Genomic DNA, 47,806 nt, shown 5'->3' with positions numbered 1-47,806 from the left:
TGTCCCAGTACGCGGCATGCACGGCGCTCGGAAACTTTGAACTGGCTGCGAACATGAGCGACGCAAGCACGGCGACGAGAGGGGCTTAGAAGTTTCCCTTCGATGCTTCCGTCAGGATAAGCTTGTCGAGCGTCAGGTCTGATACCGCACGCCTGAGCCGCTCATTTTCCTTCTGAAGCCGCCTAAGTTCCTTCAATTGGTCTACACCCATTCCGCCATACTGCTTGCGCCAGCGGTAATAGGTTTGCTCCACAACGCCGATCTGTCTGATCGCATCCAGACGCGGCATCCCTTGCCCCATCAGAACTTCAACCTGCCGCAACTTCGAGACAATTTCTTCCGGCTTCGGTCGCTTGTTTGCCATTCTTGGTCCTCCGTTTCCTAATCTTAACGGTGGGCCCATTCAAATGGGGAGGCTCATGTGCCAATTGACCAAAAGAGGCCTTTTTTCGACCTTTCATGATCGCTACCAAGACAAAAAAGCTGATCGCCTTCGTATCAACTTTTTCGCAAATATGCCCAGGAGACATACCCTTTGAGTCCACGCGCGCGCTCCAATGAAACCCGGCACCAACGGGTGCCACCAGTCTGCTCGCAACTGTGAACTCGTAGGCCAGTTCCATTTGGCAGACCGACAATCACATTGTAGCCTGTTCCAGGCCCACCACGCATCTTCAGCATGTCACCGCCTTCAACGCCAAAAACCTCGTACCGTCCGAGTGAGGCGGCGGCAGCCGTTTCAACGTCCATGATGGCTCCTAGGAACAACGCCGCTAGGGGTAAAAAGATTGCATTGCGCATCGCGATGTCCTGCTTGTTGCCTCAATTGCAATCTTAGCAACTCAGATCACCAGGAGGAATAGCTCCAAAATAGAAATTTGCGAATTGCCAAAGGTTCAAGGCTTTGACTGTCGAACACAATGATTTTTGCTATTGGAGCTAATGTTCGGGGCGATCAAATTTGATCTGGTTTGATCGTCTGCGTCGTGACCAGATGCCTGCCAGTGGAACAGCAGGATGGAGCTGCCAGTAGGGTGAAGCTGTTTGCTTATGAGGGGCACGGAACGCCATGCATTGGGATCCACGTCAGATATTTTGCGATCAGCAGACCTTATCGCTATGTGCGCAACCTCATGCTTTCATCGGTCATTGTCTTGATTTTGGCGGTGGCTGCGTGAGCTACTCCCCAATCGTTGGACGGGTTCTGGCGTGATTTGAGCTACTCTTTGGAGCTGCTGGCCGGGGTTTGTTGTTTCAATTCGCTGCCGATAGATCACTGCAGGAGGCTTGCCGCCAGGGGCAGAATGCGGACGCCAGCGATTGTAGCACTCGATCCACTTTCTGACGCCAGCTTTTGCCTCTGACCCGGTTTCCCAAAATTTCCGGTCGCTGCATTCTAGGCGTCAAAAGCCTCGAGGTGGTGATATTGGATTGTTAAGGCGGAGCGACGGCGAACGGAGACAAAGAAAAAATTCCGGTCAGTTGAGTGGGTTGCTATGAACCGTTAAAAACTTCCCGGAGATTAAAATCCTTGCATTGTCAGTTCCCGTTTTGGAACGATAAGTGGCTGTTTTCGGCGCGGTTGTTGAGACCCTTGTGCGACCTGTGATCCAAGCCCAGTGCGACTTTCCGCTTGGTGGTGCCATGTGAGCTCAGTTTGTCGGTGATGAGCCGTTTGGGAATGAGGCCAAAACGCCTCAACAGATTGCGCAACAGCTTTATTGCGGCCCGTTTGTACCGTTTTGGCTGGAGGATTTCGTCCATTACGACACCATATTGATCGATCGCGCGCCAAAACCAGCACCTACAAACCGACATACACACAACAACTTCATCGAGGTGCCAGACGTCGCCTAAATGATCCCGCCGGCGTCGCCAATTTGGGCGATCTGGAGTCAGAATATGCCAACCAAGCGTCAGGCGGTTTCGTTAGAAAAGTCGATCCCACGTTACAACAACACCTCTTCAACTTCGCGCAAGCTCAGATTGAAGCGAGCGCACAACCACACCGTGTGCGCAATGATCTGCGCAGGAAATCGGTGACGCTTGTGGCTGATAGACTTTGAATTCACCGACGCCAGTTACGTCCAGATACAGGCTTGAGCAACCGCTCTACAGTTACCGTGACAATTCCCACAAAACAGTGAAAGATTTCACTGGGCCTCTCCGCGTTGCTGCCATTAGATTGAGCAGAGCAACCCGAAGAACCTCAGCCTAAGGTTGAGACAGAAAGCAAGGCGGCAAAAAAATTGGAACTACCGCCTTGGCGAATCAGTTTACTTGCATGAAACCGCCTGACTGACACGACTCCGTTACCGAATTCCTGAGCCTAAACATCTGAGGCCAGCATCTGGTTGTCCTCAAACATGAAAAGGACTAATTGGAGACCTTGGTTTGAGAGGATGGCTGTAATCGGTGATCTTCTTTATTAGGATCGGCAAAACAACATGATAGACTTAAGTAAAATTCGGCCATTGCGAAGAAGCCGCAACTACGAAATTTATCAGCATCCGTTTATTGAGCGCGCGCTGTTGAAAGTCCGGGTGGATGAACCGGTGCGTAACCACGTAATTCCTCGTTATGCCGAGAGGCGCTATGGCAACCTCCGTCAGTGGAACCGGGAAGCAAACGAATACTTAGCCGCGTTGACACGAGGCTGCCCCGAGATTGAACGCCTTGCGGATTTTATGGGGTATGCTGCAACATCTCAAGGACCAGCGCTGGTGGTCGAAAAAATGACCGGTCCGGATGGTGATTTGGCGCCAACGCTGGAGTCTGAACGGGCCGCATTGGGCGATAATTTGTCAGAGCGCAAACAGCTGCACAGTGAATTCATGGAACTCATGGACGACCTTGAACGCGGCCGGATTATCGTGGGCGACCTGAGTTTTGAAAACATTGTACGGGCGCAAGAGCGCAATGGAAAACTGGTCGTTATCGATGGTTTGGGCGAAAGAGTGTTGTTTCCGCTGACGCTGGTTTCTGACTTAGCATTCCGCAAATCCATCGAGCGCCGCCGGACGCGCATGGGCCAGGCATTTGGTCTGGGCTGATAGAACCCTCTCTACGGCAATCAACTGGGCTAGTCTGACGACCTGCCCTTTGCGGCGTCTATCAAGTCAAAGAATTTTTTTCTAACTTGGCCAAGCTTGCGGTCATTGTAACTGCGAACCCATCTTCGCAGAGGAATAACTTGTTTAGACCCAAAGCTGTCAATCCAGACCCATCGCCCGGATCCGTCAGGCCATGTTTGATAGACAAGATTGCCAGTGTTCTTGTTGCTTATAATGACACGTTCATCTGACAGTTGGTCGAAGTGTTTATTGAGATCGCTCAAATGTTGAGGGGTGAGGCGATCTTCGGCAATCAACTGACCCAGACTTGGGGAAAGCTGTCCATCCGGATCAGAAATGCGTTCATAGACTAGCGCCAAACCTTTGTCTGTCGGTGCGGTGCCAAACACCCCACAAACGGGCATCACGTCCGGACTTTTCTGATGCCGGACCATCAGAAAAAAGGCTTCGTCAAACTCACGCATGAAACCCTTAAAAGCGGTAGCTCTGCGAAACAATCGGTCATACCACTTGTCGGTTACAAGCCTCGAACCTGCATCAATCGTGTGAGGTTGCGGAACCTTTAACAGTAGCCCCTTGTCAAATGGGTGTTCATATACGAATTGCCTGTTTCCCTTCGCGATAACAGGGCTGTTTCCTAGTTCAAGCAGGGTGGGATTTTGGTGGAATTTCATATTTTCTGTTTAAGTTGATTCCGGACCAGCGCAAGATATTTTTTGACCATTGATTTATCAGAAAAACCAATATTCCATTACAGACGTCCGGAAACTTGATGGGGATTACGACTATATCATAGTCGGCGCGGGCACGGCCGGGTGCGTTCTGCCCAATCGCCTGACAGAAAATCCCAAAACGCGGGTGCTATTGCTCGAGGCCGGCGGCTCAGACAATTACCACTGGGTGCATATACAGGTGTGATATCTTCACTGCATTGGCAACCCGTGTACGGACTGGATGATGAAAACCGCGCCCGAGCCGGGCTTGAACGGACGTTCGTAGGTTTATCCGCGTGGCAAGGTGCTGGGGGATGCACCTCGGTCAACGGCGCGATCTATATGCGCGGACAGGCGGCGGACTACGATCATTGGCGGCAGCTGGGCAATGCCGCATGGGGTTGGGATTACGTGCTGCGCTAATTCCTGAAATCCGAGGATTACCATGCCGGGCCCGCAGACATGCATGGGCACGGAGGGGAATGGAAGGTCACGAAACAGCGCTTAGAATGGGACATTCTGAAAGCCGTGCAGGAGGGCGCTAAGGAATTTGGCATCTAACCGCGCGCAGATTTCAACGAGGGGACCGGGTTTTTCGAGGTCAATCGACGCAACGGTGTGCGTTGGAACACGGCCAAAGGCTTTTTGCGCCCGGCGATGAAACGGCCCAACTTGCGCGTTCTGACCCATGCTGAAACCGAGACGCTGTTGTTCGATGGCAAGCAGGTGACAGGCGTACGCTACCTACACAAGGGCGTTCGATATGATGCCTATGCCGGGTCCGAGGTCTTGCTGGCGGCGGGCGGGATCAACACGCCAAATAATTTAGAATTGTCAGGCGTGGGCCGGGGCGATGTGCTGTCTGAACACGGCATCGTCTTGCACCACGAAAGTCAGGGCGTGGGTGAGAACTTGCAGGACTATTTGCAAATCCGCACTGTGTTCAAGGTCCGGAACGCTAAAACCTTGAACACGATGGCGAATTCTCTGCTTGGGAAAGCAAAGATTGCATTGCAATACGGCCTGACGCAATCAGGGCTAATGTCGATGGCCCCCAGCCAATTTGGGATGTTCACAAAATCCAATCCCGATCTGGCCACACCCGACATAGAATACCATGTGCAGCCGCTGTCCACCGACAAGTTGGGTGATCCGCTTCACCCTTTCCCTGCGATTACTGTCTCGGTCTGCAACTTGCGACCTGAAAGCGTGGGCACCTGCCATATTCAGTCGAAAGACATCGAAGAACAGCCTGATATTCGCCTGAACTACCTTTCAACTGAAAACGACAAACGCGTTGCAGCGAAATCCGTGCGACAGGCGCGGAAAATTATGACGGCGAACGCTCTGAAACCCTATCAGCCTGAAGAAATCTTGCCTGGCCCGGCGATGGAGTCAGAGGAAGACCTTGTGAAAGGTGTAGGTGATATCGCTACGACTATTTTCCACCCTGTCGGCACCTGCAAGATGGGCTCGGATGCATCTGCTGTGGTCGGCGCGGATTTCAGGGTGCATGGACTGTTGGGATTACGGGTGGTTGACGCATCTATCATGCCAAAAATCGTATCCGGCAATACGGCCTCTCCGGTTGTGATGATTGCGGAGAAAGCGGCAGATATGATCCGCAAGAGAACTATTAAGTCAGGAATGTCGCGCGCAATTTATGTAAGCATATGGATTTAATGCACAAATTGGTTTAAGGTCGCACTTCCCATTTTCCTTTACCGATTTAACCTGCGAGCTAAGATAAAGGTATGCCAAAATCGGTGTTGCAGTTGAGCACGGCAACGCGGATCTCGAGTTCCCCCACCTTCTTGTCGAAAGCCCGCACCGTGAAACTCTGCCCCAATGGTTTCAAGCAATGCAATTAGTCTCGACGCGCCTCTGCCGGTGATACCTGCTCAATTTTCGCCACAGTGCGCACCTCAGGTATCGCGACGTTTGGACTAATTAGTTTCAGGCAAGGTACCATCCGGTGACGAACAACAGTCTATTTGCAGACATAGAGTTTTTGTCAAGGGTTTGTCTTTTTCTGGGTTCACTTCCGGTGCGTCGCAACTGGCACCTGTACTATTGGATGCACTGCCGGTGAAAATTTTTTGGTTTTCTTATAGCAACCGTATTGTGGGCAGCTGTATGCGGTTTCCCGGTGGCAAGGAACGTGTTTGGTATGTTCATACCTGGACTAGCTTTGCTAGTGGATGGCACTCCACCTTATGCCCAAATCCGACAGATGCCTTTGAACCCGTCCGGGATAGTCAGACACGATTGCGTCCACGCCCAGATCAATCATCTTGTCGATGTCTTCGTGTTCATTGACAGTCCACACTGCGACGCACAGGCCCAGCTTCTTGGCAAGAACCACGTTTTCAACAGTCACATCCGCAAAATACGGACACCAAAGAGCACCGCCCGCTTCTTTGACCAACTTTGGAATTTCATCGCGACGGCCGCGAAAGTCCGGACAAACTGCTTTTGATGAATCCTCGCCCACATCGTCCGCGTTATCGGGAAGCTGCGTCAGGTACGAAGACGGCATATCGGGGGCCTGTCGCTGACATTCTTCCAAGAGATTCCAGTCAAAGCTGTGCAGAACCGCACGCGACGACAAACCCCTGGCGCGAACGTCTTGAAGAACCCGGCCGACGAAGCTCTGTCTGTAAACCGCATCATGTGCCAAATCAGGATCTGACTTTAGTTCGAGCATCAGACAGGCATCGCGGTATTTTGGGTCATCGACCAGTTCCAGCAGGTTCATCAGCGTTGGAACACGAACACCGTCCATTTGGGCCTGGTCTGGGAAACGACGACCATAGGCCGAATGCCCATCCAACCGTCCGATGTCGAATTGCTGCATCTGTTCGACGGTCAACGAGGAAACCTTTAGTTCTTCTCCCACCAAAAATCGACCATCGGCGTCTCGAAATGTCGGTGCGTGCAGTCGGTGGTTATGGGTTATGACCGGAACGCTATCTGCGGTCAGAACGACATCAAATTCCAGGAGCGGGACGCCGATGGACAGCGAAAAGTCAAAGCCAATCATGCTGTTTTCGGGTAAAACGCCGCGTGCGCCCCGATGCCCCACAACCCGGATCAGGTTTTCACCGCCACGAAAGGCTTCAACCTGTGGAAACGTCATCAGCTTTGCAGCCTTTCACCGGTTGAATGGTCAAACAGGTGCATATTCTCTGAGGTGATCGAAAACCGCATGTTCGGATGCTGGCCTTCGATGGGGTGGACACCTGGAAGGCTTATCGTAATCACGTTGCCAGAGCCTTTGAGCTGACCGTGCAAAAGTGTGTTTGCGCCCAACGGTTCCGCAATCTGAATCGTAGCTTCCAGCGGACCGTTTTCATCCAACAACAGATGCTCTGGCCGTATCCCCAACTTTACTGCGATATCAGGCCCCTGAGATGCGCCAACCTCAATTTCTCCGATCTTGACCGTCCCGTTTTCACGGCGGGCATCAAACACGTTCATCGCAGGGCTGCCAATAAACTGCGCCGCGAACAGAGTTCTGGGTGTTTCGTAAACTTCCAGTGGCGTTCCAATCTGCTCGGCGATACCGCCATTCATCACGATCATCCTGTCCGCCATCGTCATGGCCTCGACCTGGTCGTGCGTAACGTACAGGGAGGTGACTCCAAGCTTTTCCTGGAGCTCACGGATTTCCAGGCGCATCTGAACACGCAGTTTGGCATCGAGGTTCGAGAGCGGCTCATCAAACAGGAAGACTGCTGGTTCGCGGACAATGGCACGGCCCATGGCCACCCTTTGGCGTTGACCGCCAGACAGTTGTCTGGGCTTACGATCCAGCAAAGGTTGCAACTGCAATAGCTTTGCCGCGGCAGTCACCTTTTGATTGATCTGATCTTTGGGAAGTCCGGCAATCTTCAGGCCGTAACCCATATTCTGACGCACGGACATGTGCGGGTAGAGCGCATAGTTCTGGAACACCATCGCGATGTCCCGATCCATAGGCTCTTTGTCGTTGGCCCGTTCCTCGCCGATCCGGATTTCCCCGGACGTAACCGTTTCCAGCCCCGCCACCATTCGCAGCAGCGTGGATTTACCGCAGCCCGAGGGGCCGACGATCACGATGAACTCTCCGTCTGCGATATTGACATCAATACCGTGGATCACATCCGTCGGGCCAAAACTCTTTTTGACGTTCTCTAGGGTTACTGTTGCCATTTCTTATTTCTCGCTATCGACAAGGCCGCGGACAAAGAGCTTTTGCATCGACACCACCACGATGACCGGCGGGATCATTGCCAGAATTGAGGTCGCCATGATCGTCGGCCAATGCGCAAAATCATCACCCGACGGGAACATCTGCTTGATGCCCATCACGATGGTGTTCATTTCAGGGTCTGTCGTGATCAGCAGCGGCCACAGGTATTGGTTCCAGCCGTAGATGAACAAGATCACAAACAGCGCCGCGATATTGGTCCGGCTCATGGGCACCACGATGTCGATGAAGAACCGCATCGGTCGCGCGCCATCCACGCGGGCAGCTTCGGCCAGTTCATCAGGGATCGTCAGGAAGAACTGACGGAACAGGAAGGTCGCCGTTGCCGAAGCGATCAGGGGAAAGATCAGACCGTAATAACTGTTGAGCATGCCAAACCCGGCAACTACCTCGAAGGTTGGAACAATCCGCACCTCGACCGGCAGCATCAGGGTCAGGAAGATCAGCCAGAAAAACGTCGTACGGCCTGGAAACTTGAAGTAGACAATCGCAAACGCTGACAGCAGCGAGATGATGATTTTGCCCACCGCGATGCCAATTGCCATCACCAGGCTGTTGAACAGCATCGTCGCAACGGGCACGTTTACACCCGAGAACAGCGCCGCTTTGTAGTTCACCCAGAACTGATCACCCGGCACTACGGGCATAGGTGGCGAAACGATGTCTGCCTGGGTTACGGTCGAGGCTACAAAGGCCAGCCAGATCGGGAAAAAGATGATCAAAACGCCTAGGATCATGAATGCATGGGTAAACCATATGCCTACGCCGCGTTTTTCGACCATTCCGTGTTGTTGGGCTGCCATCAGTAATGCACCCTCTTTTCCACGTATTTGAACTGAATGACGGTCAGTAGGCCGACAACAATCAGCAAGATAACAGATTGCGCCGAAGATGACCCAAGATCTTGCCCGACAAACCCATCTGAGAAGACCTTGTAGACCAGGATTGTTGTCGCCTGTTGCGGGCCGCCGCCGGTGATTGTGTGGATCACCCCGAAGGTTTCAAAGAAGGCATAAACAACGTTTACCACCAGCAGGAAGAATGCAGTCGGGGACAGCAGCGGCAGCACAATCGTGAAGAACCGGCGCCAGAAATGCGCGCCGTCAATCGCCGCCGCTTCGATGACCGAGCGGGGAACGGATTGCAGCGCTGCAAAGAAGAACAGGAAGTTATAACTGATGCGGCCCCAGGCCGAGGCGACAACAACCAACCCCATAGCTTCGGTATCGTTCAGGACATGGTTCCAATCATAGCCAAGCTGGCTGAGATACCACGCCACCACACCAACGCGTGTATTGAACATAAACAGCCACAGCACACCAGCCACGGCGGGGGCCACGGCATAAGGCCAGATCAGCAATGTCCGATATACGCCTGACCCTTTAATGAGCCTATCTGCGATAACTGCCAGAAATAACGCCGGAATCATCGAGCAGAGCGTCACAAGCGTCGAAAACACCGCCGTTGTTACGAAAGATGCGCGATAATATTTGTCGCTAAGAAGGAACTCAAAGTTGCCGAGCCCCACAAACTGCGACGACAGACCGAACGGGTCGGGAATGAACAGGGACTGCCACACCGCCTGGCCGGCGGGATAAAAGAAGAAGACGGCGGAAATGATGACCTGTGGGGCGATCAGCGCCAATGGCAATAGCCAGCCGCGAAAGGTGACGCGTTTTTCCATCCTGAATTTCCACCGAAGAAAGATAATGCGGGCCCGAAAAGGGCCCGCATGAAGTTATGACTTATTGATTGGCGGATTCGAAGCGGCGCAGCAGCGCGTCACCACGTTCTTTCGCGCTATCCATCGCTTCCTGAGCAGTTTTCTCACCGGCCCAGACGGCCTCAAGCTCTTCGTCGATGATACCGCGGATCTGGTCGAATGATCCCAGACGCAGACCTTTGGAATTCGCAGTCGGCTCTTTCGCGGTCATCTGGATCACAGCGATGTCGGTGCCGGGGTTTTCGTCATAAAAACCTGCCGCACGTGTCGCATCACCCGCTTCGGCCGTGATTGGAAGGTAGCCGGTGTTCTGGTGCCAGGCCGACTGCACGTCAGACGATGATAGGAAGCTTAGGAACTCTCCGACGCCCTTGTACTCCTCAGGGTCATGACCTTCCATTACCCAAAGGGATGCGCCACCGATTATGGTGTTCTGCGGCTCACTTGTGACGGCTTCCCAGTAGGGCAGCGGACGGACGTCGAAATCGAACTCGGCCTCTGCCTTGATGCCCGCGTAACCTGCCGAACTTTCAGTGAACAATGCGCATTCGCCTGACCGGAAGTTCGCGCCACCTTCGTTTCTGCGACCGGTGTAGATGAACTTGCCATCCTTGGCCCAGTCACCCATCGCGGTCAGGTGTGCCACCTGCGCCGGACCGTTCAGCATCAGCTCTGTATCCAGACCGGCAAAACCGTTATCCTGCGATGCAAACGGAACGTCGTGATAGGCCGACATGTTTTCAAGATGGATCCAGCTTTGCCATGCGGTGACCAGCGGGCAGTCTTCGCCCCCGGCCTTGAGCTGTTCAAGTACGTCTCCAACCTTTTCCCACGTGGACAGATCCGTATCTGGATCAACACCGGCGGCTTCGAACGCGTCTCGGTTGACCCAAAGAACTGGCGTGGATGAGTTGAAGGGCAGCGAAAGCATGTCCCCGTCAGTGGTTGTATAGTATCCTTTGACGGCACCGATATACGCGTCGGGATCAAAAGACGCGCCACTTTCAGCCATCACTTCGTAGACGGGCCGGATCGCACCTTCGGCTGACATCATCGTTGCCGTGCCGACCTCGAATACCATCAGGATTTGCGGCTGCTCACCGGCGCGGAAGGCAGCGATCCCCGCGTTCAGGGTTTCCGAGTAGTTGCCCTTATGGCTTTCAACCACGACATACTCGTCCTGACTGGCGTTGAACTCTTCCACTTGGGCTTTGACAAGCTCACCAAGGCGGCCGGTAAAGGCGTGCCAGAACTGGACCTCGGTTTGTGCCATTGCCGCCACTGGGGACAATGCAGTTGTTACGGCGAGAGCGCCGAGAAAATTCTTTTTCATGATTCCTCCCATGCATCAGGTTCGATGCTTCGTTGAATACCGACCGCAACGGGTAAACGGCACACATGACGATTTCACGACGTTAACGTTACAGAAATATAATTCAAGCCCAATTTACTGGATAAAAAAATAACATGGTGTTATGAGGCGAGGGCGGCAGATTGGGATCGGTAATGAGTCAAATTCTTAGGGTCCGGCAGTTAGAAGCCCTTATGGCTGTAACAACCAATGGCTCTGTCACGGCGGCAGCGACCGACCTGGGGGTGAGCCAGCCAGCCGTCAGCAGGTTGCTTTCGGATCTTGAAAAGTCACTTGGGTTTCAGCTTTTCGATCGCCGCGAAGGCCGGTTGGTGCCGACGCAGGAGGTTCGGTATCTTTTGCCCAGCGTCGAGCGTGTTCTGGAACTGATGAGGCAAATATCTGACGTCAGCCAGGACATCACACAGCGCAAAGCAGGGCACATCCGTGTTGCATGCCTGCCGGGGTTCGCCACCAGCCATTTGCCTGATGTTGTCGCCAGATTCTTGAAGGATCGACCCGGCGTCACCCTGACGATCGAACCTGACAGACCTGAGCGCATTCTTGAATGGATGATTGGCGAGCAGTATGATTTCGGGATCACCGACAGCTTTAACGGTCACCCCGCCGTCGAAAGCTGGGATATCGAGGTCCGGACGGTTTGTGTGTTCCCCACCGGAAATGAATTGGAAAACCTCTCTGAGGTCACACCGACGGACCTTGTAAACAGCAAAATTATCCACACCCGACGCGACAGCGACTTTTTCGGACGGCTCTCAAAAGCATTTCAAAGTGCCAATGTGGAATTGAATTCCCATATTGAAGTCAGGCAGTTCACGGCGGCATGTGAATTGGCCGTTAAAGGCGTTGGTGTCTCCGTCGTGAGCGAACTTGACGCCGTCCAATACGCAGCGCACGGATTAAGCTATCGACCGTTCAAGCCATTCTTGCCGCATACTCTCTCGCTTGTTCGCCCGATTTTGAAACAACCTTCACTAGTGACGTTGGAATTCATCGAGCAGTTCCGAGACAGCCTTGAGCCTTTTAAAGCAGAATAGAGTCGTCGAAATTAATTCTTGCAACCGGTTGCAAAAAAATTGATTGTGTCACCTGAGAATTGATTCGGGGGACCGTATGTTGAAGATCGGATTGCTGGGGGCCGGACGTATCGGTCGCGTGCATGCGGAAGCGATTTCGGCACATCCCAAAACCGAATTGGCAGCTATTTCAGACGCGGTGAATGATGCCGCTGTTGGATTGGCTGCTGAGTACGGGGCCAGGGTGCAAAGCTCTGACGAGATTATCGGTGATTCTACGATTGATGCGATTCTGATCGCAACGCCTACAGATACGCATTCCGATCTGATTGAAGCGGCAACGCAGGCCGGCAAAGCGGTTCTGTGCGAAAAACCCGTCGATCTGGACCTTGAGCGAGCAAAAATTTGCCAAAAAGCTGCGGGCGCAACTGGTCAACCGGTCATGCTTGGCTTCAACCGTCGCTTCGACCCAAATTTCCAGGCGCTGAAAGCCGCCTATGATGCGGGCGAGGTTGGTAAAGCTGAACTCTTGTCCATTACGTCGTTTGATCCAGCGCCGCCTCCGGTAAATTATGTCAAGGTATCGGGCGGGTTGTTCCGGGACATGATGATCCATGATTTTGATATGGCCAACTACCTGACAGGACAAATTCCTGTCACCATTTCAGCCGTGGGAACCTCGGTCGTCGATCCGGAAATAGGGCAGGCCGGTGACGTGGATACGGCTGTGGTAACAATGGCTTACGCGGATCGTAGCCTCGCTGTTATCAAGAACTCGCGGCGGGCAGCATACGGGTATGATCAACGAGTCGAACTACTAGGCTCAAGGGGTCTTTTGCAGGCGCATAATGTCCTTGAGAACTCGGTTGTTAAATCAACGGCTGACGGCGTGACCGGAGCGAAGCCGACATACTTCTTTCTTGAACGCTACATGGCCGCTTACCGCGCCGAATGGGATGCGTTTACGCGCGCCATTCAATCCGGCTCGGACGTGCTGGTAACACTTGAGGATGGTGTCGCGGCGTTGGCGATGGCCGAAGCTGCAACGCGCTCGGCACAGTCCGGAAGGCCCGTAGCGATGGAGGAAGTTTTTTGAAACCGGTTGCAAAATGTTCGGATATCCGGAAACTGAAGGAAGCCCGATCACCGATCGGAGCAGACGAGATTCGGTTTAGCCGAATGGCCGGGCGGACCCGGCACCAAGATTGAATTTTCTATTGGGAGGAATGGAAATGAAAAAAATCGTAAAAGGTGTGCTGATGGCCAGCGCAGTCGCATTTGCCGGCGCCACAGGCGTTGCGGCAGAAGGCGAGAAATATATTCTGGTCAGCCATGCTCCGGACAGTGACAGCTGGTGGAACACCATCAAGAACGGTATTGCCCTGGCGGGCGATCAGATGGGTGTCGAGGTTGAATATCGCAACCCGCCCACCGGTGACCTTGCCGACATGGCGCGGATCATCGATCAAGCCGCCGCTTCGGGACCCAATGGTATCATCACTACGCTGGCCGACCCGGACATTCTGGAAGGTCCGATCAAAGCCGCCGTGGATTCCGGTATCGACGTCATCATCATGAACACTGGCACGCCGGAAAAGGCGCGCGAAGTTGGTGCGCTGATGTATGTCGGCCAGCCGGAATATGACGCTGGATTGGCTGCGGGCCAGCGCGCCAAAGGCGATGGTATCAGCTCTTTCCTGTGCGTAAACCACTATATAGTGCAGCCATCCAGCCAAGAACGCTGCCAAGGCTTTGCAGACGGTCTGGGCATCGAACTGGGCGAGCAGATGATCGACGCGGGGCAAGACCCGGCCGAGATCAAGAACCGCGTTCTGGCATACCTGTCGGCAAACCCCGACACTGACGCCGTTTTGACGCTTGGCCCGACTTCGGCTGACCCGACCATTCTGGCGCTGGAAGAAAATGGCATGGCCGGTGACATCTACTTCGGCACCTTCGATCTTGGTGGTGAAATCGTCAAAGGTATCAAAAGCGGAGTGATCCAGTGGGGCATCGACCAGCAGCCCTTCCTGCAGGCCTACCTGCCAGTCGTAGTGATGACGAACTACCACCGTTACGGCGTTCTGCCGGGCAACAACATCAACTCTGGCCCCGGTTTCGTGACCGCTGACGGTTTGGAAAAGATCGAAGAGTTCGCGGGCGAATACCGCTGATCTTCAAAACGGTGCGGACGCATGATGTGTGTCCGCACCACCTGAAGCAAGCATTCAGACAAACGCGCCAAGGAGGCAACAATGGCTGAGTCAGCGCAATCCGCAGTCGGTGGTGACGAGCGGGTAAAAGAGATCTCGCCCCTGCGCCAGGCCCTGATACGCCCCGAATTGGGCGGAATGGTCGGCACAGTCGCAGTATTCACGTTTTTCCTGCTGTTTGCTTTTGACAGCGGCATGTTCACCAGTCAGGGCGTGATGAACTGGTCCGTGGTTTCCGCGCAGTTCATGATCATCGCTGTTGGAGCCTGTTTGCTTATGATCGCGGGTGAGTTTGACCTTTCCGTCGGCTCAATGATCGGATTCGCGGGCATGATGATCGCGATTTTCTCGGTCACTCTAAGCTGGCCGGTCTGGATTGCCATCATGGTGACCTTTGTACTTTGCGTCTCGATTGGGGCGCTGAACGGCTTTATCGTCGTGCGCACGGGTTTGCCCAGTTTTATCGTAACGCTGGCCTTCCTGTTCATCCTGCGTGGCTTTACCATTTTCCTGCCGCAAACAATCGAGCGGAAAACAATCATTGGCGGCATTCGGGATGTAGCCGAGGGCGATTGGCTGGCATCGGTGTTTGGCGGCAAGATAGGGCAGGGCTTTTTCGTCTGGTTGGGTGATAATGACTTAATCGGAACTTTTGAACGCGGCACGCGCGAGGGTCAGCCGGTGGTTGACGGTATCCCCATGCTGATTATTTGGGCCATCGCGCTTATCATCTTTGGCCATGTGCTTCTGACCAAAACAAAGTTTGGCAACTGGATCTTCGCCTCGGGTGGTGACGCTGAGGCTGCCCGGAACTCAGGTGTTCCAGTCAACAGGGTCAAAGTTTTGATGTTCATGTTCACCGCATTCTGCGCGACGGTTTTTGCGACTTGTCAGGTGATGGAATTCGGTTCTGCCGGTGCAGATCGCGGGTTGCTGAAGGAATTCGAGGCAATCATCGCCGTGGTGATCGGCGGCGCGCTGCTGACCGGCGGTTATGGCTCGGTCCTTGGGGCTGCGCTTGGGGCTTTGATCTTCGGCGTGGTGCAGCAGGGGCTGTTTTTTGCCGGGGTCGAAAGCTCTCTGTTCCGGGTGTTCCTGGGCGTGATCCTGTTGGGTGCCGTGATCCTGAACACTTACATCCGCCGCATCATCACAGGAGAACGCTGAGATGACCGAAGATACCAACTTCCATCACGGTGATGTGCAGGGTCAGGATCCGATCATCCGGATGATCGACATTGAAAAGCACTTTGGCTCTGTGATTGCTCTGGCCGGGGTCAGCTTTGATCTGAAGCCGGGTGAGTGTCACTGCCTTCTGGGCGACAATGGCGCGGGTAAATCGACCTTCATCAAGACGATGTCCGGGGTCCATAAGCCGACAGCTGGCGAGATCATCTTTGAAGACAAACCCATGCATTTTGAGGACCCGCGTGACGCCATCGAAGCCGGGATCGCAACAGTACACCAACATCTGGCTATGATCCCGCTGATGAGCGTCAGCCGCAACTTCTTCATGGGCAATGAACCCACGCGAAAAGTCGCCGGGATCAGTTTTTTCGACAAGAAGTTGGCCGACGAAATCACCATGGAAGAGATGCGCAAAATGGGCATCAACTTGCGTGGTCCCGATCAGGCTGTGGGTACGTTGTCAGGTGGTGAGCGTCAGACGGTTGCGATTGCACGGGCCGTGCATTTTGGCGCTAAAATCTTGATTTTGGACGAACCGACATCGGCTCTTGGCGTGCGCCAGACTTCGAACGTTTTGGCGACCATCGACAAAGTGCGCAGTCAGGGTGTGGGTGTGGTGTTCATCAGCCACAATGTTCGGCACGCGCTGGCGGTCGGCGATCGGTTTACGGTGTTGAACAGGGGCAAAACTCTGGGCACTGCCAAACGGGGTGAGATTTCGCCCGAAGAACTGCAGGACTTGATGGCAGGTGGTCAGGAACTGGCCCAGCTGGAAGGGTCTTTGGGCGGAACGGTCTGACGCGGTCCCGCGCAGACCCAGCTTTCGAAAACTGGTATTCAACGGACTGGCCGGGTGGCCTTGTGTTGAAAGGGATCAATATGGGCAAAACTATCAGACTGACCGCAGCGCAAGCTATGGTTCGCTATCTGGGCGCGCAGATGAATGAGGCCGGAGAGCCGTTTATCGCAGGTGTCTGGGCTATTTTCGGCCACGGCAACGTAGCTGGCCTAGGCGAGGCACTGCATGCTGTAAAAGACAGCCTGCCGACCTATCGCGGCCATAACGAACAGACGATGGCGCATTGTGCTATCGCGTATGCGAAGCAGATGCGGCGCACGCGCGCGATGGCCGTGACCTCGTCCATTGGGCCGGGCGCGACCAATATGGTGACAGCCGCCGCGCTGGCGCATGTGAACCGCTTGCCGGTTCTGATCATTCCCGGCGACGTATTTGCAACGCGTGGCCCCGACCCGGTGTTGCAGCAAATCGAGAGTTTTGGCGACGGAACAGTCAGCGCCAACGATTGCTTTAAACCCGTAAGCAGGTATTTCGACCGGATCAGCCGGCCGGAACATCTGCTGACCGCATTGCCGCGGGCGTTCCGCACCATGACGGATCCTGCCGATTGTGGCCCGGCGACTCTGGCCTTTTGTCAGGATGTGCAGGCTGAAGCCTATGACTATCCCGAAAGCTTTTTTGAGCCGCGCGTCTGGTATCAGCGCCGCATTCGCCCTGACGAAGGTGAACTGTCTCGTGCGGTGGCGGCCATTAAGGCGGCAAAGCGCCCGGTCATCGTGGCGGGTGGCGGCGTTCACTACTCTGGTGCTACGGACGCGCTGCAGAGTTTCGTGGAAACGCACAATATCCCGATCACCGAGACACAGGCAGGCAAGTCTGCGCTTGCATGGGATCACCCGTTGAACCTCGGGCCCGTTGGTGTGACTGGCGGCGAACCGGCCAATTCTGTTTGCGCTGAAGCGGATCTGGTGCTGGCCGTTGGCTCGCGCTTGCAGGATTTCACGACTGGCTCATGGGGTTTGTTTTCGAACCCACAGCGCGAAATGATTTGCCTGAATACCGCTGCCTATGATGCTGAAAAGCACGGTGCGATGACACTGCAATCAGATGCGCGCGTTGGGCTTGAGGAGCTGGGTTCGGCTTTGCAAGGATACCGTGCCGATCCTGTGGCAGATACGCTTAAGGCGGATTGGTACGGCAAGGTCGACAAACTGACCGATGCCCCTGGCGACGGCAATGCGCTGCCGACCGATATGCAGGTGGTTGGTGCGGTTCAGCGAGCCTCGAACAACGATACTGTCGTCATGTGCGCGGCGGGCACCATGCCCGGAGAACTGCACAAGCTGTGGAAGGCCCCGCGTCCGGGTGCCTATCACATGGAATATGGTTTCAGTTGCATGGGGTATGAGATTGCTGGTGCGATGGGCATCAAGATGGCGCAACCGGATCGCGATGTGATCTGCTTTACCGGCGATGGCACCTATATGATGGCGAACTCGGAAATGGCTTCGGCTGCGATGATGGGCATCTCGTTCACCGTGGTCATTACAGACAATCGCGGCTTTGGCTGTATCAATCGTCTGCAGATGGGCACAGGTGGAGCCGAATTTAACAATCTGCTGGATCATGCTGTGCACGAGAACCCCTCTGCCATCGATTTCGCGACCCACGCCGCGGCAATGGGCGCGACCTCGGTCAAGGTCAGCTCGATTGCGGAACTGGAAGACGCGCTTGCCAAGCGTGGCGATATCAAAGGGCCTTATGTGGTGGTCATCGACACCGATCCGTACCCCTCGACCGAATACGGCGGGACGTGGTGGGAAGTGGCGGTTCCGGAAGTCAGCATCCGCCCCGAAGTGAACGAAAAACGCGCGGCCTATGAGCTGGCGATCAAGGAAAGAAACACGAAATGAGCGTGAAAATCGGGATTTCTCCGATCGCCTGGCAGAATGATGACCTGCCGGACCTGACGGCGGCGTACACGATGGAACAGGCCCTGATAGAAGCGCGTGAGATCGGGTACACCGGTGTGGAGCGTGGTCAGCGGATGCCCAGCGATACCGAAGGGTTGCGTGCCTATCTTGAAGGCAGTGACATCGCGCTGTGTGGCGGGTGGTGCTCGGGTGCCTCGCTGGTCAACAATTTCGAGGCGGAACGTGAGGCTGTGCGGGAACAGGTTGAGCAGTTTGTCGCCCTGAACAGCCCTTGCATCGTCTATGCCGAATGCTCAAACACCGTTCAGGGCCAAGCGGGTACGCCGGTCAACAACCGACCCAAGCTGACCAAAGACGAAGTATTGGCATATGCCGCCAAGATCACCGAGCTGGCCAAATGGATGGCCGATCAGGGGATGCCGATGGCCTATCACCATCACATGGGTACCATCTTCGAGACCGAAGATGACGTGAACTGGTTGATGGAAGGTTCGGGCCCGGAGGTGAACCTGTGTTTTGACACAGGACACTTGTTGTTTGGCGGCGGCGATGTGATGGCGACCCTCAAACGCTGGGGCGATCGTGTGCATCACGTGCATTTCAAAGATATCCGCCCGGCTGTTGTGCAGGACGTAAAGGAGAATGATCGCAGCTTTCTAGATGCGGTCGTCGCCGGAGCATTCACCGTACCAGGTGACGGGTGTATCGACTTTCAGGCCGTGGCGAATGCGCTCAAATCCTTGGATTACAACGGATGGATCGTTGTGGAGGCCGAACAGGACCCGGCCAAGGCTCCGCCATACGAATATTCCAAGAAAGGCTACGAGCACATTCTCGACGTCTGTGGACAGGCAGGATTGGAGGTCCAGTCGTAACAAATCTCCATACGGGGTTAACACCGAAGCCATGAAAAGGAGAAGATCATGGTAAATCAGCAGCTAGGTTTTGTCGGCTATTTCGACCGGGAATCCTGTGATCTGGATGAATTCAAGGTGTTGACCTCGCAGAACCTTACAGCCGATGTCGTCCCGTACGCCGCCACGATCGAAAAGAACGTTCCAGTCTATGACATGGACGAGCTGCGCCCCGCGCTGGAAAACGTAGGTAAGCGCAAGGCTCTGCTGGTCGAGTGGGGACATGTGTTGGACAAATCGTCGGGCGTGATCGTTCTGAAACGTGCGTTCGCCGATACGTCCGTAATTGACCGCGCAACCGATGTCTTTCGCCAGATCATAGTTGACGAAAGACAAAGCGGCGCGGGAGAGGGTGACCACTTTGCGGCGTCCGGGGCCAATGATCGGATCTGGAACGCCCTGCAAAAGCAATGTCTGCGCGACCCCGAGGGTTTTGCCCTCTATTTCGGGAACACGGCTGTTTCTGCAGCTTGCGAGGCGTGGTTGGGGCCAAACTATCAGGTCACGGCACAGATCAATCAAGTGCGTCCAGGCGGTAAAGCGCAGCTGGCGCACAGGGATTACCACCTTGGATTTCAGAGCGCAGAAAGTGCTGCGCGCTACCCCGCACATGCACATCTGGTCACGGCATCATTGACGTTGCAGGGGGCGGTCGCCCATTGCGATATGCCGGCCGAAAGCGGGCCAACCAAGCTGCTGCCGTTCTCACAGCTCTATCCGCCGGGCTACCTGGCGTTTCATGACGAGGGCCACCGCGCGCATTTCGAAGACTGCTATATCCAGCTGGCGCTGGACAAGGGGGATGCTGTGTTCTTCAACCCGGCACTGTTCCATGCGGCTGGTGAAAATCGCAGTGCGGATATCGACCGGATGGCAAACTTGTTGCAAATCTCATCTGCATTTGGCCGCGCAATGGAAGCTGTTGACCGACGGTCTATGTCCGAGGTGGTATTTCCGTCGCTTGTTGCGTTGAATCAACGTGGTGAGCTGATCGGGGCCGAACTGGATGCAGTCATCGCCGCCACGGCAGAGGGATACCCGTTCCCGACCAATCTGGATACGGATCCTCCGGTCGGTGGCAACGCCCCAGAAAGTCAGGCCGACATTTTGCGTCGTGCTGTGTCTGAAGGATGGACCGAACAACAATTGGCCGAGACATTCTCGGCGCTGCAAACAAGGCAAGCTGCCTGAAGGAATACGGGCGGGCATTCCAAGCCCGCCCCACACGGAGAAAAACACATGGCCGACCTGCTCAAAAAGCCCTTTGGGACCAGAGGTAAAGTGCATGACATCACTCCGGCCAGTGCCGGGTGGCGCTATGTGGGGTTTGGGCTTTACCACCTTCGGGCAGGCAATACAGTGGCCGAGGCAACGGGTGATCGCGAGGTCATTCTGGTCATGGTCGAGGGCAAGGCCCGCATCGCCGGAGCTGAGCGGGACTGGGGTGTTCTGGGCGATCGGATGAACGTTTTTGAGAAGACGCCACCGCACTGTCTTTATCTGCCGAACGGCACAGAATGGACGGCCACAGCCGAAACGGATTGCGTGATTGCGGTGTGTACAGCCCCGGGCAAGAGTGGCCACTCTGCGCGACGCATCGGCCCCGAAGGCATTACTCTGACCGAGCGCGGCAAGGGCGTAAATACGCGCTATATCAACAACATAGCGATGGAGAATGAGGACTATGCTGATAGCTTGCTGGTGACCGAAGTGTTTACGCCAAACGGGCATTGGTCATCGTATCCCAGCCATCGACACGATGAAGAAGATTTTCCGCGGATCACCTATCTGGAAGAGACCTACTACCACCGTCTGAACCCGGCGAATGGGTTCGGGATTCAGCGTGTCTATACCGATGATGGGCAGTTGGATGAGACTATGGCTGTATCCGATGGCGATGTTGTTTGCGTGCCCCGCGGTCATCACCCATGCGGCGCACCTTATGGGTTCGAGATGTATTATCTGAACGTTATGGCCGGACCGCTGCGCAAATGGCGCTTTGTTCCGGCCCCCGAAGTTGAATGGATCATGGAGCGCGACGCGTAACGCCCACGCCTACCTTTGCGCGGGCGCACCAAAGGCCCGAATGACCATGCGGGCTGCCGCCTCAACCGGGTCGTGGGTCTCTTTCAGGATCGTCACGCGGTCAAATCTGTCAGGGTCTCGGTTGACAGCCTCGCGCAGCGCGTTACCAAATGCCATGCGCAGTTCGGTACCGATATTGAACTTGCAGATCGACGTTTCCCGCGCCAACCGGCTGCGTTGTTCCACAGGCACGCCAGAGCCGCCATGAATGACCAACGGAACACTTGTCGCAGCGTCGATTTCGGCGATGCGAGTCTCGTCTAATCCGCCTTCTTTGTTCTGTTGCAGATGAACGTTTCCGACTGAGATGGCCATTGCGTCCACGCCGCTTTCACGAGCGAACTGCGCGGCCTCGTTTGGGTCTGTCCCGTTCGATCCTTCGCCGCCGGAATAGCCGACAAAGCCGATCTCACCTTCGCAGGAAATACCTGCCGCATGGGCCATTTCGGCAATGGCAGCAGTTTCGTCGATGTTTTGCTGCAGCGGCTTGCGTGACCCGTCGAACATGAGCGATGTGAACCCGCTGTCCAATGCGATCTTGCAGTCCTCGAATGTATAACCGTGATCCAGATGGGCCACGACAGGAACCGAGGCATTTTCCGCCAGGAAGCGAAACATCTTGCCCAGAACAGGCAGGGGTGTGTGTTCGCGGCAGCTTGGACCAGCCTGAAGGATCACCGGCGCATTTTCCGCCTCGGCTGCGGCTACATAGGCGCGCATATCCTCCCATCCCAGCGTAACAAGCCCGCCAACAGCGTAGCCGTTTTCGTATGCGGGGGTGAGGACGTCTTTGAGCGTGGCGAGGGTCATTTGAATTTGGCAATCATGTCTTTGATGCCTGGAATGGTCTCGACCTGATAGGCATGGGTTGGTTGAAAGTACTGAACCAGCGAACGCTGAGTCAGACCGCCCAGGATGGTGAAATAGTACATCTCGTACCCCGGCAGAACACAGCAGGGGTGGTACCCCTTGTCGATGCAGATCGTTGAGCCGTCGACGATGTGGTACGCATCGCCCGGTTCGTTATCCTCACGCTGCAACATCTGAAGGCCCGATCCCCAGTTGGGTTTGAAACGGAAATTGTAGGTCTCGTCGTGCCGCGTCTCGTCGGGCAGACGGTTCGTGTCATGCTTGTGGCTGGGGAAGCCGGACCAGCCGCCCTGACCCACGGTGAACAGTTCACTGACCAGCAGGCGACCCACTTTGTCGTGTTGTTTCTGGCCGAGGATGTGTTTGATTTTGCGATGAGTTTTCGTGTCGTCGCTGCCGTATTGCACAAGGTCGTGTTCACGCACATCGAACGGATCCAGTACCTTGTCGTACTTGGCGCCCGCTATGAAGATTTCGGTTTCATCCGACACGCAGACCAGTTGGACCTTAGCGCCGACCGGCACATAAACGCCCTCCGGGTCCCCATCCCAGACGTCTTCGCCCCGCTTGCCCAGCTTAGCGAACTGCTCGCCTTCGACATCGACATCGACACTGCCCGTGGCGGGCACGATACACGTCTCATAACCGGGCACCTGATATTCAAACGCTTCGCCCTTTTTCAGTTTGACGATGTTGAAGTAGTTCAGCGGAACCGTTGGATCATCGGCGTCGACGATCGGTTTGTTCTGATTGTCATAGGGAGCGATGTGCATGAGGGGTTCCTATGTCGTTGGGCCGGGATGGGCCGCAAGAAATGCGTCCAGTTCCGGAGTTGTTGGCATGGCTGGAGCGCAGCCGGGCTTGGACACGACGATCGAGGCACAGGCTGAGCCGCGCATAACTGCTTCTTTAGGCTCGCTTCCAGCGGCGATCGAGGCCAGCAGGCCGGCCATGAAACTGTCGCCGGCACCGTTGGGTTTGACGGCCTCTACCGGATAGATGCCGGTTTCGATTTCCTGCCCATCCACCAGAGTTACCGCGCCTTTTTCGCCCATCTTGTAGATCACGATCCGGCCCGGTTTCGCTGCCAACTCCTGGGCTTTGGCGAATCCTTTGTCGATGCCGCCTGCCATGAACCCGAATTCCTCGTCATTACCGACGATTAGATCGCTTGCTTCGCCCGCGCGCGAGAGGACTTCGGCGGCCACCTCAGGCGATGGCCAGCTGTAGGGACGGTAGTCTATGTCAAAAATTACCGGCAAACCCGCCTTGCGTGCGTTTTCGAACGCGCGAAACGTGGCGCTGCGCGAGGGTTCAGCGGCAAACACCGTTCCGGCAGATATCACGGCTGAAAATTTGCCGTAGTCGACCTTGTCCATGTCATCCTCGGTCACCTGAAAGTCGACTGCGCCGTTGCGGTAGATGACATTCTGAAATTCTTCGATCCGGCTTTCGTAAACGGCCAGAGACATGCGGTATTCACCACCGACGACGCGGATAAAGGATGCGTCTACACCGTAGTGAGCAAGTTTTTTCAGGCAGAAGCGGCCAACCGCATCATCTGAGACCGAAGTGATCAAGGATGCCTGGCTGCCCAGTTTGACCAGCCCCGCGCAGATATTTGCCGATGAACCACCCAGATCCGCGTGAAACGTGTTGGCGTCTTCGCTTTTAACACCAACGGGATCGGCATACAGGTCCATGCCCGCGCGTCCAAAGACCGCGAACCGGTTTCCTTTGATACCGTCTATCAAAGCGCTCACGTCATGTCCTCCGGCAAAAATGGGCTGGCGAGGATCGTTGGTCCTTGCGTTGAATCGATTCACACGATACTGATTTTGCAACCGGTTGCAAATACATTGTTCGGAGCCGTTGCAGATGCCTGAAATCGGAATTGGAATAATCGGCGGTGGCTATATGGGCAAAGCTCATTCAGTCGCGATGTCAGCCGTAGGCGCAGTGTTCAACACAGCGTTGCGGCCACGACTTGAGATGATTTGTGCGTCCACGCCCGAAAGCGCCGAGCGATACCGCGCGGCTTACGGCTTTCGTCGCGCGACCTCGGATTGGTCTATGCTGGTCAATGATCCGGCAGTTGATGCCGTCGTGATTGCCTCGCCTCAAACAACGCACAGACAGATTGCAGAGGCCGCATTGGCATTGGGCAAGCCTGTGTTGTGTGAAAAACCCCTCGGATCTTCTTTGGATGATGGGCGCGCAATGGTTGCCGCGGCCGAGGCAACGGGCGTCACCAATATGGTCGGGTTCAACTACGTCAGAACGCCCGCAACACAGTTTGCCCGTCAGTTGATAGCCAACGGTGAATTGGGGGACATAACCTGGTTTCGCGGCGAGCATACTGAGGACTTCTATGCCGACCCCGGCGCCCCGGCTACATGGCGGACGTCCGGAATGGCCAACGGCACGATCGGGGATCTTGCCCCACATATGATCAACGGTGCTTTGGCCCTGATCGGTCCGATTGTCGAGGTTATGGCCGAAGTGGAAACGGTTCATAGTGAACGCCCAGGCGGCACCGTTACCAATGATGACCACGCGCAAATCATGTGCCGGTTTGCCGGTGGTGCGATGGGCAATATCTATGTCAGCCGCATCGCGACGGGGCGAAAGATGGGCTATGCCTATGAAATTACAGGCACCAAAGGCGCAATCCGGTTCGATCAGGAAGATCAGAACGCCCTGTGGCTCTATCGACGCGAAGGACCAGAGGAAGAAAGGGGTTTCACTAAGATCCTGACGGGTCCGGCGCACCCCGATTATGAGCCTTTCTGTCAGGGCCCCGGTCATGGAACAGGTTATCAGGACCAGATCATCATTGAGGCCAAAGATTTTCTTGAGGCCATTCACACTGGCAAATCAATCTGGCCCACATTCCGAGATGGGCATGAGGTCAACTGCGTCCTTGCCGCGGCGCTAAAGTCGTCAGAGCAGCGGCAGTGGCAGGACGTCAGCACTGTCTGAACACAAAAACTAAGAGATCATCTAAGAGAGACGAGAACCATGGCAAAGCTGAAATGGGGCATGATTGGTGGTGGTGAAGGCAGTCAGATCGGACCCGCACACCGGTTAGGAGCGTTGGCGGATGGGATGTTTGAATTCGCTGCGGGTGCTTTGGATCACCGACCCGATGTTGGGCGGGAATATGCGCAAAGACTTGGCGTGGCGACGGATCGCGCCTATGGCGACTGGCAGGAAATGCTGGCCGGGGAAAAGGACCGTCCCGACCGGGTTGATCTGGTGACAATCGCCACTCCGAACTCCACCCACTTTGAGATTGCCAAAACGTTCCTTGAAGCCGGGTTCAATGTGCTTTGCGAAAAGCCAATGACAATGACCGTGGAAGAGGGCCAAGAGATCGTTCGCGTCGCAGAGGCCTCGGGCAAGATTTGTGCCGTGAACTATTGCTATTCCGCTTATCCGATGGTGCGCCAGGCGCGCGCGATGGTTCGCGCCGGGGATATTGGCAAGGTTCGCCTGGTTGTGACGAATTTCAGCCATGGCCACCATGGCGACGCGACTGACGCCGATAACCCTCGGGTGCGGTGGCGCTATGATCCAGCGATGGCCGGCGTGTCTGGCCAGTTCGCAGATTGCGGTATCCATGCGCTGCACATGGCCAGCTTCATCAGTGACGATGAAGTCAAAACCTTGTCTGCAGATATGGCGTCTACGATTTCAAGCCGCGAACTTGAGGACGACGCCATGGTCAATTTCCGGACCGAAGGCGGTGCTGTCGGGCGGTTGTGGACCTCATCGGTGGCAATTGGGCGTCAGCACGGGTTTGACATTCAGGTCTTTGGCGAAACCGGAGGTCTTCGCTGGACGTCCGAGCAGCCCAATCAGTTGATCTATACGCCTGTCGGTGGCCGCACGCAGATCATCGAAAAAGGCGAGGGCGGTCTTCACGACGACGCGCAGCGATTGTCCCGTGTGGCGATTGCCCATCCCGAAGGGTTCCCGCTGGCCGTGGCCAACATCTATTGGGATCTTGCCGACGCTATTCGCGGAGAGGCCCGTGATGGTCTGCCGACACCTGCCGACGGGGTGCGGTCGATCGCGGCTGTGCATGCCGCAGTGGCGTCGGCGAAAAATAACGGGGCATGGACGGACGCGCGCCCGCCGATGTTTCGCTGATCAGGGTCGGGGCCGCAATGTGCCCCGCTCGATCACACGGCAGGGGAAAATACGGGCCTCGGGGTAACGCTCGGGGTCTTTCAGCATCTCTTCCACCAGATCGACGGATGCGGTAATGATTTGTTTGATCGGCTGATGAATCGTCGTCAGGTCCACGCTTTCCCAGCGCGACATTTCCATGTCGTTCAGGCCGATGATGCCGATGTCTTTGCCCGGTTTCAGCCCGTGATCGGACAATGCGGACAGGGCACCTATGGACAGAATATCGTCGCCGCAAAAGTACCCTTCTGCAGGGCCTTCCGCCAGTTGCTGAAGCATTTCTTCTCGCCCGGCTTCAAATGAATAGGCGCCTGCGAAGCAATGCGTCACTTCGAGTTCCGGGTGCTTTTCAACTTCTTCCATGAAGCCGCGATACCGATCCATCGCCGATGTCGCATCTTTCGGGCCGCCCAGATAGCCGATACGACGATACCCCCGCGACGACAGCTCGCGCGCGGCCATGCGTCCGCATTCAACGTTGTCTATGCCTACAACATGCACCTCAGTTGACGTCGCAGATCGACCGAAAGTGTGCACTACCGGAACACCTGCATCGTGGAACGCCTTGGCAAAGCTGGGGGGCAAGGTTGATGAGGCGACGATGGCAGCATCCACAGAATACTGCCGCAGCATTCGGACCGAATTTGTCGGCTCGGTTTCGTCGGTCAGGTTCACGATCAGCGGACGCAGGCCGCGTTCCTGCAAAGCGCGAGTGAACTGGTCAAAGACCTCAAGAAAAATGGGGTTGTGGAAGTTGTTAGAAATCAAACCGATCAACTTGGTGCGTCCGGTTGTCAGCGAAGAAGCCAACGCGTTTGGGCTGTACCCCAGTTCAGCTGCAGCCTTCTCCACCTTGCTACGTGTCTTTGGTGATACGGACGCGCCTTCGGTAAAGGTCCGCGATACGGCAGAGCGAGATACACCGGCCAGTGCGGCCACTTCTTTGAGGGTCACACTCATAGCTGGCACCGATGGGTTCGGGGATGGCTTTCAGTCAAATTCATGGGAAAATACTACGCCCTATTGCGTCGGATTTGCAATCGGTTGCAAGGTTTTGCTGAAAAGACGTTGGGTTCCTTGCAAAGGAGCATCAAAAATCTCAAGCCCTCCGACTTGGATGCTATCTGCAAGTCCAAGCGTTGTATCGAAGGTGGTAACAGCAAGCGCATCGCACTTAAAGACCCTGACATTGCGTGGCCAGCAACCTGAGAATACCCCTTTCCCGACCTCATTGAAGCAGTGACCATTCAAGACGGTTATCTCCGCACACTTCAGCCTGAGCGCGCATTGCACCGCCTTTGGTGGGAATAGTGACGACTGTGCCTTCTTTGACTGGCGACAAGGGTGTTGTCGTCCATCGCAGTCTTTGTTCCGGGGTAACATGCTTAAGTGGGCGCTGCAGACTGGGATCTTCGTAAAAAACGGGGCGGTGGGGCGCATAAACGTTCAGGGAAGTCATCTTGTAGGCGGTGAACACATCAAACGGCTTACTCCGTTTTATGGCCGCCCGCATGGAATACCGCCACGCATCCAGACCTGCTGGTGACACATAGAGAATAGCTATTGCACCGGCCATAGAATGCAGCCTCAGCCAATTACTGTTCTCAATCGAAGCGAGTGCAAGGTTGTAATGCGCGCGGTGGCTGAAACGTTGAACATAGCGACGTGTCCAGGGAAAGCAGCCGAAGGGCGAAACCCCCAAATAAACGACGTCCGCATCTTTTGGAATTTCAGGAATGGTCAGGTCTTCGGTCAACGCGGAGACATCGTCCTCCAGAACCAATGCCGGGAACGTTTTGAGTGACTCAAGCGCTGCAAGGTGGGCGCGGGCGCAGTTTAAGGCATGGCTTTGTCCGGCGCTGCCTTCTGAAAATGAAAAACTGATGCCGTGCTTGTTCATCAAGTTGGTCATATGAAGCCGTCTGCTATTGTTATCGGGTAAATTGATGACCCGGCTGTCTGCGACGATTGCGCTCAACTTTTTCATTTTGGTGTCCGTCAGCTGCGCCACGCAATTCGCGCAGCCCATGAATGATCGTGGATCGGGGGTTTCAAGATGCTTGAGCATCGGCGCCGTTGCAATCGTTGCGTTTGCCTATTCCGGACATGGGACATGGACCTAGATCCGCCTGACAACGACTGTCAGGCAAGAGACAAAGTTGTGCTGTTCTTGCATAGCTCGGACGCCTGCCAAAACAGAACGTCCTCAAAATCCTGAAGTGCCTGAGATTTCTCCTGCGTCGCGGGGTACAACAAACCAAAGGTCATCCAACGCTCTGGTGCGATCGGAACTAGGGCCAAACGTTCTTTTGTTTCCTGTGCTGCGACCAACTCGTCAGCAATGGTTATACCGGCGCCTTCCGCGACAAGCGAGCAGGCAAGCTGGGACGCCGCGACTTCGCAGGTATGTCTGGGATTGACGCCCGCAGACCGGAAGATGTCATCAAGCTGTTCGCGCAATAAAAGGCCGTTCATCAGCCGAATGACCGGCTCGCGGGCAAGATCAGTGGCGGTTACCGACTTGCGATCAGACAATGCATGCGCAACAGGCAAAACGGCCTGCGCCCGGACTCGCAGCAGAGGTTTTGTCCTGACGCCCGGATGCTCGACCGGCAATGCCCCGATGCCGATGTCATATTCACGTCCGGCAAGCCATTTGCTGGCCTCTCGCCGCGCCCGGATGTCCAGGGTTACGTTTGTATCAGGGTGGGCTTGCAAAAACATCGCAAGTGCAGGCGCCGAAATTGCCCGTGCGATACGCGGCATCGTGACCACGCGCAGTGTTTCCGTACGTCCGGCTTTAATCTCTGCAGCGATGCGGGGCACTTCATCAAGGTTGTCCAGGATACGCCCGGCTTCGCGGTAGAATGCCAACCCTTCGCGTGTCGGAGTCAAGTTGCGGCCGCTGCGGTCAAACAGGATCAGGCCCAATTCTGCCTCAAGCCCGGAAATCAGTCGGCTGATTGCAGGCTGACTCAGGTGCAGAATTTCAGATGCAGCAACCAGCGTTCCTTCGGAAAGGGTGGCACGAAAGGCGCGAAGGGCTTTGATATTCATCAGGTGGACTCTTTACTAATTTGCAAGATAAGATAACATCTTTGCATTTTTATTAACACTGAATTTTAGCTAATTTTGATCGCATCTTAGGGAGGATGCTATGAAGCGTAGAACAATTCTCACTGCTGTTCTGGGGGCAGTAACCGTGGCTGCAACAGCAACAGCAAGTTTCGCAGCCGACTGGCCGAAGCGCCCGATCAACCTGGTTGTTCCTTACAAAGCTGGCGGCGGTACAGACGCTTATGCCCGCGCTATTTCGGCAGCAGCCGAAGGCATTCTGGACGTTCCAGTAGTCGTCGTGAACAAACCCGGTTCGGGCGGTCTGAATGGTGCGAACTCGGTCGTGGGTGCACGCCCTGACGGCTATACATTGATGATGACTTCGGGCGGTTCGTTCCTGTTGTCGACAATGACACGTGACACCGAAATCGATGCGCTGGACAGCTTTGAGTTTGTTGCTCAGGTCGGTCAGCTGCAAACGTCGCTGATGGTGCCACTGAACAGCCCGTTCGAGTCTGTTCAGGACGTGATCGACGCGGCCAAAGCCAACCCCGGTCAACTGCGTTGGGCCCATTCGGGTCGCGGAGGCTTCCACCACGTTGGCGGCATGGGCTTCCTGGCCAGTAATGATATCGAAGCTCAGGATGTACCGTTCAAAGGTGGCGGACCGACCCGTGCTGCACTGATCGGTGAACAAGCGGACTTTGGTTTCCTGGGTGTTCAGCAGCTCGCAGGATTTGAAGAGCAGCTTCGCGCCCTCGCAGTTAACAGCCAAGAACGTGATGGCATCATGAAAGACGTGCCTGCGTTTGGCGAACTGGGCATTCCGTTTGCCGCTGTATCTTCGCCAGTGCTCGTGTTCGCCCCGAAGGGCACACCGACCGAGGTTGTTGCCGCGATGGAAACTGCGCTGGAGCAGATCGCCGCGAAACCTGAATTTGCCGAACTGCTGGCCTCGCGCGGAACAGGCCCGGTCTATCAGAATGGTGCGGACGCAAAAACAACGCTGTCCGCCATGAAAGAGGACGCCGCTCCCCTGGTCGAAAGTCTGACCAACTAAAGTCCTCGGGGCCGGGTGGATATTCTTCCCCCGGCCTTTTTGTACCTAACGCAATCAGGGAGGAACGATATGCGCGCCTATGCAGAAGGCCTTGTGCTTGCCCTTATTTCCATCGTTGCCATTTGGGGCGCCTGGCAAGTGCCAGCAGCTTCACCGGGGGATACCTGGGCTGGTATCGTACCATTTTCAGCATCCATCGCACTGCTGTTTCTGTCCGGCCTGTTACTGTTAGGCGCCGTCCGTCAACCGGCTGGCGATACCGGTCAGGAACAGGATAACGGCGCAACCCTGCAGATCATTGGTCTGTTCATCATCGCCCTGATCTATCAGCAGTCATTCCGCTGGTTTGGCTATCTTTTGCCAACGGCGATCGCTGCGCCGGTTGTTTTGTACTTCTTCGGAGTTCGAAGCTGGATCGGTCTGGCGGTTGCCGTCGTTCTGTGCCCGTTGATCTTCCACCTCATCTTTTTTGTGCTGCTTGGTGTGTACCCGCCTTATGGCGAGGTCTTTGACCTGCTCAGCTGGATACAGGGGTAAATCGTCATGGAAATTTTTCCCGCACTTCTTTCGGTCATAACCGACCCCAGTTTGCTGTTTGCCATCGTGCTGGCCGCAGCTGTGGGCATGGTCGTTGGGGCCACGCCCGGTCTGACCGCATCGGCAGCGATTGCCATGCTGCTGCCCATCACCTTTTACATGTCACCACTATTCGCGCTCGCCTTCCTGTATGTGATCGGTAAGTCCGGTCGCTATGGCGGCTCGATCGCGGCAATTTTGTTCAACACGCCGGGCACTGCAGCCAGTGCCGCGACACAGATTGACGGTTATCCCCTTGCACGCGCCGGCCAGGCTGGCAAGGCGATGAAGGTCGCGACCATATCATCAGTCATCGGTGACCTCATGGGGGATATCCTGCTGGTCGTTGGTGTCGGTTTCATTGCGGCTATCGCCCTAAAGCTTGGCCCGCCCGAAACCTTTGCAATCTACTTTGCAGCCTTCGTGGTCATCGGTTCGGTCATCGGCAGCTCAATCGTCAAAGGATTAGCATCTGCCCTGATGGGTATTTTGATCGCTATGGTCGGATTGGACCCAATCTCAAGCGAAGAGCGCTATACCTTTGGCTCGTTTGACTTGTCCAACGGGATTGGCCTTGTACCCCTGATGATCGGTGTATTCGTTTTGGGCGAGGTTTTTGCCCAATTGGAAACGCGCCGCAAAGCAACCGGTGAAACCAAACAAAATAAAAGCACGGAAGACGGCAACAGCCTGACATGGGAAGAGTATAAACCTTGCTTGCCTCATGCGTTCCGTGGAGGCTTCATCGGTGCAGGTATCGGTGTGCTCCCAGGTTTGGGTTCGGCTATTGCGGCCTTCATTTCGTACGGTGAAGGCAAACGCCGCGCCAAAAATCCCGAGAAGTGGGGCAAGGGCGCGCTGGAAGGTGTCGCAGCACCCGAAGCTGCAAACAACGCGGTGTCCGGTCCGTCGATGGCCCCGCTGCTGACGCTGGGCATCCCGGGGTCTACGATTGGTGCGATCCTTTTGGGTGTTTTCCTGATCCACGGCATCCAGGTAGGACCAACCCTGTTCCTGACCGACAAGGAGCTGGTCTACAAACTGTTCGCCTGCGGGATGCTGGGCATCGTGGCCTATGGTCTGATCGGTTACTTCGGCGCCACTCAGGTTGCGCGAATTATCCTGAAGATCCCGACCAATGTCCTGTACCCGCTGATCTTCCTGACCGCGTTTGTCGCAGCTTACTCTGCACGTGGATCAATGTTTGACGTCACGGTCATGACCTGTGCGGGCTTTGCTGGCTGGCTGATGCGGAAATACGACTTCAACGTAGCGGCATTTGTCATTTCGTTCGTGCTGGCCAAAGGTGCTGAAGAGACATTCCGTCAGTCGTTGTTGATGTCGGATGGTGGCGCCCTGATCTTCGTTGAACGTCCAATCGCTTTGGCCTTTCTGGTCATTGGCGCAGGGGCAATTGCCTTCCGCGTCCGTGGGATCATGAAAGAGCGCAAGATCGCAAAGGGAGCGTTGGAAGATGCTTGAGCACTCCCTTTACCGCGACTGCTTTTCCAGCGCCGATATGCGGTCCGTCTGGTCGGAACACGCCACGATCTCGGCCTGGTTGAAGGTTGAACAGACGCTGGCCCGTCACCAGGCGCTAGAAAACCAGATCCCGCAAGAGGCTGCAGATGCATTGGATGCGGTGTCAGTTTGCAATCTGGACACCGAGCGGTTGCACGAAGACATGATGCTTGTCGGGCGCCCGATCGTTGGTCTTGTCGAACAATTGCGAAGGCAGGTCGGTGAGCACGCGACACAGGTGCACTACAGGGCGACAACGCAGGACATTATGGACACCGCTCTGGCCCTTAAAATGAAGATCGGTCTGGAGCACATCCAGACCGGGCTGCAAAGACTGACCACCGCTATTGAGCAACACATCGATCAGCTTGGTGATACTATCATGATCGGTCGCACGAATGGACAGCATGCCTTGCCTATTCGGGCTGAAACCAAACTGACCGTCTGGAAAGTTGAACTGCAGCGGCGTGCACAAGCGTTGGAAGAAGCAGGCGTTCGCGGACTGAATGTCCAGATGGGTGGCCCTGTTGGGGATCTGCGCGGATACGAAAACGGGACCGGACATCGCATAAAGGAAGGCGTGGCAGCCACTTTGGGTCTGAATGTAGTTGAACCCCATTGGCAAAATGCCCGTGACGGGCTTGCCGATGTTGTAACTGCGCTGGGAGGGCTGTGTGCGACGCTGTGCAAAATCTCGCATAATGTCAATCTGTTGTCTTCATCGGATATTTCCGAATGGTCCGAGGTGCATGAAGCCGGTAAAGGCGCGTCTTCGGCCATGGCGCACAAACAGAACCAGCGCGCGTCAGAATTCGGAGAGGCCGTCGCCCGGCTTGGACGACAGCGGGCCGAGCAAATCGGCGAATTCACCACCCATCAACATGAACGGTCGGGTGGTATGTGGATTGGCGAATGGATCGTTATTCCCGAGACGTTTTTGCTGACTTCAGGCGCTTTGTCATGGGTCGAAACTATTTTTGCGAACCTGGTTGTGGATTCTGAATCCATGGCCCGCAAGGTTTCAGACTTTGAGTATAGCACGGCTGGGAAAACGCACTGAAGTGAAAAGACTGGTCATATCACCGCTCGTTTCTCGAGCGGTGATTGACGATGCGGGATAAGATCACCGGGTCCTGCGCCTGAACTGCGGTTTTCGCTTTTTCAGAAAGGCATTCATGCCTTCTTGTTGGGCCGGCAATCCATAAAGCGCGTGATACATCTGCCGCTCGAACCGCGCACACGATTCAAGTGTGCTCTGGTCGGCTATGTTTACGCAGGTGCGCGCCATACCGATAATATCATCAGCGTAATCTGCAATGGTTTCGGCCACCTCTCGCGCGGTGTCCGATAAGGTATCCAGCGACTGACCAGACCCATCTGCAAGGCCTCTGACGCGTCAATCATGCGCCCGGTCAAGATCATGTCCATAGCTCTGGCACGACCGATTAACCGCGTAAGCCTTTGCGTGCCACCAATGCCGGGAATGCAGCCGATTTTGAATTTGGGTTGGCCGAATTTGGCAGTGTCCGAGGCCAGAATGACGTCACACATCAGAGCAACTTCACATCCGCCGCCAGGGGCGTGGCCACTAACCGCTGCAACCTTAGGCAGACTCAGTCCCGCAAACTTGTCCCATTCGGCGAAGTAATCGCTCGCCTGCATTGTCGCGTAGGTCTGTACCGCAAGCTCACTGATATCTGCGCCGGCGGCAAAGGCCCGGTCATTGCCTGTCAGGATCAGGCACCCGATGCCGGGGTCTTTGTCGAATTCGGTGGCGGCGGTCAGCACCTCGTGCATGAGTTGTGTGTTCAATGCGTTCGGTCGATCACGCCGATTGAGGCGGATCGTTGCAACCCGCGCGTGTGGACATGACCCCAGGTAACGTTCTGGAAACCTTGGTCGATCCAAAGAATGTGGAACAGGTCGGAAAAGGCAAGCTTCGCCTATTGTCCCAAGCCTTTCTTCATTCTGCGGGCAGCGCTGAACAAGTGGCGGCCTACGAGGCGGCGCTGTCTGCACATTTGGCAGTGGCAACACAGAACCTGCTGGCAGAACCGGATGCCCCACACAATTTTGACCGTGCTGTGCGGTATTCTCATCTGTCGTCTGAATCGATTGAAGAGTTGCGTCAATTCTCGTCAGACCGGGCGCAAGCGCTGCTGCAAGAGGTCAATTTCCTGGCCCGCGAGCTGCAGGATAAAGACAGTGATGGCGATCACAGCGGTCGGTTTGCAATGGGCGCTTTTGTCCTGCCTTCGCCGCAGAAAGCGCAAAGTAGAAACCCGAAAGAGGATGAGTAAGTATGGGTGTGTTTCTTCGTGTGCTCGCGGTGTTTTTCATGGTGTCTTGGCTGCCTGTCTCGATATAGACCGAAGACAAAGTTGAAACGGATCGAGAAGGTGGCATTATCGGCACCGGTATCGTGGGCACGATCACCCATCTGGGCAGCATCCATGTAAATGGGCATCAGGCGCGGTTGTCGGGCACGTATCTGGGACCTGACCTTCAGGCCCGAACAGTGATCGGGGCAAGTGTTGTCAGTGGGCTTGAACCGCAGCATCTGTCGCCGGGTCATCTTGTCCGAGTCGTCGGGCAGCCAACACGCGACGGGATCAGGGCCGAGCGTCTGGAAGCCGGGCCGTTCGCCGGTGCCGTTGGCGTTGTTCAGGTCCAGGGCTATTACTCGGAACCCCAGCCCGACGGGCTGTATACGGTGCCGGGAAGTGGCTGGATTGCCTATAGCGATCAGCCCGAGATCATAGACCCGAACACCCTTGTTATCCGCTGCGGCGGTGGCGGCGGGCTGGTAAATGCAGGCAGCACAGGAGCTTTTTTGCTCAGCTGGGATGTTGAAAAGTGAAATTTGGTATTTAGCGTTCGTGCGATGCGTTTGATCCGGGAGGGTTTAGCTGTGCTCTCAATCTAATCACAGGGTCTGATCCGTGTGGATCAGGCCGGAGTTTTGAAAGCACGAGAGCGTTTCAGAAATGAAACGCGAGGTGACTTGCCCCAAAAGCAAAGTTGAACTTATCGTCGCAGGTAGGATAAGCGCCCTGCGGGCAGCGCAGGGTAAAACTCTGGGAAAGCAAGTTTTCGAGAAGGCATACCAGATGTCTGAAAACACCCCAACGCGCGACGTCGTACTTAGCCAGGCGCAATCCGACAAATATTGGGAGGATGGGTTTCTTTTTCCGCTGACCATCTTTTCCGAAAAGGAGGCCGCCGAAACCCGCGCTGAGCTTGAGCGGATCGAGCAGGAGTGGCTTGACGCGGATCTGCCCTTGCCGTTGAACACCTATAAACGGGTCAACGCACATCTAGTAATGCCGCTTGCGGCGCGTGTCGCGACGGATCCCCGCGTTTTGGATGTGGTTGAGGGTGTATTGGGTCCGGATATTTTGGTCTGGTCAGCTGAATTCTTTATCAAAGAGCCACGCACAGCTCATACCGTAGGCATGCATCAGGATCTAACCTATTGGGGAATGGGCGAAACTCCGGATCAGATCACTGCGTGGATCGCCTTGTCTCCGGCAACGGTTGAAAGTGGATGTATGGATTTTGTGCGTGCCAGTCACAAGAAACCGATCCTTCCTCATAAGGATACGTATTCAGACACCAATCTTCTGTCGCGCGGCCAAGAGGTTGCTGTGGATGTCGCTGAGGAAGATAAAACCCACATCGAACTGGCACCGGGGCAAATATCGCTGCATCATGGGCTGACGATCCACGGATCTGGTCCCAATCAATCCGATGACCGGCGCATTGGTCTTGCGATCCGATATCTCAACCCGAATGCCAAACAACTGGTGGCAGAACGCGACTATGCAATGCTGGCGCGCGGTCAGGATGGCCAAAACAACTTCGTTCATGTCCAGCCTCCAACCGAGTTGTTTTCTGCGGACGCGTTGGCGCTGTATGAAAAGGTTCGCAACGATCAAAGCAAAGCTCTGGCGGAAGGCGCAAAGGGATCCGTGCCGTTATATGCGTCGTCCTGAAACGCTTGCGCCAATGGTATCCAACGTCTGTGAAATCAAAGCCTGACGGCGGCGTAGGGTTGCATTCAGGGGTATATTGCTGTTTCTGAAACTGCAAAAGCAAATCAGATACTCTCGGATCTCGGCTATGACAAAAACGGCATTGGTGACTGGTATTACGGGGCAGGATGGATCTTATCTTGCCGAGCTTTTGCTGGAAAAAGGGTATGAAGTCCACGGGATTAAGCGCCGTGCGTCTTCGTTTAACACGCAGCGTATTGATCACATTTATCAGGACCCGCATGTGCCAAATCCGCGCCTGCACCTGCATTATGGTGACCTGAGTGATACCTCGAACCTGACACGCATCATTCAGGAGGTTCAGCCGGACGAGGTTTACAACCTTGGTGCCCAGTCCCATGTGGCGGTCAGTTTTGAATCGCCGGAATACACCGCTGATGTGGACGCGATTGGTACCTTGCGTCTGCTAGAGGCGATCCGGTTTCTGGGTCTTGAGAAAAAGACACGCTTTTATCAGGCGTCCACGTCTGAACTGTACGGATTGGTCCAAGAATCGCCGCAGCGCGAGACAACGCCGTTTTATCCGCGTTCCCCTTACGCGGTGGCCAAGCTGTATTCCTATTGGATTACAGTGAACTACCGCGAAGCGTATGGCATGTATGCCTGCAACGGTATCCTATTCAATCATGAAAGCCCACGCCGGGGCGAAACCTTTGTGACGCGCAAGATCACCCGTGGTCTCTCCAACATTGCACAAGGTCTGGAAAGCTGCCTGTATATGGGCAACATCGACAGCCTGCGCGACTGGGGGCACGCCAAGGATTACGTCCGGATGCAATGGTTGATGCTGCAACAGGACGCCCCCGAGGATTTCGTTATCGCAACGGGTGTACAGTATTCAGTGCGGCAATTCATCGAATGGTCCGCCGCTGAACTGGGCGTGACGCTTGAATTCTCAGGCACAGGCGTCGATGAAATCGCCACAGTCAAATCCTTCGAAGGCGATAGTGCACCTGCATTGAAAACTGGTGACGTGATCATGCGCATCGACCCGCAATATTTCCGCCCGGCCGAAGTGGAAACATTGCTTGGCGATCCTTCGAACGCCAAAAACAAACTGGGATGGGAGCCGGAACTGACCGTTCAGCAGATGTGCGTTGAAATGATCACCGAGGACCTGAAGACAGCCAAACGGCATGCCTTGCTAAAACAGCATGGTTACGAATTACCGGTCACGCTCGAAAATGGCTGAGGCGGGGGGCATGCGCAAGATCTACGTCGCCGGGCATCGCGGCATGGTCGGCGGCGCAATCCTGCGTTGCTTGCAAGACCGTCAGGCATCAGGTGAGGCGCTGGAACTTGTAACACGGACCCGTGCGGAACTTGATCTGACCAATCAAGCCGCTGTCGCCGATTTCATGCAGGCCGAGCGCCCAGACGTTGTCATTCTAGCGGCGGCTAAAGTCGGCGGTATCCATGCCAACAACACCTACCCGGCTGATTTCATTTACAAAAACCTGATGATTGAGTGCAACGTGATCCATCAGGCGTTTGCCGCGGGGGTCAAAAACCTGCTGCAGTTGGGCAGTTCCTGCATCTATCCGCGCGCTGTGCCGCAGCCAATGCGCGAAGATGCCCTGCTGACAGGTGTGCTAGAGCCGACAAACGAACCCTATGCCGTGGCAAAGATTGCCGGAATCAAGCTGTGTGAAAGCTACAATCGGCAGTACGGCGTCGACTATCGTTCCGTGATGCCGACAAACCTGTACGGACCAGGCGATAGTTTTCACCCAGAAAACAGTCACGTCCTACCCGCCCTGATCCGCCGATTTCACGAGGCACGCCGGGATGATCTGGAAGAAGTTGTCATCTGGGGCACAGGTAAGCCCCGGCGCGAGTTTCTGCATGTTGACGACATGGCTGAGGCGTCTTTGTTCGTAATGGACCTGCGCCGTGCTGCATATGAGGCAAATACCCAACCCATGCTGAGCCATATCAACGTGGGATGTGGTGAAGATATCTCAATCGCGGAACTGGCAGCGATGATTGCAAAGATCACCGGGTTCACTGGGCGGATTACGCAAGACGTCAGCAAGCCGGACGGTACCATGCGAAAGCTGATGGACGTTTCCCGGCTGGCCGACATGGGATGGCGCGCGACTATCAGGATCGAAGACGGTATTCGCGAAACCTATGCCTGGTTTCTGGAACAACCCGAGGCAGAACTTCGCGCGAAGTGACCGCCCGGACACAGATCCGGGTAGTCTGGCGGATCAGAACCAGCGGCCAATTGCTATGGCCGTTGGAGGTAAAGCCGTCGCGTCAGAAGCAGACGAAAGAACTTTGTACACGACCTGAGTATCGGACGGTTCATCAAAGCCCATGAACCTGTTGATCGCGCCCCCACTGCCGCTGATTACCGGGTTGGTGCCAGTAGCAAAGGCAGCCGGGAAAACCCATGTTGCAGACGAGCTCGCATACAGTGCACCTTCGGTGTTTGTGCTGGTCGTTGCATCCAGTGAAGCGGTGCAAATCTGGGTACCATCAGCAAACCGGACGAAATCACCACTCGGTGTGGCTCCTCTTTCAATCACAGCGCCGGTTGGGGTTCCGCCGCTTTGCGTGACCGCCCCCAAAAGATTTCCGGGCCCATAGCCATAGTCAGCCCGCATCAGACGGCCCGCAGTTGTATCTTCCGCGCTGTTTTGCACGGCCGTGCCAGAGGCCACCCCGGACGTTGGATCAAAGCTCAGCGCTTCGGACCAATTATTCCCATCCGGCGAGACCTTGATGGAAAAGCCTGTGCTACCGGACAGACCCATTTCCGCATGTCCGGTCCAGTTGGATTGAAACAAAAGGGATGCGGTCTCACCCGCATTTGCCTTATTGATCTTCAGTTGATGCCCGGCACCCTCGTGGCTTAGCAAGGTTGCCGGCGCGCGCACTGACAGACGATTGGTCGTGTCGTGCCCGGTGGCAATTCCGACGCCTGGCAGGTTCTGCGTCGTGGTCGGGGGTTCGACCCATGCCGACCCGTCCCAAATTGTCTGACGATTATTCTCCCGGTCCCACGCGCGCCAGCCCGATTTGGGCGCTATGAAATGCCAGCCATTGTCTAACCAAGCTGCAAGTTCTCCCGCATGATCCGACCAATCGCCGGAGGGCGTCGACCCAAGGGCATAAAGCTCACCCTGCGCCGGAACTGCGGGCGGGGTTGAGGCATTAGTAGACTCAATGCAAAGCTGGACGACCAGATCAAGGCGTCTCAGGGCTTCATTATGTGTGACGTGCTTTTGCGCTCGCGACGGTTGCAGGAATGGCAGGTTCAATCTGGGCGAGTTTTGGGACAAAGGGCATTCTCCGTTGGTTGTCGGATCGACAATTGCGTTGCGCGCCAGACTGCCTCGCCTCACATGAACCCCGCCTGACCGGGACGAACGCTCGGTTAATGTCGTACCAATATTTTGCCTAAGCGAAGGGCTTTCCAATCACCCCAGGGCCTTTGATCCACACCGAAAGAAAAGGGCAAACTGCAATGCCTGCAGTTTGCCCTTAATTCGATACCGTTTGCCTCGTTTTCGAGGCCACAACCCCTGGTTACTGGGCTGCCTGACCCGTGGCGACAACGTCGTGCAGGTATTTCTGCAAATCCTCTCGAAGGTCATCGCGCGCCAGTGCAAACGCGACGGTTGCCTGCAGGAAGCCCGCTTTGGACCCGCAGTCAAACCGCTGGCCGTCGAATTTGTATCCGAAGACCGGGACACCGTTTCTGATATCTTCGGCGATTGCGTCCGTCAGTTGAATCTCGCCGCCACTGCCCAATTTGTTCTGGTTAAGGTTGTACAGAACCGATGGGCGCAGAATGTAACGACCGATTACCGCCAGATTGGACGGTGCTTCCTCGGGTTTCGGTTTCTCGACCATGCCGCGCGCGCGCACCGATGTTCCGATGTTATCGCCCACATCCAAAACGCCGTAGGAGCTTGTCTTTTCCGGGGGAACTTCCATGGTGGCAACCATATTGCCGCCGGTTTCTTCATAGGCTTCTATCATCTGCTGCAAGCAGGGCTTTTCCCCTGCGATGACGTCGTCGGGCAGCATGACCGCAAATGGTTCGTCTCCAATCAGGCGGCGTGCGCACCACACGGCGTGACCCAAGCCCAAAGCTTTGTGTTGCCGGATATAGGCGATAGCCCCGCTTTCCATGTTGGTCGCATTTAGCGTTTCCAACAGGTCGTCTTTGCCTTTTTCCTTAAGCGTTTGTTCAAGGATTTGGTTGTGGTCAAAATAGTCCTCAAGCGCTGACTTTCCGCGGGACGTTACAAAAATGAATTCGGTAATCCCGGCCGCCCGAGCTTCGTCGATTGCGTATTGAACCAGCGGGCGATCGACCAGGGTCATAATTTCCTTAGGTACCGATTTTGTCGCGGGCAGAAAACGAGTACCAAGACCCGCAACTGGGAAAATCGCCTTTGTAACCTTACGTGCCATGCTACCTCTCAGCAAAAAGTCTTGTCCGTACTAAAGTGCTTTGTTGACGCCACTTCATATTGCGCGCGGTGAGAACAATCAACGTAAATAGGCAATGCCGGTCAACTCGGAGAAATCGTGCCACCATTAAAATCGGAAGTCAAAATGCTCTGCTCATGCTGGCTGAAACTTAACCTTTGAAGTTGTCGATTCTGGGGCAAAGTAGGTGAATTTGCACGTATTGGGCGCAATGAGGAAACAAAAGTGAGTCGCCGAAACACCCAAAAATAGAACCTGCCCCGAAGGCAATTACTTGCTTCGGGGCAGGCTGGTTTATGCCTTTGCCATGATCGCCTCAAGCGGGTCGTGCTCGGCCACAAAATGATTGGGCTTCACTTCACTCAACAGAGGAACATAGTCATTTTCACCAGCCGCCAAACGACTTGGGAGGAAACGCAACGCGGCTTTCGGATCCATCGGTGAGGGCAGCTCGCCCGGCAGTTTCAGGCGTGTGCGACTGCGCTCTACGTCTGGGTCCGGAATTGGCACGGCCGAGATCAGCGATTTCGTGTAGGGGTGGATCGGATCAGAACAGATCACTTCTCCGTCACCCAATTCCACGATCCGGCCCAGATACAACACCATGATCCGGTTCGATACCGCTCGTACGACCGAGAGGTCGTGGCTGATAAAGATCATCGACAGACCGAACTCTTGCTGCAACTCGCGAAGCAACTCCACGATCTGGGCCTGAATCGATACGTCCAGCGCCGACACAGCTTCGTCGCAGATGATCAGCTTGGGTTTGTTGATCATCGCTCGCGCAATGCCGACGCGCTGGTTCTGACCGCCCGAAAGCTCGTGCGGGTAGCGGTTGATCATGTTGGCCTTCAGGCCGACCCGTTCCATCATTTCGGCGACCAGCTTCTTGCGCTCCCGCTCAGTCAGGTCATGGCGATAGGTCTTCAGCGGTTCCGCAATTGAGGCCGAGATGGTCATACGCGGATCAAGGCTGGCCAGTGGATCCTGGAACACGATCTGCAAGTCCTTGCGGTACTTGTTCAACTCGGCCCTTCTAAGTCCGACAATGGGATGACCCAGCCAACTGACATTTCCCGCACTGGGTTCGATCAACTGCAGGACGGCCCGTGCCAGAGTGGACTTTCCGCAACCAGACTCGCCCACAACTCCCAATGTTTCGCCCTTGCGGATGTCAAAACTGACACCATCGACGGCTTTCAAAGGTACTTTATGCCCGAACAAACCGCCCGAGACGTGGATTGGGAAGTGCACTTTGACGTCGTCGACTTTCAGCAGCGGCTCATCGACTTTTTCCAGCGCCTTGGGTGCGTCACCGGCGTCGATGCGTGGCATCGCGGCCAGCAAAGTCTTGGTGTAGTCGTGTTTAGGCGCCCGGAAGATTTCACGAGTCTCGCCGGCCTCAACGAATTGACCCAGCCGCATGACCTGAACGCGGTCGCACATTCGGGCCACGACACCCATGTCATGTGTAATCAGCGCAATCGCGGTGCCTTCGTCCTTTTGCAGGCGTACCATCAGGTCCAGAATGTCTGCCTGAACGGTCACATCCAGCGCCGTTGTCGGTTCATCCGCGATCAACAGCTTTGGATTACACAGCATAGACATTGCAATCATGACCCGCTGCCGCATACCGCCCGACAGCTCATGTGGATACTGATCCAAACGCCGTTTAGCCTCAGGGATGCGAACACGGTTCAGCCATTCCAGGCAACGTGCCCGAGCGGCCGATCCTTGCAGCCCCTCGTGAACCTGTAGAACTTCGCGCATCTGCTGACCGATCCGCAGGTGCGGGGTCAGGGCGGTCAGGGGATCCTGAAAGATCATGCCGACATCGTCGCCACGGATCTGGTTCAGCTTGTTGACCGGCAGGTTCAGAATTTCCTGACCGTTCAGCATGGCGGAACCGGTTGCCTGCCCGGCAGGTGGCAGCAGGCCCATCGCGGCCATGAATGTCTGGCTTTTGCCGGACCCACTTTCGCCCACGATGCCCAGGCATTCGCCTGGATTGATGTCAAAACTGATGCCTTTGACGGCCTCTACAACGCCGTCGGCGGTGTTGAACTGGACGCTCAGGTCTTTTACGGAAAACAGGCTCATATCAGCGATCCTTCGGGTCCAGAGCGTCGCGCAAGCCATCACCTATGAAGAACATGGTGATGATGATTGCGACGTAGAATGTCAGTGGGAACAACAACTGCCACAGCGTGCCATAGCCCATCGTCCCGGCCCCTTCGGCGATCAATCGACCCAGAGAGGTATAGGGTTCGGAAATCCCAAGGCCGAGGAACGAGATGAAACTTTCGGTCAGGATCATTTCAGGCACCAGAAGCGAAGCATACACAATCACCACGCCAAGAAGGTTGGGCAGGATATGGCGATACATGATGGTGAATTCGCTGACCCCAGCCGCACGTGCGGCCTCGATAAACTCTCGGTTCTTCAGGGTCAGGGTTTGCCCCCGGACAATTCGTGCCATCGTCAGCCAACCAACCGCACCAAGTGCGATGAACAGCATGACGAATGATCGACCCGCGACAACCAGCAACAGGATGATGACCAGAGTTGCCGGAATGGCCAGCAGGATATCGACGAAGCGCATCATCACACCATCGGTGCGGCCACCGATATACCCTGCGGCAATACCGTAACATGTACCGACGATCAAAGCGGTCGCGGCACCGATCAGACCCACCAGCAGCGATGTCGTCGTCGCCTGAATGATGCGGCTGTATAGATCGCGCCCCAGATCGTCGACGCCGAAGAAATGTCCAGTCTCTGCGGACGGCATTCCCATGCCGCGTGCGTCGCCCATGACGTTCCAGTCGATTTCCTCGTTGCTCCAAACGGCAAAGTAGGGGCCAATGATCGTGAACAAAACGATCATAGCCAGAATGAACAGACTCGCCATGGCAGCCTTGTTGCGAACAAAACGCATCCGTGCGTCCTGCCAAAGTGAACGCCCCTGAATGACCGTGTAATCGGTGATATCTTCGGCCAGGTGGGCGGCTTTTTGTGATTTACCAAGCATTGCCAGCCCCTCAGTAACGGATTTTCGGATCGAACCAGGCATAGGCCAGGTCGGTCAGCAGGTTTACGAGAACGGTCAGGACGCCATACAGGATCGTGACCCCTAACAGCACGGCATAGTCGCGCGACAGCGCGGACCCCACATAGGCCTGCCCCAATCCACCGGTCGAAAAATAGATGTCCACAAAGACCGAACCGGTCAGAACGTAGACGAAAACCGGACCCAGATAAGACACGACGGGCAGCAAGGTTGGTTTCAGTGCATGGCGCCAGATCACGGTTCTTGTCGGCAGACCTTTGGCGCGGGCCGTGCGGATAAAGTTCGAGTTCAGAACTTCCAACATCGATGACCGCGTGATCCGCGCAATGGACCCCATGTATGAGGTTGCAAGCGCGATAACGGGCATGATCAGGTACGGCCACTGGCCGCCATTCCAGCCACCGCCCGGCAGCCATCCCAGCCACAAGGTGAAGGTCAGGATCAGGATCGGACCCATGATGAAGTTCGGCAGCGCCTGCGCTGCAATACCCAGGCCAACAGCGAAATAGTCGATCCAGCTGTTGTGCTTGATCGCCGCGGCAATCCCCAGCGCGACTCCGACGGTTGTTGCCACCAAGAAGGAAAGCGAACCGTAGGTCAGCGAGATCGGGAAACCCTGCGCGATGATGTCATTCACGTCCCGGTCCTTGAACTTAAAGGACGGGCCGAAATCAAAATGCACAACGATGTTGTACAGATAGTCCCACAGCTGTTTCCACAGCGGTTGGTCCAAACCGTACCGCGCCTCGATATTGGCCAGCACAGCGGGTGGCAGTGGCCGTTCCGAGGTGAATGGTCCACCTGGCGCGAAGTGCATCAGAAAGAAACTTGCAACGATCAGCAAAAGGATCGTTGGGACGGCGATCAGCAATCGCCGGACGATATAGGCAAGCATTTCATGCCCCCATTATTGGCTTTGCCCCGGAAAGAACTCCGGGGCAAAGCTTGGTCTAAGGAAGATTATTCGGCGGTTTTGTAGAGGTTCTTGGAATACCAGTTCTGCTCTACGTTTTTGACCGGCCAGTTACCAACATCGCTGTCCATCATGTAGACGCCAGCATAGTGATAGATCGGGATAACGGGCGTCTCTTGCGCGATGATACGCTCGACCTCGGTGTAGAGAGGAGCGGCATCGTCAGAGGTTTTGGCTTCGGACAGCAGTTCATCAACGCGGGCATTGTTGTACTTGCCGTCGTTATAGCCGGAATCCGACTGTAGCAGATCGAGGAAGGTCGAGGCTTCGTTATAGTCGCCACACCATGCGCCGCGTGCCATATCGAAGTTCTGGTTGCCACGCTCTTCCAGGAAGATCTTCCATTCCATGTTGGCCAGTTCGGCATTGACGCCCAGCTTTTGCTTCCACATCTGGCTCAGGGCCACGGCAACTTTCTTGTGCGCTTCCGAGGTGTTGTAAACCATCTCAAAGCTCAGTGGGTTGTCGGGACCATAACCAGCTGCGGCTAGCAGTTCCTTGGCCAGTTCGTCGCGCTCGGCCTGCGACATGGACGCCATTTCTACGTCTGGAACGTCAAAGCCAGCGGTTGCTGCCGGGGCAAAGGTATAAGCCTGCGGCTGCCCACCTGCCATGATGTTCTCGGTGATGATCTTACGATCAACTGCCAGGGACAGCGCCTGACGGACGTTAGGGTCCTTGAAGGCTTCGGGGCCACCATCGGACAGGTTGAACGTGTAATAATAGTTACACAGGCGCGGGAAGCTGATTGCTTCTTCCGGGTGCTCTTTTTGCAAGCGTGGGAACTGACCTGCGGGAACTTCTGTGCGGTCCAGCTCACCTGCTAGGTAACGGGTCAGCGCGACGTTTTCGTCGTTGATGACCAGTGCCACGACTTTTTCGATGATCGTGTTGTCGTTATCCCAGTAGTTTTCGTTCCGCTCACGAACCGAACGTTCCTGCGGCAGATGCTCGGTCAGGACGTATGCACCGTTCGATACGATGTTTTCAGGCTTGGTCCAGGCGTCGCCAAACTCTTCGATAACTTTCTGCGGGGCAGGGAAAGTGGTCGAATGCGTGGTCATTTGCGGGAAGTACGGCAGCGGTGCGCTGAGCGTCACTTCAAGCGTGTGGTCGTCGATGGCTTTGACGCCCAAGTCGTCAACAGACTTGTCACCTGCGATGATTTCAGATGCGTTCTCGATCGACATCAGTTCCATGAACCATGCATAGGGCGAGGACAGGGCGGGATCGACGGCACGTTTCCAGGCGAAAACAAAATCGCTGGCGGTTACCGGATCACCATTCGACCACTTCGCATTGTCGCGCAGGGTAAAGGTGTAAACGTCTTTGGAGTCGTTGGTGGTGTAACCGGTGGCAACACCGGGGACCAGATTGCCGTCTTCGTCCTGGTTCATCAGGCCTTCGAACAGGTCACGCACGATCTCGGCGCCGGAAACATCCTCAACAACTTGAGGATCAACCGAGCTGTGTTCGTCCAGAATACGATAAGTAAAGGTTTGGTCATCCGCCAACGCTTCGCCGGTAGTCGGATGGGTTCCGGCGGCAAATGCAGCACCGGTTATCATGGTTGAGGTCAACAGCCCCGCAAGAGATGTACGAATATACTTGTTCATGTTTTTCAACTCCCGTTTTTTATTCAGCAACCCACGCGCATCCCTTCAGGATGGCTGAGGGCCACCATGTTTGTCCGACCCAGAAAGAGACCGGGACTGGTTCGAATTTTGCTTTTTCAGATCGCAATGAACACCGCGTCGCAGTCTTTCGGTTTGCAGTCGGGAACGTGTTTGCAAAAGTCGCCTTTCACTGATGCCGAACGTGGCATTATTTCAAAAAAGGTTAAAGCCTTTGCCTTAAAATTGGGCAACCAGAGGTGGAATGTGAATGGAAACGGGGGTGCAGTGGAAATTTTATGTTGAAACTCGGAGGCTTCGTGACATTTTCATGAAGGGTATCATTTTTCGTTTGGTTGTTTCCGTTGGGTCAAACAGCTGAGGTGTATCTGGATCGGGGCGAATCGCTACTGTTTCAGGCTGGCCTTAATTCCCGCATCAGGAAAGCAGGTAGGAGCTTGGCCGATCGATTCTTGCCAGCGTCCGATCGAGCGACGGGTTTTGAAACCCGGTAGGCCATCTGCTCCGCCCACGTCGTGTCCTTGTTGTTCCAGTGTGCGCTGCATGGCAGCGATATCGGATCGGTACATGGCGTCGATCTTTCCCCAGCGACCAGAAAAATTGCCAACGCCATATTGAATGCGGTCTCCGACGTGTCCAACGAACAAGGCATACAGATCGCTTTTGTTGTATTCCTTGAGGACATAGAAGTTCGGCGTGACGACAAAGGCAGGTCCGTTCCGCCCTGCGGGCATCATCAAATACCCATCTCCGGCCAGTTCATGTTTTGGAAACGGCTTGCCTGACACGCGCGCAATTCCCATTGCGGCCCAGTCCCTAATGGGTCTGCCTTGGTCAGGGCCTTCCAGCGCGCAGGATATGGTTTCAGGAACAACGACTTCGAACCCCCAATCGCGCCCGGCCCTCCAGCTATGCTGCGCCAGATAGTTCCCGATAGAGGCAATTGTATCTTCGGCTGAGGTCCAAATGTCAGCTTTCCCGTCCGCGTTCCCGTCGGCCGCATAGGTCAGGAAATTGGAGGGCATGAATTGCGGTTGGCCCAAAGCGCCCGCCCAGCTGCTTTT

Annotated in this window: 43 protein-coding genes and 4 pseudogenes (1 of these 47 running past the window's edge); 23 read left to right on the top strand and 24 right to left on the bottom strand. The window is 55.4% G+C overall.

Annotated elements, in window-relative coordinates:
* The 4 genes and pseudogenes from RUA4292_RS08675 to RUA4292_RS25235 form a co-directional block, all read right to left on the bottom strand.
* Positions 1-364 (bottom strand): annotated as a pseudogene (locus tag RUA4292_RS08675) (transposase); the annotation flags it as partial.
* Positions 365-498: 134 nt separating this feature from the next.
* Positions 499-801: an SH3 domain-containing protein gene (locus tag RUA4292_RS08670; RefSeq protein ID WP_058277238.1), complete on the bottom strand. Its 303-nt coding sequence runs from the start codon at positions 799-801 to the stop codon at positions 499-501.
* A 467-nt stretch (positions 802-1,268) separates the two neighbouring features.
* A pseudogene (locus tag RUA4292_RS25240) lies at positions 1,269-1,376 on the bottom strand (integrase core domain-containing protein); the annotation flags it as partial.
* Between the two features lie 163 nt (positions 1,377-1,539).
* The gene (locus tag RUA4292_RS25235; RefSeq protein ID WP_233493394.1) at positions 1,540-1,818 is read right to left on the bottom strand and encodes a DDE-type integrase/transposase/recombinase; all 279 of its coding nucleotides are present in this window, start codon (positions 1,816-1,818) and stop codon (positions 1,540-1,542) included.
* A gap of 629 nt (positions 1,819-2,447) precedes the next feature.
* On the opposite strand from RUA4292_RS25235, the gene RUA4292_RS08660 reads away from it, so the two are divergent.
* Positions 2,448-3,053 carry a YrbL family protein gene (locus RUA4292_RS08660; RefSeq protein WP_082637047.1) on the top strand — a complete coding sequence of 202 codons (606 nt, stop codon included), beginning with the start codon at positions 2,448-2,450 and terminating at the stop codon, positions 3,051-3,053.
* A 29-nt stretch (positions 3,054-3,082) separates the two neighbouring features.
* Here RUA4292_RS08660 and RUA4292_RS08655 read toward each other — a convergent pair whose 3' ends face one another.
* Positions 3,083-3,748 (bottom strand): YrbL family protein, encoded by a 666-nt coding sequence (locus RUA4292_RS08655; protein ID WP_058277236.1) that lies wholly within the window; start codon positions 3,746-3,748, stop codon positions 3,083-3,085.
* 76 nt (positions 3,749-3,824) lie between these two features.
* Here RUA4292_RS08655 and RUA4292_RS25450 point away from each other — a divergent pair.
* Positions 3,825-5,470, top strand: a pseudogene (locus RUA4292_RS25450) (GMC family oxidoreductase).
* 511 nt (positions 5,471-5,981) lie between these two features.
* Here the strand turns inward: RUA4292_RS25450 and RUA4292_RS08645 are convergent.
* From RUA4292_RS08645 to ugpB, 5 genes are all read right to left on the bottom strand, one after another.
* Positions 5,982-6,926: a glycerophosphodiester phosphodiesterase family protein gene (locus RUA4292_RS08645; protein ID WP_058277235.1), complete on the bottom strand. Its 945-nt coding sequence runs from the start codon at positions 6,924-6,926 to the stop codon at positions 5,982-5,984.
* Positions 6,926-7,981, bottom strand: a complete 1,056-nt coding sequence (gene ugpC / locus RUA4292_RS08640) for a sn-glycerol-3-phosphate ABC transporter ATP-binding protein UgpC (protein ID WP_058277234.1) — start codon at positions 7,979-7,981, stop codon at positions 6,926-6,928. The genes RUA4292_RS08645 and ugpC overlap by 1 nt, the downstream gene beginning before the upstream one ends.
* Before the next feature lie 3 nt (positions 7,982-7,984).
* Positions 7,985-8,821, bottom strand: coding sequence for a sn-glycerol-3-phosphate ABC transporter permease UgpE (gene ugpE, locus RUA4292_RS08635; RefSeq protein ID WP_058274572.1), 837 nt, complete (start codon positions 8,819-8,821; stop codon positions 7,985-7,987).
* A gap of 20 nt (positions 8,822-8,841) precedes the next feature.
* Complete coding sequence (gene ugpA / locus RUA4292_RS08630; RefSeq protein ID WP_058274560.1) at positions 8,842-9,723, bottom strand: sn-glycerol-3-phosphate ABC transporter permease UgpA; 882 nt, start codon at positions 9,721-9,723, stop codon at positions 8,842-8,844.
* 61 nt (positions 9,724-9,784) lie between these two features.
* Positions 9,785-11,095: a sn-glycerol-3-phosphate ABC transporter substrate-binding protein UgpB gene (gene ugpB / locus RUA4292_RS08625; protein ID WP_058277255.1), complete on the bottom strand. Its 1,311-nt coding sequence runs from the start codon at positions 11,093-11,095 to the stop codon at positions 9,785-9,787.
* 173 nt (positions 11,096-11,268) lie between these two features.
* Between ugpB and RUA4292_RS08620 the strand changes: the two genes are divergently transcribed.
* From RUA4292_RS08620 to iolB, 9 genes are all read left to right on the top strand, one after another.
* On the top strand, positions 11,269-12,171 hold the full coding sequence (locus RUA4292_RS08620) for a LysR substrate-binding domain-containing protein (RefSeq protein WP_058277233.1): 903 nt from the start codon (positions 11,269-11,271) through the stop codon (positions 12,169-12,171).
* A gap of 76 nt (positions 12,172-12,247) precedes the next feature.
* The gene (gene iolG / locus RUA4292_RS08615) at positions 12,248-13,246 is read left to right on the top strand and encodes an inositol 2-dehydrogenase (RefSeq protein WP_058277232.1); all 999 of its coding nucleotides are present in this window, start codon (positions 12,248-12,250) and stop codon (positions 13,244-13,246) included.
* A 136-nt stretch (positions 13,247-13,382) separates the two neighbouring features.
* Complete coding sequence (locus RUA4292_RS08610) at positions 13,383-14,324, top strand: sugar ABC transporter substrate-binding protein (RefSeq protein WP_058277254.1); 942 nt, start codon at positions 13,383-13,385, stop codon at positions 14,322-14,324.
* 81 nt (positions 14,325-14,405) lie between these two features.
* Positions 14,406-15,530, top strand: coding sequence for an ABC transporter permease (locus RUA4292_RS08605; protein WP_058274556.1), 1,125 nt, complete (start codon positions 14,406-14,408; stop codon positions 15,528-15,530).
* Position 15,531: 1 nt separating this feature from the next.
* Positions 15,532-16,350, top strand: coding sequence for an ATP-binding cassette domain-containing protein (locus RUA4292_RS08600; protein WP_058274555.1), 819 nt, complete (start codon positions 15,532-15,534; stop codon positions 16,348-16,350).
* A gap of 80 nt (positions 16,351-16,430) precedes the next feature.
* Positions 16,431-18,263: a 3D-(3,5/4)-trihydroxycyclohexane-1,2-dione acylhydrolase (decyclizing) gene (iolD, locus tag RUA4292_RS08595; protein WP_058277253.1), complete on the top strand. Its 1,833-nt coding sequence runs from the start codon at positions 16,431-16,433 to the stop codon at positions 18,261-18,263.
* Complete coding sequence (gene iolE / locus RUA4292_RS08590) at positions 18,260-19,159, top strand: myo-inosose-2 dehydratase (RefSeq protein ID WP_058277231.1); 900 nt, start codon at positions 18,260-18,262, stop codon at positions 19,157-19,159. Before iolD ends, iolE begins: the two co-directional genes overlap by 4 nt.
* 48 nt (positions 19,160-19,207) lie before the next feature.
* Complete coding sequence (locus RUA4292_RS08585; protein WP_058277230.1) at positions 19,208-20,389, top strand: phytanoyl-CoA dioxygenase family protein; 1,182 nt, start codon at positions 19,208-19,210, stop codon at positions 20,387-20,389.
* A 48-nt stretch (positions 20,390-20,437) separates the two neighbouring features.
* A complete protein-coding gene (iolB, locus tag RUA4292_RS08580) occupies positions 20,438-21,244 on the top strand; it encodes a 5-deoxy-glucuronate isomerase (RefSeq protein WP_058277229.1) in 807 nt (268 codons plus the stop codon).
* 9 nt (positions 21,245-21,253) lie between these two features.
* Here iolB and RUA4292_RS08575 read toward each other — a convergent pair whose 3' ends face one another.
* The 3 genes from RUA4292_RS08575 to iolC are packed head-to-tail and all read right to left on the bottom strand — an operon-like array spanning position 21,254 to position 23,916.
* Positions 21,254-22,093, bottom strand: a complete 840-nt coding sequence (locus RUA4292_RS08575) for a class II fructose-bisphosphate aldolase (protein WP_058277228.1) — start codon at positions 22,091-22,093, stop codon at positions 21,254-21,256.
* Complete coding sequence (locus RUA4292_RS08570) at positions 22,090-22,926, bottom strand: 5-deoxy-glucuronate isomerase (protein ID WP_058277227.1); 837 nt, start codon at positions 22,924-22,926, stop codon at positions 22,090-22,092. Before RUA4292_RS08570 ends, RUA4292_RS08575 begins: the two co-directional genes overlap by 4 nt.
* A 9-nt stretch (positions 22,927-22,935) precedes the next feature.
* The gene (gene iolC / locus RUA4292_RS08565; RefSeq protein ID WP_145974902.1) at positions 22,936-23,916 is read right to left on the bottom strand and encodes a 5-dehydro-2-deoxygluconokinase; all 981 of its coding nucleotides are present in this window, start codon (positions 23,914-23,916) and stop codon (positions 22,936-22,938) included.
* Positions 23,917-24,031: 115 nt separating this feature from the next.
* On the opposite strand from iolC, the gene RUA4292_RS08560 reads away from it, so the two are divergent.
* Entirely contained in the window at positions 24,032-25,135 is a 1,104-nt protein-coding gene (locus RUA4292_RS08560) for a Gfo/Idh/MocA family protein (RefSeq protein WP_058277226.1), read from the top strand.
* Between the two features lie 39 nt (positions 25,136-25,174).
* Positions 25,175-26,308, top strand: a complete 1,134-nt coding sequence (locus RUA4292_RS08555; protein ID WP_058277225.1) for a Gfo/Idh/MocA family protein — start codon at positions 25,175-25,177, stop codon at positions 26,306-26,308.
* On the opposite strand, the gene RUA4292_RS08550 is transcribed toward RUA4292_RS08555, so the two are convergent.
* Positions 26,309-27,307 carry a LacI family DNA-binding transcriptional regulator gene (locus RUA4292_RS08550; RefSeq protein WP_058277224.1) on the bottom strand — a complete coding sequence of 333 codons (999 nt, stop codon included), beginning with the start codon at positions 27,305-27,307 and terminating at the stop codon, positions 26,309-26,311. It lies immediately after the preceding gene.
* A 42-nt stretch (positions 27,308-27,349) separates the two neighbouring features.
* On the opposite strand from RUA4292_RS08550, the gene RUA4292_RS24750 reads away from it, so the two are divergent.
* A complete protein-coding gene (locus RUA4292_RS24750) occupies positions 27,350-27,556 on the top strand; it encodes a hypothetical protein (RefSeq protein ID WP_058277223.1) in 207 nt (68 codons plus the stop codon).
* 19 nt (positions 27,557-27,575) lie between these two features.
* On the opposite strand, the gene RUA4292_RS08540 is transcribed toward RUA4292_RS24750, so the two are convergent.
* Positions 27,576-28,415: a glycosyltransferase family protein gene (locus tag RUA4292_RS08540; RefSeq protein ID WP_058277222.1), complete on the bottom strand. Its 840-nt coding sequence runs from the start codon at positions 28,413-28,415 to the stop codon at positions 27,576-27,578.
* A 74-nt stretch (positions 28,416-28,489) separates the two neighbouring features.
* Positions 28,490-29,404, bottom strand: coding sequence for a LysR family transcriptional regulator (locus RUA4292_RS08535; RefSeq protein ID WP_058277221.1), 915 nt, complete (start codon positions 29,402-29,404; stop codon positions 28,490-28,492).
* Positions 29,405-29,504: 100 nt separating this feature from the next.
* Between RUA4292_RS08535 and RUA4292_RS08530 the strand changes: the two genes are divergently transcribed.
* From RUA4292_RS08530 to RUA4292_RS08515, 4 genes are all read left to right on the top strand, one after another.
* A complete protein-coding gene (locus RUA4292_RS08530; protein ID WP_058277220.1) occupies positions 29,505-30,464 on the top strand; it encodes a tripartite tricarboxylate transporter substrate binding protein in 960 nt (319 codons plus the stop codon).
* A gap of 69 nt (positions 30,465-30,533) precedes the next feature.
* A complete protein-coding gene (locus tag RUA4292_RS08525) occupies positions 30,534-31,001 on the top strand; it encodes a tripartite tricarboxylate transporter TctB family protein (protein WP_058277219.1) in 468 nt (155 codons plus the stop codon).
* A gap of 6 nt (positions 31,002-31,007) precedes the next feature.
* A complete protein-coding gene (locus RUA4292_RS08520; protein WP_058277218.1) occupies positions 31,008-32,522 on the top strand; it encodes a tripartite tricarboxylate transporter permease in 1,515 nt (504 codons plus the stop codon).
* Positions 32,515-33,621, top strand: a complete 1,107-nt coding sequence (locus RUA4292_RS08515) for a lyase family protein (RefSeq protein WP_058277217.1) — start codon at positions 32,515-32,517, stop codon at positions 33,619-33,621. The genes RUA4292_RS08520 and RUA4292_RS08515 overlap by 8 nt, the downstream gene beginning before the upstream one ends.
* Before the next feature lie 63 nt (positions 33,622-33,684).
* On the opposite strand, the pseudogene RUA4292_RS08510 reads toward RUA4292_RS08515, so the two are convergent.
* Positions 33,685-34,373, bottom strand: a pseudogene (locus tag RUA4292_RS08510) (enoyl-CoA hydratase-related protein).
* 56 nt (positions 34,374-34,429) lie between these two features.
* Here RUA4292_RS08510 and RUA4292_RS08505 point away from each other — a divergent pair.
* The 5 genes from RUA4292_RS08505 to fcl all read left to right on the top strand — a co-directional run bounded on the left by RUA4292_RS08505 (position 34,430) and on the right by fcl (position 38,796).
* Entirely contained in the window at positions 34,430-34,861 is a 432-nt protein-coding gene (locus RUA4292_RS08505; RefSeq protein WP_158506989.1) for a hypothetical protein, read from the top strand.
* Between the two features lie 122 nt (positions 34,862-34,983).
* Positions 34,984-35,421, top strand: coding sequence for a hypothetical protein (locus RUA4292_RS08500; protein WP_058277215.1), 438 nt, complete (start codon positions 34,984-34,986; stop codon positions 35,419-35,421).
* Positions 35,422-35,671: 250 nt separating this feature from the next.
* Entirely contained in the window at positions 35,672-36,556 is an 885-nt protein-coding gene (locus RUA4292_RS08495) for a phytanoyl-CoA dioxygenase family protein (protein ID WP_058277251.1), read from the top strand.
* A gap of 127 nt (positions 36,557-36,683) precedes the next feature.
* Positions 36,684-37,808, top strand: a complete 1,125-nt coding sequence (gmd, locus tag RUA4292_RS08490) for a GDP-mannose 4,6-dehydratase (protein ID WP_058277214.1) — start codon at positions 36,684-36,686, stop codon at positions 37,806-37,808.
* A gap of 10 nt (positions 37,809-37,818) precedes the next feature.
* Positions 37,819-38,796: a GDP-L-fucose synthase gene (gene fcl / locus RUA4292_RS08485; protein WP_058277250.1), complete on the top strand. Its 978-nt coding sequence runs from the start codon at positions 37,819-37,821 to the stop codon at positions 38,794-38,796.
* A gap of 33 nt (positions 38,797-38,829) precedes the next feature.
* On the opposite strand, the gene RUA4292_RS08480 is transcribed toward fcl, so the two are convergent.
* The 7 genes from RUA4292_RS08480 to RUA4292_RS08450 form a co-directional block, all read right to left on the bottom strand.
* The gene (locus RUA4292_RS08480) at positions 38,830-39,969 is read right to left on the bottom strand and encodes a DUF2793 domain-containing protein (protein ID WP_233493390.1); all 1,140 of its coding nucleotides are present in this window, start codon (positions 39,967-39,969) and stop codon (positions 38,830-38,832) included.
* Positions 39,970-40,153: 184 nt separating this feature from the next.
* Positions 40,154-41,047 carry a UTP--glucose-1-phosphate uridylyltransferase GalU gene (galU, locus tag RUA4292_RS08475; protein ID WP_058277213.1) on the bottom strand — a complete coding sequence of 298 codons (894 nt, stop codon included), beginning with the start codon at positions 41,045-41,047 and terminating at the stop codon, positions 40,154-40,156.
* Positions 41,048-41,359: 312 nt separating this feature from the next.
* On the bottom strand, positions 41,360-43,165 hold the full coding sequence (locus tag RUA4292_RS08470) for an ABC transporter ATP-binding protein (protein WP_058277212.1): 1,806 nt from the start codon (positions 43,163-43,165) through the stop codon (positions 41,360-41,362).
* 1 nt (position 43,166) lies between these two features.
* Complete coding sequence (locus tag RUA4292_RS08465; RefSeq protein ID WP_058277211.1) at positions 43,167-44,096, bottom strand: ABC transporter permease subunit; 930 nt, start codon at positions 44,094-44,096, stop codon at positions 43,167-43,169.
* Positions 44,097-44,106: 10 nt separating this feature from the next.
* Positions 44,107-45,030: an oligopeptide ABC transporter permease OppB gene (gene oppB, locus RUA4292_RS08460; RefSeq protein ID WP_058277210.1), complete on the bottom strand. Its 924-nt coding sequence runs from the start codon at positions 45,028-45,030 to the stop codon at positions 44,107-44,109.
* A gap of 65 nt (positions 45,031-45,095) precedes the next feature.
* Positions 45,096-46,724, bottom strand: a complete 1,629-nt coding sequence (locus RUA4292_RS08455; protein ID WP_058277209.1) for a peptide ABC transporter substrate-binding protein — start codon at positions 46,722-46,724, stop codon at positions 45,096-45,098.
* Positions 46,725-47,128: 404 nt separating this feature from the next.
* Positions 47,129-47,806, bottom strand: the 3' portion of a protein-coding gene (locus RUA4292_RS08450; protein ID WP_370737416.1) for a lytic murein transglycosylase. It continues 546 nt past the right edge of the window; only the last 678 of its 1,224 coding nucleotides appear in the window; its start codon lies beyond the right edge, outside the window; its stop codon occupies positions 47,129-47,131.

Origin of the sequence: Ruegeria atlantica (assembly GCF_001458195.1) — a bacterium.
Classification (GTDB): Bacteria; Pseudomonadota; Alphaproteobacteria; order Rhodobacterales; family Rhodobacteraceae; genus Ruegeria; species Ruegeria atlantica.
This window is presented reverse-complemented; position numbering and strand designations above follow the sequence as displayed.

Excerpts from the sequence above, each read along its gene's own strand:
- RUA4292_RS08670 (WP_058277238.1), bottom strand. The coding sequence starts at position 801 with ATGCGCAATGCAATCTTTTTACCCCTAGCGGCGTTGTTCCTAGGAGCC.
- RUA4292_RS25235 (WP_233493394.1), bottom strand. The coding sequence starts at position 1,818 with ATGTCGGTTTGTAGGTGCTGGTTTTGGCGCGCGATCGATCAATATGGT.
- RUA4292_RS08660 (WP_082637047.1), top strand. The coding sequence starts at position 2,448 with ATGATAGACTTAAGTAAAATTCGGCCATTGCGAAGAAGCCGCAACTAC.
- RUA4292_RS08655 (WP_058277236.1), bottom strand. The coding sequence starts at position 3,748 with ATGAAATTCCACCAAAATCCCACCCTGCTTGAACTAGGAAACAGCCCT.
- RUA4292_RS08645 (WP_058277235.1), bottom strand. The coding sequence starts at position 6,926 with ATGACGTTTCCACAGGTTGAAGCCTTTCGTGGCGGTGAAAACCTGATC.
- ugpC (WP_058277234.1), bottom strand. The coding sequence starts at position 7,981 with ATGGCAACAGTAACCCTAGAGAACGTCAAAAAGAGTTTTGGCCCGACG.
- ugpE (WP_058274572.1), bottom strand. The coding sequence starts at position 8,821 with ATGGTCGAAAAACGCGGCGTAGGCATATGGTTTACCCATGCATTCATG.
- ugpA (WP_058274560.1), bottom strand. The coding sequence starts at position 9,723 with ATGGAAAAACGCGTCACCTTTCGCGGCTGGCTATTGCCATTGGCGCTG.
- ugpB (WP_058277255.1), bottom strand. The coding sequence starts at position 11,095 with ATGAAAAAGAATTTTCTCGGCGCTCTCGCCGTAACAACTGCATTGTCC.
- RUA4292_RS08620 (WP_058277233.1), top strand. The coding sequence starts at position 11,269 with ATGAGTCAAATTCTTAGGGTCCGGCAGTTAGAAGCCCTTATGGCTGTA.
- iolG (WP_058277232.1), top strand. The coding sequence starts at position 12,248 with ATGTTGAAGATCGGATTGCTGGGGGCCGGACGTATCGGTCGCGTGCAT.
- RUA4292_RS08610 (WP_058277254.1), top strand. The coding sequence starts at position 13,383 with ATGAAAAAAATCGTAAAAGGTGTGCTGATGGCCAGCGCAGTCGCATTT.
- RUA4292_RS08605 (WP_058274556.1), top strand. The coding sequence starts at position 14,406 with ATGGCTGAGTCAGCGCAATCCGCAGTCGGTGGTGACGAGCGGGTAAAA.
- RUA4292_RS08600 (WP_058274555.1), top strand. The coding sequence starts at position 15,532 with ATGACCGAAGATACCAACTTCCATCACGGTGATGTGCAGGGTCAGGAT.
- iolD (WP_058277253.1), top strand. The coding sequence starts at position 16,431 with ATGGGCAAAACTATCAGACTGACCGCAGCGCAAGCTATGGTTCGCTAT.
- iolE (WP_058277231.1), top strand. The coding sequence starts at position 18,260 with ATGAGCGTGAAAATCGGGATTTCTCCGATCGCCTGGCAGAATGATGAC.
- RUA4292_RS08585 (WP_058277230.1), top strand. The coding sequence starts at position 19,208 with ATGGTAAATCAGCAGCTAGGTTTTGTCGGCTATTTCGACCGGGAATCC.
- iolB (WP_058277229.1), top strand. The coding sequence starts at position 20,438 with ATGGCCGACCTGCTCAAAAAGCCCTTTGGGACCAGAGGTAAAGTGCAT.
- RUA4292_RS08575 (WP_058277228.1), bottom strand. The coding sequence starts at position 22,093 with ATGACCCTCGCCACGCTCAAAGACGTCCTCACCCCCGCATACGAAAAC.
- RUA4292_RS08570 (WP_058277227.1), bottom strand. The coding sequence starts at position 22,926 with ATGCACATCGCTCCCTATGACAATCAGAACAAACCGATCGTCGACGCC.
- RUA4292_RS08560 (WP_058277226.1), top strand. The coding sequence starts at position 24,032 with ATGCCTGAAATCGGAATTGGAATAATCGGCGGTGGCTATATGGGCAAA.
- RUA4292_RS08555 (WP_058277225.1), top strand. The coding sequence starts at position 25,175 with ATGGCAAAGCTGAAATGGGGCATGATTGGTGGTGGTGAAGGCAGTCAG.
- RUA4292_RS08550 (WP_058277224.1), bottom strand. The coding sequence starts at position 27,307 with ATGAGTGTGACCCTCAAAGAAGTGGCCGCACTGGCCGGTGTATCTCGC.
- RUA4292_RS24750 (WP_058277223.1), top strand. The coding sequence starts at position 27,350 with ATGGGAAAATACTACGCCCTATTGCGTCGGATTTGCAATCGGTTGCAA.
- RUA4292_RS08540 (WP_058277222.1), bottom strand. The coding sequence starts at position 28,415 with ATGCTCAAGCATCTTGAAACCCCCGATCCACGATCATTCATGGGCTGC.
- RUA4292_RS08535 (WP_058277221.1), bottom strand. The coding sequence starts at position 29,404 with ATGAATATCAAAGCCCTTCGCGCCTTTCGTGCCACCCTTTCCGAAGGA.
- RUA4292_RS08530 (WP_058277220.1), top strand. The coding sequence starts at position 29,505 with ATGAAGCGTAGAACAATTCTCACTGCTGTTCTGGGGGCAGTAACCGTG.
- RUA4292_RS08525 (WP_058277219.1), top strand. The coding sequence starts at position 30,534 with ATGCGCGCCTATGCAGAAGGCCTTGTGCTTGCCCTTATTTCCATCGTT.
- RUA4292_RS08520 (WP_058277218.1), top strand. The coding sequence starts at position 31,008 with ATGGAAATTTTTCCCGCACTTCTTTCGGTCATAACCGACCCCAGTTTG.
- RUA4292_RS08515 (WP_058277217.1), top strand. The coding sequence starts at position 32,515 with ATGCTTGAGCACTCCCTTTACCGCGACTGCTTTTCCAGCGCCGATATG.
- RUA4292_RS08505 (WP_158506989.1), top strand. The coding sequence starts at position 34,430 with ATGACCCCAGGTAACGTTCTGGAAACCTTGGTCGATCCAAAGAATGTG.
- RUA4292_RS08495 (WP_058277251.1), top strand. The coding sequence starts at position 35,672 with ATGTCTGAAAACACCCCAACGCGCGACGTCGTACTTAGCCAGGCGCAA.
- gmd (WP_058277214.1), top strand. The coding sequence starts at position 36,684 with ATGACAAAAACGGCATTGGTGACTGGTATTACGGGGCAGGATGGATCT.
- fcl (WP_058277250.1), top strand. The coding sequence starts at position 37,819 with ATGCGCAAGATCTACGTCGCCGGGCATCGCGGCATGGTCGGCGGCGCA.
- galU (WP_058277213.1), bottom strand. The coding sequence starts at position 41,047 with ATGGCACGTAAGGTTACAAAGGCGATTTTCCCAGTTGCGGGTCTTGGT.
- RUA4292_RS08470 (WP_058277212.1), bottom strand. The coding sequence starts at position 43,165 with ATGAGCCTGTTTTCCGTAAAAGACCTGAGCGTCCAGTTCAACACCGCC.
- RUA4292_RS08465 (WP_058277211.1), bottom strand. The coding sequence starts at position 44,096 with ATGCTTGGTAAATCACAAAAAGCCGCCCACCTGGCCGAAGATATCACC.
- oppB (WP_058277210.1), bottom strand. The coding sequence starts at position 45,030 with ATGCTTGCCTATATCGTCCGGCGATTGCTGATCGCCGTCCCAACGATC.
- RUA4292_RS08455 (WP_058277209.1), bottom strand. The coding sequence starts at position 46,724 with ATGAACAAGTATATTCGTACATCTCTTGCGGGGCTGTTGACCTCAACC.